46 protein-coding genes, 1 tRNA gene and 1 pseudogene (2 of these 48 running past the window's edge) are annotated in these 57,671 nt (G+C 57.2%); 36 read left to right on the top strand and 12 right to left on the bottom strand.

The window, feature by feature from the left end:
• From AA105894_RS10630 to AA105894_RS10610, 5 genes are all read left to right on the top strand, one after another.
• Positions 1-506, top strand: partial view of a hypothetical protein gene (locus tag AA105894_RS10630; RefSeq protein ID WP_267311677.1) — the 3' portion only. The gene continues 265 nt to the left of window position 1, outside the view; 506 of the gene's 771 nt are visible here — the last part of the coding sequence; the start codon falls outside the window, past its left edge; the stop codon is at positions 504-506.
• Between the two features lie 71 nt (positions 507-577).
• A complete protein-coding gene (locus tag AA105894_RS10625; RefSeq protein ID WP_267311676.1) occupies positions 578-1,534 on the top strand; it encodes a phage tail tube protein in 957 nt (318 codons plus the stop codon).
• Between the two features lie 53 nt (positions 1,535-1,587).
• Positions 1,588-2,025, top strand: a complete 438-nt coding sequence (locus AA105894_RS10620) for a hypothetical protein (protein WP_267311675.1) — start codon at positions 1,588-1,590, stop codon at positions 2,023-2,025.
• A gap of 8 nt (positions 2,026-2,033) precedes the next feature.
• Positions 2,034-2,402: a phage tail assembly chaperone gene (locus tag AA105894_RS10615; RefSeq protein WP_267311674.1), complete on the top strand. Its 369-nt coding sequence runs from the start codon at positions 2,034-2,036 to the stop codon at positions 2,400-2,402.
• A gap of 2 nt (positions 2,403-2,404) precedes the next feature.
• Positions 2,405-3,043, top strand: coding sequence for a hypothetical protein (locus tag AA105894_RS10610; RefSeq protein WP_267311673.1), 639 nt, complete (start codon positions 2,405-2,407; stop codon positions 3,041-3,043).
• 18 nt (positions 3,044-3,061) lie between these two features.
• On the opposite strand, the gene AA105894_RS10605 is transcribed toward AA105894_RS10610, so the two are convergent.
• Complete coding sequence (locus AA105894_RS10605; RefSeq protein WP_267311672.1) at positions 3,062-3,472, bottom strand: MliC family protein; 411 nt, start codon at positions 3,470-3,472, stop codon at positions 3,062-3,064.
• Between the two features lie 136 nt (positions 3,473-3,608).
• Here AA105894_RS10605 and AA105894_RS10600 point away from each other — a divergent pair, with 136 nt between their 5' ends.
• The 13 genes from AA105894_RS10600 (at position 3,609) to AA105894_RS10540 (ending at position 21,676) form a co-directional block, all read left to right on the top strand.
• Entirely contained in the window at positions 3,609-8,294 is a 4,686-nt protein-coding gene (locus AA105894_RS10600) for a phage tail length tape measure family protein (RefSeq protein WP_267311671.1), read from the top strand.
• A complete protein-coding gene (locus AA105894_RS10595) occupies positions 8,291-9,898 on the top strand; it encodes a hypothetical protein (RefSeq protein ID WP_267311670.1) in 1,608 nt (535 codons plus the stop codon). The genes AA105894_RS10600 and AA105894_RS10595 overlap by 4 nt, the downstream gene beginning before the upstream one ends.
• A gap of 337 nt (positions 9,899-10,235) precedes the next feature.
• On the top strand, positions 10,236-11,006 hold the full coding sequence (locus tag AA105894_RS10590) for a hypothetical protein (RefSeq protein ID WP_267311669.1): 771 nt from the start codon (positions 10,236-10,238) through the stop codon (positions 11,004-11,006).
• Positions 11,006-11,728: a hypothetical protein gene (locus AA105894_RS10585; protein ID WP_267311668.1), complete on the top strand. Its 723-nt coding sequence runs from the start codon at positions 11,006-11,008 to the stop codon at positions 11,726-11,728. The genes AA105894_RS10590 and AA105894_RS10585 overlap by 1 nt, the downstream gene beginning before the upstream one ends.
• 20 nt (positions 11,729-11,748) lie before the next feature.
• Positions 11,749-12,114 carry a hypothetical protein gene (locus tag AA105894_RS10580; RefSeq protein ID WP_267311667.1) on the top strand — a complete coding sequence of 122 codons (366 nt, stop codon included), beginning with the start codon at positions 11,749-11,751 and terminating at the stop codon, positions 12,112-12,114.
• The gene (locus AA105894_RS10575) at positions 12,107-12,373 is read left to right on the top strand and encodes a hypothetical protein (RefSeq protein ID WP_267311666.1); all 267 of its coding nucleotides are present in this window, start codon (positions 12,107-12,109) and stop codon (positions 12,371-12,373) included. The genes AA105894_RS10580 and AA105894_RS10575 overlap by 8 nt, the downstream gene beginning before the upstream one ends.
• A 569-nt stretch (positions 12,374-12,942) precedes the next feature.
• Positions 12,943-14,127, top strand: coding sequence for a hypothetical protein (locus AA105894_RS10570; RefSeq protein ID WP_267311665.1), 1,185 nt, complete (start codon positions 12,943-12,945; stop codon positions 14,125-14,127).
• 175 nt (positions 14,128-14,302) lie between these two features.
• A complete protein-coding gene (locus tag AA105894_RS10565) occupies positions 14,303-14,797 on the top strand; it encodes a lysozyme (protein WP_267311664.1) in 495 nt (164 codons plus the stop codon).
• A gap of 577 nt (positions 14,798-15,374) precedes the next feature.
• The gene (locus AA105894_RS10560) at positions 15,375-15,803 is read left to right on the top strand and encodes a hypothetical protein (protein ID WP_267311663.1); all 429 of its coding nucleotides are present in this window, start codon (positions 15,375-15,377) and stop codon (positions 15,801-15,803) included.
• Positions 15,800-16,546, top strand: a complete 747-nt coding sequence (locus tag AA105894_RS10555; protein ID WP_267311662.1) for a phage antirepressor — start codon at positions 15,800-15,802, stop codon at positions 16,544-16,546. The genes AA105894_RS10560 and AA105894_RS10555 overlap by 4 nt, the downstream gene beginning before the upstream one ends.
• A 236-nt stretch (positions 16,547-16,782) precedes the next feature.
• Positions 16,783-18,120: an SH3 domain-containing C40 family peptidase gene (locus AA105894_RS10550; protein WP_373316763.1), complete on the top strand. Its 1,338-nt coding sequence runs from the start codon at positions 16,783-16,785 to the stop codon at positions 18,118-18,120.
• Between the two features lie 677 nt (positions 18,121-18,797).
• The gene (locus AA105894_RS10545) at positions 18,798-20,690 is read left to right on the top strand and encodes a DUF4422 domain-containing protein (RefSeq protein ID WP_267311660.1); all 1,893 of its coding nucleotides are present in this window, start codon (positions 18,798-18,800) and stop codon (positions 20,688-20,690) included.
• A gap of 8 nt (positions 20,691-20,698) precedes the next feature.
• Positions 20,699-21,676 carry a glycosyltransferase gene (locus AA105894_RS10540; RefSeq protein ID WP_267311659.1) on the top strand — a complete coding sequence of 326 codons (978 nt, stop codon included), beginning with the start codon at positions 20,699-20,701 and terminating at the stop codon, positions 21,674-21,676.
• 229 nt (positions 21,677-21,905) lie between these two features.
• On the opposite strand, the pseudogene AA105894_RS10535 reads toward AA105894_RS10540, so the two are convergent.
• A pseudogene (locus tag AA105894_RS10535) lies at positions 21,906-22,687 on the bottom strand (IS5 family transposase).
• Between the two features lie 383 nt (positions 22,688-23,070).
• On the opposite strand from AA105894_RS10535, the gene glf reads away from it, so the two are divergent.
• From glf to AA105894_RS10515, 4 genes are all read left to right on the top strand, one after another.
• Complete coding sequence (glf, locus tag AA105894_RS10530; RefSeq protein WP_267311658.1) at positions 23,071-24,222, top strand: UDP-galactopyranose mutase; 1,152 nt, start codon at positions 23,071-23,073, stop codon at positions 24,220-24,222.
• Between the two features lie 692 nt (positions 24,223-24,914).
• Positions 24,915-26,732: a glycosyltransferase family 2 protein gene (locus AA105894_RS10525; protein ID WP_267311657.1), complete on the top strand. Its 1,818-nt coding sequence runs from the start codon at positions 24,915-24,917 to the stop codon at positions 26,730-26,732.
• Between the two features lie 74 nt (positions 26,733-26,806).
• Positions 26,807-28,051 carry a glycosyltransferase gene (locus AA105894_RS10520; protein WP_267311656.1) on the top strand — a complete coding sequence of 415 codons (1,245 nt, stop codon included), beginning with the start codon at positions 26,807-26,809 and terminating at the stop codon, positions 28,049-28,051.
• Positions 28,052-28,067: 16 nt separating this feature from the next.
• Entirely contained in the window at positions 28,068-29,591 is a 1,524-nt protein-coding gene (locus AA105894_RS10515; protein WP_267311655.1) for a glycosyltransferase, read from the top strand.
• A gap of 311 nt (positions 29,592-29,902) precedes the next feature.
• Here AA105894_RS10515 and galE read toward each other — a convergent pair whose 3' ends face one another.
• Positions 29,903-30,889 carry a UDP-glucose 4-epimerase GalE gene (gene galE, locus AA105894_RS10510; RefSeq protein WP_267311654.1) on the bottom strand — a complete coding sequence of 329 codons (987 nt, stop codon included), beginning with the start codon at positions 30,887-30,889 and terminating at the stop codon, positions 29,903-29,905.
• Positions 30,890-31,546: 657 nt separating this feature from the next.
• Here galE and AA105894_RS10505 point away from each other — a divergent pair.
• The 5 genes from AA105894_RS10505 (at position 31,547) to AA105894_RS10485 (ending at position 38,574) form a co-directional block, all read left to right on the top strand.
• The gene (locus tag AA105894_RS10505; RefSeq protein ID WP_267311653.1) at positions 31,547-33,931 is read left to right on the top strand and encodes a TonB-dependent receptor; all 2,385 of its coding nucleotides are present in this window, start codon (positions 31,547-31,549) and stop codon (positions 33,929-33,931) included.
• A 111-nt stretch (positions 33,932-34,042) separates the two neighbouring features.
• On the top strand, positions 34,043-35,386 hold the full coding sequence (locus AA105894_RS10500; RefSeq protein WP_267311652.1) for an NAD(P)-dependent oxidoreductase: 1,344 nt from the start codon (positions 34,043-34,045) through the stop codon (positions 35,384-35,386).
• A gap of 2 nt (positions 35,387-35,388) precedes the next feature.
• Positions 35,389-36,657, top strand: coding sequence for an NAD-dependent dihydropyrimidine dehydrogenase subunit PreA (preA, locus tag AA105894_RS10495; protein ID WP_267311651.1), 1,269 nt, complete (start codon positions 35,389-35,391; stop codon positions 36,655-36,657).
• A gap of 17 nt (positions 36,658-36,674) precedes the next feature.
• Complete coding sequence (locus tag AA105894_RS10490; RefSeq protein WP_267311650.1) at positions 36,675-37,910, top strand: M20 family metallo-hydrolase; 1,236 nt, start codon at positions 36,675-36,677, stop codon at positions 37,908-37,910.
• Between the two features lie 16 nt (positions 37,911-37,926).
• On the top strand, positions 37,927-38,574 hold the full coding sequence (locus AA105894_RS10485; protein WP_267311649.1) for a TetR family transcriptional regulator C-terminal domain-containing protein: 648 nt from the start codon (positions 37,927-37,929) through the stop codon (positions 38,572-38,574).
• Here AA105894_RS10485 and AA105894_RS10480 read toward each other — a convergent pair.
• Entirely contained in the window at positions 38,546-39,988 is a 1,443-nt protein-coding gene (locus tag AA105894_RS10480; RefSeq protein WP_267311648.1) for an NCS1 family nucleobase:cation symporter-1, read from the bottom strand. The two genes, AA105894_RS10485 and AA105894_RS10480, sit on opposite strands and share 29 nt — an antisense overlap.
• A gap of 130 nt (positions 39,989-40,118) precedes the next feature.
• On the opposite strand from AA105894_RS10480, the gene hydA reads away from it, so the two are divergent.
• Positions 40,119-41,543 carry a dihydropyrimidinase gene (gene hydA, locus AA105894_RS10475; RefSeq protein WP_267311647.1) on the top strand — a complete coding sequence of 475 codons (1,425 nt, stop codon included), beginning with the start codon at positions 40,119-40,121 and terminating at the stop codon, positions 41,541-41,543.
• A 33-nt stretch (positions 41,544-41,576) separates the two neighbouring features.
• On the opposite strand, the gene AA105894_RS10470 is transcribed toward hydA, so the two are convergent.
• The 3 genes from AA105894_RS10470 to AA105894_RS10460 all read right to left on the bottom strand — a co-directional run bounded on the left by AA105894_RS10470 (position 41,577) and on the right by AA105894_RS10460 (position 45,504).
• Positions 41,577-42,890: a bifunctional folylpolyglutamate synthase/dihydrofolate synthase gene (locus tag AA105894_RS10470; protein WP_267311646.1), complete on the bottom strand. Its 1,314-nt coding sequence runs from the start codon at positions 42,888-42,890 to the stop codon at positions 41,577-41,579.
• A 62-nt stretch (positions 42,891-42,952) separates the two neighbouring features.
• Positions 42,953-43,828 (bottom strand): acetyl-CoA carboxylase, carboxyltransferase subunit beta, encoded by an 876-nt coding sequence (accD, locus tag AA105894_RS10465; protein ID WP_267311645.1) that lies wholly within the window; start codon positions 43,826-43,828, stop codon positions 42,953-42,955.
• A 194-nt stretch (positions 43,829-44,022) separates the two neighbouring features.
• Positions 44,023-45,504: a sugar porter family MFS transporter gene (locus AA105894_RS10460; protein ID WP_267311644.1), complete on the bottom strand. Its 1,482-nt coding sequence runs from the start codon at positions 45,502-45,504 to the stop codon at positions 44,023-44,025.
• Between the two features lie 67 nt (positions 45,505-45,571).
• Here AA105894_RS10460 and AA105894_RS10455 point away from each other — a divergent pair, with 67 nt between their 5' ends.
• Positions 45,572-45,697, top strand: a complete 126-nt coding sequence (locus AA105894_RS10455; RefSeq protein WP_264784144.1) for a hypothetical protein — start codon at positions 45,572-45,574, stop codon at positions 45,695-45,697.
• 34 nt (positions 45,698-45,731) lie between these two features.
• Here the strand turns inward: AA105894_RS10455 and AA105894_RS10450 are convergent, their stop codons facing one another.
• From AA105894_RS10450 to AA105894_RS10440, 3 genes are read right to left on the bottom strand one after another with little or no spacing between them, the layout of a single operon-like run.
• On the bottom strand, positions 45,732-46,547 hold the full coding sequence (locus AA105894_RS10450; protein ID WP_267311643.1) for a metal ABC transporter permease: 816 nt from the start codon (positions 46,545-46,547) through the stop codon (positions 45,732-45,734).
• The gene (locus AA105894_RS10445; RefSeq protein ID WP_267311642.1) at positions 46,534-47,211 is read right to left on the bottom strand and encodes a metal ABC transporter ATP-binding protein; all 678 of its coding nucleotides are present in this window, start codon (positions 47,209-47,211) and stop codon (positions 46,534-46,536) included. The genes AA105894_RS10450 and AA105894_RS10445 overlap by 14 nt, the downstream gene beginning before the upstream one ends.
• Complete coding sequence (locus AA105894_RS10440; RefSeq protein WP_267311641.1) at positions 47,204-48,067, bottom strand: metal ABC transporter solute-binding protein, Zn/Mn family; 864 nt, start codon at positions 48,065-48,067, stop codon at positions 47,204-47,206. Before AA105894_RS10440 ends, AA105894_RS10445 begins: the two co-directional genes overlap by 8 nt.
• A 90-nt stretch (positions 48,068-48,157) precedes the next feature.
• Here AA105894_RS10440 and AA105894_RS10435 point away from each other — a divergent pair, with 90 nt between their 5' ends.
• The 7 genes from AA105894_RS10435 to arfB all read left to right on the top strand — a co-directional run bounded on the left by AA105894_RS10435 (position 48,158) and on the right by arfB (position 55,168).
• Positions 48,158-48,658, top strand: a complete 501-nt coding sequence (locus AA105894_RS10435) for a Fur family transcriptional regulator (RefSeq protein ID WP_188425457.1) — start codon at positions 48,158-48,160, stop codon at positions 48,656-48,658.
• A 24-nt stretch (positions 48,659-48,682) separates the two neighbouring features.
• Entirely contained in the window at positions 48,683-49,168 is a 486-nt protein-coding gene (locus AA105894_RS10430; protein WP_267311640.1) for a hypothetical protein, read from the top strand.
• A gap of 43 nt (positions 49,169-49,211) precedes the next feature.
• A complete protein-coding gene (locus AA105894_RS10425; RefSeq protein WP_267311639.1) occupies positions 49,212-50,219 on the top strand; it encodes an asparaginase in 1,008 nt (335 codons plus the stop codon).
• 9 nt (positions 50,220-50,228) lie between these two features.
• Positions 50,229-51,644 (top strand): sugar porter family MFS transporter, encoded by a 1,416-nt coding sequence (locus AA105894_RS10420; RefSeq protein WP_188425460.1) that lies wholly within the window; start codon positions 50,229-50,231, stop codon positions 51,642-51,644.
• 341 nt (positions 51,645-51,985) lie between these two features.
• Entirely contained in the window at positions 51,986-53,335 is a 1,350-nt protein-coding gene (locus AA105894_RS10415; RefSeq protein WP_267311638.1) for an inorganic phosphate transporter, read from the top strand.
• Between the two features lie 586 nt (positions 53,336-53,921).
• Positions 53,922-54,686, top strand: a complete 765-nt coding sequence (locus tag AA105894_RS10410; RefSeq protein WP_306414309.1) for an EAL domain-containing protein — start codon at positions 53,922-53,924, stop codon at positions 54,684-54,686.
• Positions 54,687-54,745: 59 nt separating this feature from the next.
• Positions 54,746-55,168, top strand: a complete 423-nt coding sequence (gene arfB, locus AA105894_RS10405; RefSeq protein ID WP_267311713.1) for an alternative ribosome rescue aminoacyl-tRNA hydrolase ArfB — start codon at positions 54,746-54,748, stop codon at positions 55,166-55,168.
• A gap of 903 nt (positions 55,169-56,071) precedes the next feature.
• Here the strand turns inward: arfB and AA105894_RS10400 are convergent.
• Positions 56,072-56,147 (bottom strand) — tRNA-Glu (locus tag AA105894_RS10400).
• 47 nt (positions 56,148-56,194) lie between these two features.
• Positions 56,195-57,671, bottom strand: the 3' portion of a protein-coding gene (gene recJ, locus AA105894_RS10395) for a single-stranded-DNA-specific exonuclease RecJ (protein WP_267311637.1). 332 nt of this gene lie beyond the right edge of the window; only the last 1,477 of its 1,809 coding nucleotides appear in the window; its start codon lies off the right edge, out of view; its stop codon occupies positions 56,195-56,197.

Here is a 57,671-nt window from a genome sequence, read left to right as displayed (position 1 = left end):
TTTTCGCAGTTGCACGGATGCCGGTCCCGCCTGACAACAAGGGCGGGCTGGTGACAGACGGTGCCGTGATGGGCACTTATGGCGTGGCCAATGCCGATTTCATGATGGTTCTGACGGCCGCCACTGCGCCGGAGGGGGCGATACGCGCCCGTATTCCCGGATCTCCGGCGATCAGCTGGAATGCAACGCCGCCTCGCACGGGCGATATGACGGGCTGGGGCCTGTATGCCATGCGCTATCGGCGGCAGGGCGCGCAGGTCGAGGGGCTTTTGCAGGCTTTGACCTGCAACGCCTCGGAGGTCCGCACCGGCCCCGGTATTGACCGCGTATCGCCGATAGCGATCGAAATCGGATCGCAGCCCAATGCGGATAACAGCCAGGCCCAGCGCGGCGAGGTGCATCACGCGGTATCCCTTATCTGGGATGTGCCTCTTTCGGACGGTGAAATGAGCGATGTCGCTGCGCTGCTGCGTCGCTGGTGCGCCCGTTACGGGGTGACTGTCTGACCGGCCCCGTCAGCAACCCGAGAACTGATACAGCCGCCTTTGGGTGGCTTTTTTTTATGGGAGTTCGATCAATGGCTTTTGCCGGTGCTACCAAAAACTACGCGGCCGCCTATCAGACAAATGATACGCGCATCGCCTTCGCCCTCGAGCAGCAGTTCGGGGTGACACCCTCCGGCGCCTATCAGGCGGCGCGCTTTACCGGCGAAGGTTTTCGCCAGCAGTTCCAGCGCGTTCGCCCGGAAGAAATCAACGATATTCCCGAGGCATCGCAGGCCGTCACGACCCAGATCAATGTTTCCGGCACGCTGTCGGGGGCGCTTTCCTTCGGCACCTATGACGATCTCCTGGCAGGTGTTCTGGGCGGCGACTGGCAGGATGACACGGCGCACAACGCCGATCTCGTCAAATGCTGGACGGTCATCGAGCGTCTGGGTGAATCATGGTTTGTGCGCAATGGCGGTTTCATCCGACAGGCGCAGCTGAGTTTCAGCCAGGGCGGGTTTGCGCAGGTATCTTTCGACATGGCCTTCAAGGGCGAGACCCGCCAGGGAACGTCGCCTGCCGCCAGTCTGCTCCCTGCGCCGACCGGCGATGTGATCGACACGGTCAAAGGCTTTGGCGGTCTTACAATCGGCGGGGTCAAACCTGAGGGATGCGTGCGTGATTTCAAGGTCTCGCTGCAGCGCAACGGGGCGGATATCGATTACGGCATGGGGCATGCCGATGGGTGTGGCATCCGGCCAGGCGAGATGCTCGCAACCGGCAGCATGCAGATATTTTTCCGTAACTACGAACTCTACGATCGCTTCTTCAACGCGCAGCAGGGCGCGATCACGGTGATTGTGCGCGACGGGCTCGGCCAGGGTTACGAAATGACCTTCCTCAATGCGTCGCTCCAGAACCCGCAGATCAATGCCGGGGGCAAAAACCAGTCGGTCGTTGCCAGTTTCAACATTGAGGGCAACCCGCAGCCGGGCGGTGGCACCTTCAGCATCCGGCGATTCAAGCCAGCTGTTCCGGCAGCCTGACGCTTTCCCGCGTCATTTTCCCATTCAATCCTCCATTCTGAAAGCTCACTATCATGGCAAAACTCTCCGATTTCTCGCGTAATGCTGACCGTATGCGCGAAGGCGAAACGATCGAGGTCGGCCCGCTCGGCAACACGTTTGAAATCACGACACGCGGTTTCACGCCGCGTTATCGCGATGCGCTCTATGACCTGAAGGCCGCAGCCGCCCGCAAGCTCAACCGCTCGCAAAAGCCCGGTGGTTCAAGCTACGGCCCCGAAAGCCTGCCGCCAACCGAGGACGACCGCGCCCAGGGCCAGGCAATCGCCGATCATTGCGTGCTGGGCGTGAGTGGGCTGCAGCATGATGACGGTCGGGAAGTCACGCTCGACGAGTTCAAGGCGATGCTCGCAAGCGGAGAGCAGCCGATGTTGATTGCGCTCGCCATTTCAGCCGCCGCCCGCGTGGGCGAAGACCGCGCACGCGAGCATGAGGACGCGGTGGGAAACTGACTGAGGCATTGATCTGGGAGCTTGAGTTCGGCCAGTACCTCGGACCGGACGAGGCGCCCGAGATCAGGGACCAGATCCTGGCAGAGCGGCCCCAGCTGCCGCCCGCGCTCGATCGCCCCTGGCGATGCTGGCACGAGCTGGAGCATGACCGCAGCTGGATCAGCGAGACGATAGGCGCGGCCATGGGAAATCTCCGTGGCATTTCCCGCCCCTCTGGCATCACCTGGAGCGCCTTGGCGCTCTGGTGCCAGATCAATGCCGTTACAGAAGAAGACCGCCCGTGGCTCATCGCCCAGGTGCGCGCCATGGACAGCGTTTATCTCCAGCGGCGCAATAATCAGATTACCGAAGACATCAGGAAATTTCTGAGGGGCTGACCATGGCGCGCGCCGAAACCTTCAGCCGGTCGCTCCGGCTTTTTGTCGATCGGAACCTCTCGCCTGACGCCCTGCGCGCCGAATTGGCCCGCAGGGCGATCGCTGCTCGTGACGATCTCATCGCACGCGGCGAGGCCCCGCCCAGCTGGCGGCGCTATGTGGACGGCAAAGCCGACGCGCCCGAAACCAGCGTGCGGCTTGATGGGACCATCCTCTATCGCTTCAACCTCACGGGCGAAGCGGCAGAGGTCGCCCTCGATTTGTGCCGCTCGACATCGCCCGTGCGCAGCGGACGCTTTCGCGATTCCTGGCTGCTGCTTTGCGACGACAAGCTGTGGAAACAGCCGCTCAAGGATCTGCCCGCCGGTGCCACGATCCTGATCGTTAATCCGATGCCCTACGCCCGCAAGATTGAAACCGGGGCGCTGGAACCGCGCATCAGGCGCAATCAACTCGAGCGCGTGCGCCAGAGCCTGATGCGACGCTTTCCGACGCTCGTTTTCAGCAAGATTTTTATCCGTCTGGGCGGCGGTGTCGCCCCATCTGCCCCCTACATCCTGCGCGGCGCCTCGGGCGAGCGCAGAACGCGGGCGGGCTCTACCATGACTTATCCGGCGCTCGAGATCAGTCCTCGGTCATGAAAGCCGGAACGGTAATGATCAGCCCTTGATCTCATGGCATTGAAGCATGGCGCTGGCATCCATCTCGCTCGAGAACATGGCATCGTTGCCCTTGCTCCACCAGACATATTCGGCCGCTACATATTTGGCGCCGCTTGCCGCAATCACGTTGGTGAAGACCTGCGTTTTCCCATCGACCGGAAGCACTGCAAGGCTGATATCGCCCGCATTGATATAGCTTACCTTGACGATTTTCTCGGGCAGGACGGCGCGCAGCCTGGCTGAACTCGCACCCTTTTTTGCCTTGCAGCTGTAAGCGACGGTCTGACGCTGGATATCGGTCGAAGCTGACAACGGGATCGAGAGTGAATCACCAGTCGCTGCCTGCGCAGGCATGATAGCGGTCACCGCTGTGAGCACGATCGCTGCTCCCGTCAGTTTTCGAAACATGGTTCTGCTCCTTCTTTCGTTGCGCATGTTCTGTCTCTTCGGGACATGCGCGGACTTTCCTACCAGATCACGGCGATACTCGGGCGTATTTGCGTTCCAGACGCAAGGTCTGATGCCGCACGCATGGAGCCTTGCGATGACCACCACCATCTCCGAGCTATACATCGCTTTTGCGAGCAATCTCGCGAAGGCACAGGAAGACGCGGCCTCGTTGCTCAAGCTCGGCGATGCGGCGGAAGCGGCTGATACGAAAGTAACGCGCCTCGGGCGCTCCGGCGCGTCGGTGGCCCGGCAATTCGATGAGACGACGCGCGCCGAGGCCAAGCTGAGTGGCGAGATCCGACAGCGCACGGCCAATATCGAGGCGCTGCAGAAGTCGCTCGCCGCCGGTGAAATCACGCAGGAGCAATATGCGGGGTCTTTAGCCGGCATCGCCAAATCAGCGGCAACACAGAAAGAGAAATTCGACGCGGCTACGGGTGCCAGCAAGCTGCACAATGCCGCCCTTGCGGAAGGTGCAACGGCAGCCAAGCTGTCGAGCTACCAGATCGGCATCCTGGCTGGTGAGGCCCATAAATTCGCCGATCAGGTGCTGGCCGGGGGCGGCGCCATGAAAGCCGCATTCTATCAGGTGCCCAATATGGTCACGGTGATGGGCGGGTTTGGCAAGGCCACGCAAATCGTGGGCGGATTACTGACGGGGCCGGTGGGTCTGGCGGCTCTTGCTGTCGCGGCCGGTGTAGCCATCTACAAAATGGGCAGCGCGGCCGAAACCGAAGAGGGCCATCTCGCAGCCCTTGGCCAGACCCTGCGTGCAACTCGCAGCGATTATGCGGCCATGGCTGGCGCTGCAGAGGATGCGGCAAGGCGCATCGCGGGCAAGAGTGGCCTGTCTCTCAATGACAGCCGTTCGGTCACCTCGACCTTTGCGGCTGTGCCCTCGGTCAGCGGCGGCAATCTCGATGCGCTCGCCACCACCGCCCGCAATCTTGCAACGGTCCTGGGCAAGGATGTGCCCGACGCGGCAAAGGAAATGACGGCGGCGTTTGCAGATCCAGCCAAGGCCGCAGAGGATTTCGCCGAGAAAGGGCTGCTCGGCGTCCATGAGGGGCTGGTGCAGCAGATCCGCGATATGCAGACCAGCGGTGATCGTATCGGCGCCTGGGGGCTGCTCATGGGGCAGGTCGGCAAGGCCACGGCCAATGCCGCAGACCAGGGCGTGACGCCCCTCCACCGGGCACTCCATGCAGTGAACGTATCGCTTCATGAGGGCTTCGCCCCTCTCGGGCAGTTTGTGAACTGGCTTGGCGAAGGCGTATCAGGTGCCGCCCTCAAAGCAACGCAGCTTCTGCAGGCCTTTCTGGACAAGACCAAAGAGATCCGCGCATGGGAGGCTGCGCAACTCGACAAGATCCCTGCCGTCCATGACTACATGCAGCGCCGCGAGGTGGCTGCGTCCGATGTGGCCGGGGTGGGCAAGACCATCGACAGCGTGGGTGCAAGCCTGGGCGCGAATAACGATGTGATCGCGCTCGCCCATCGCATACAGCCGATCGAAAGCGCAACGGGCCAGTATGACACGCAGGGCCGCGTGGTGCAGTCATCGGCGGGTGCGCTGGGCGCGATGCAGGTCATGCCGGGCAATGCCAACGGCAATGATCTGCGCACGACGACCGGCAATGTCACGGCAGGCGTGCAGCTGCTCACGCGGCTTTACGCCAAGTATGACGGCAATCAGGCACTGGTCGCCATGGCCTATAACTGGGGCGAAGGAAACGTCGATCAGTATCTGTCGGGCAAGATCGCCAAAGCGCCTGATAGCGTCATGGACTACGCACAAAAGGCGACCGGGGGCGAGGTCTATGGCGCCCAGGCGACCGCCTTGCGTCAACTCAGGGTCGATGACCAGCTGCGCGGCAGTGATGGCAGCATCGCCGCCCAGATCCGTGAGCGTGAAGAGGCCATCACGGCCCTGACCACGGCGCAGAAGGCGCTCAATGATCTGCATACCGCAGGCAAGGTTTCCGATGCCGAGTATGCTGCCCAGACCGGCGTATTGACCGACAAGATCAACGGCCAGCGTGGCGCGATCAATGAACTGCGCGACCCGTTACAGACTCTCGCCCATCAACAGGTTCTGGCGGCTGAAAGCGCCAGAACCTACTCGGCGGCAGAGGCGTCGATGGTGCAGGTCAGTCAGCAGGTCGAGGAAGCCGCAAGGTGTATGGGGCAGGAACACGCCACAGCCGCCCAGCTGGCCGAAGCGCAAGCCAGACAGCAGGCGATCCTGACGAACCAGTTCAACCAGTCGGCCGCGGCCATCAATGAGCGCACGCAGGCCGAGCAGGATCTGCTCGCTGGCTACAATGCGTCGAAAGGCTCCCTGACGCAGTATCAGCAGACTATGGAAGCCGCCGAGAAGGTGCGGGCCACCTCGATCGACGGCACGGCCGAGCAGACCCGCCAGCTCGAGATCCTGACCGGCGCCATGAAATCGGCAACGGCCTCGCAAGTTGATATGGCCAATGCGGGCAAGCTCTACAGCCAGTCGCTGGATCTGGAAGTCATCAAGGCCCAGACGGCGGCGATCGGGCAAAACAGCGATGCCACCTCGGTGCAGATCGCGGTGCTGAAAGAGCGCAACCGCATTCTCGAGGCAGGTGGCGACATCAACTCTAAAACAAATCAGGCCTATCTCGACAACGTGGCAGCCATCCAGACCGCGACCAATGCCTATCAGCATCAGAAATCCGCGCTCGATGAACTGACCGGCAGCATGGAGGGGATTTTCAGCACCATGACAAGCAGCGTGACGCAGGCATTCGTGCAGGGTGGCAAAGGGGCTGTGAGCTTCGGCTCGATCCTGTCGGGCCTGCAGACGCAGATCGTCGGCGTTGTGGCCAAGCTCGGCCTCATGAACCCGGCCATGAATGCCCTGGATGGCGGAAACCGCAACACGTTCTCAAGCCTCTCCGATACCCTTGCCTCGGGCGGGTCGGTCGGTGGCGGCGCGGGCAAGCCCGGCAGCGTGTCCATTCCCGGCGCTGGCACGGCGACAAGCGGCGTTGCCAGTTCGAGCAGCTGGCTCTCCAGCGCGATGGGCTCGAAACTCTTCGGCACGGCAACGGTGGGCAATACGCTCGGCGGTATCGGCGGCGGCATGGGCCTCGGCTCGGCGCTCGGCAATATCGGCGGCGGCACCTATGGGCTGCTCGGCTCGGGCGTTGGTGCCGCGCTTGGCGCAGGGCTGGGCTCGTTCATCCCCGGCATCGGCACAATGCTTGGCGGGCTGATCGGCGGCGGTGCCGGTGGCCTGCTGGGCGGGCTCTTCGGCCACAAGAAAAACCCCTACACGATCGACCAGGTGCTGCTCGAGGGCGACGAGTTCAGGATGGGACAGAGCTGGAACCAGAAGCAGACCGACACCATCACCGCCCAGCTTAAATCGGAGCTGGCCAGCCTCAACACCATGATGAGCAGCCTCGGGCTCAAGGCCGAGAATGCCTATCTCGGCACGGTGCGCGACGATCCGAACAACAAAGACCCCGATCAGCGTTCCGTGAGCCTCAAGGATTTGCTTGGCGGCGTGAAGCTGCGCAGCGACGGCAACGCCACCTTCACCCAGGCGCTCTCGCAGGGGATGCCCGCGAGCTTTGATAGCGTGGCCTCGTTCCAGAGCGCGGTCACGCAGCTGAAAAGCATGGCCGACACGGTGGATGCGCTGGGAGTGGCCGTCTCGAAATTCAATTCTGACGGTACCGTGACCGTCTTGGGCTTTACCGAGGCCACGGGCGATCTGCGCACGGCGCTCGATCATATGCTCAACGGCAAGACGCTCGCGACCAGCGATCTGCAATCGCAGGTTGCGACCATCACCGAGTTTGTCAGCAACACCATGCCGAACCTGATGAAAGCAACGGTCGACGGGCAGCAAAGCTGGGTCGAGCAGATGGAGGCGCTGAAAAAGACCTATGCGGACGCGGCCAGCCAGGCCGGTTCCTACGGGCTGGATAGCAACGCGCTCAATGAAAAGTTCAGCACGCTCTACGCGCAAGGCTACGATCAGAACATGCGCAGCCTGACCGAAAGCGGGCAATCGGTGAAAGCCCGGCTCCTGGCGGCGCAGGGCGACCAGCAAGGCGCCAATCTGATGGATTTCGATCTGTCTGCCACGCAGCAGAAACGCCAGCTTGCCGATAGCTGGCGGGAGTTTCTGGGCGAGGCCTATAGCTCGAACCAGACTTACCTGCAGCAGGCTTCGGATCTGGAAAAAACCCTCGGGGCAGAACGTCTGGCGATTCAGAAGCAATATGCAGACAAGGCGGCAGATGCGGCGAAGCAGGCCGCCGATCAGGCTGCAGAACAGGCGAAACAGCAGCGCGACCAGGCTGCGAGTTCGGCGGCGTCTGTCGTCAGTAACCTGCTCGATTTTGCCAAGGGCCTGAATCTGTCGACCTATTCGCCCCTCTCGGCAGAGGCGCAATACCGCGCTGCAAACGATAATTTCAACACGCTCGCCAGCAAAGCCGGACAAGGCGATTATGAGGCGCTGCAATCCCTACGCAGCGCGGCAGAGACGCTGCTCGCCCAGAGCCAGAGCTATAACGGATCGGGGCAGGATTACGCGGCCGATTACACGCGCATCCAGCAGATGCTGCAATCGATCGGCAGCCTCAAAGCGGACACCATCACTGAGTCGGCACTCAGGGCCATGCTGGCCAGCAATAACCAGACACTGGCCGAGTTGCTGCAACGTCTGCTCGAGACAGCAAACAAGCAACTCGCCGAGCAGCGTCACATGGCGCAAGGCAAGGCAGCATGAGCGGCACCCTGTTTCATACGGTCGAGATCGATGCAGAGCGCCCGCTCGATGTCGAGTTCGCCCGTGGTTATGGCACGGTCGCAGCGGGCACCGTCACGCTCCTGCCGTTCCGGCGCAGCCTCATCGACACGCTGCGTCTGTCCGACGCGGGATATGTCGATGAGGCTGGCCAGCCCTATCCGCCCTTGCTGGCCGATGCCTTTGCGATCGATCGCAGGCTCGATCTGTCGCCAGCCTCGCCCTCGGTGCGCGAAAGCTGGGGCGCCATCACCCTCGCCAATCCCGATGGGCGTTTCGATGCGCTCATCCGCGATCGCGTGATCGACCGGATGCCGGTGCGTATCCGGGCCGGTTTCAAATCCCGCGATACAGCGCGTCAGATCGACCTCGACCCGGCGAGCGCAGCCCTTGTGCCCATATTCTCCGGGCTGGGTAGCTCGTGGCAACCTGACCGGCTCACCGTGCAGATTGCACTGCGCGAGGTCTCCGGCTGGCTCGATGAGGTCATCATGCCGGTCGGCTCCTATGCCGGTTCGGGGCGCTTTGGCGGAGATGCCAACGTCAAGGGCCGCTCGATGCCGCGCCTGCGTGGCACGGCGCTCAATCTGACCCCGGTTCTGATCGATGCCGTCAATCTCGTTTACCAGATCAGCGACGGGCCGGGCTCTGTGTCGGCGCTCTACGAGGGCGGATTTGCCGGTGGCATCACCTATGCCGGGGCCGTGGCCGATCTCTACGGGGCCGCACCAGCGCCCGGCACCTGGCAGATGCAGAGCAGTTCGGGCGGGTTGTTTGTCCGGCTGGGCACAAAGCCCGTCTATGCGATCACGGTCGACGCCACGGGCGATTTCCCCTCGGGCGCCGCGCCGCGCACCGTGCTGCCACTTCTGCGCCAGATGCTGATCGAGGATCTGACCATGCCCGCGCAATGGCTTGCCGGATCATGGGAGGATACGCGCCAGGCGGGCTGGTACTGGGACGGGAGCCAGGCGGTCACGGGGCGGCAGATCTTCAATACCTGGCTCTCGGGGCTCGGCATCCGGCTCGTGCCCAGCCATGAGGGCACGCTCTCGCCCCTGCGTCTGCAGATGCCAGGCACCGTGCCCGATAGAGTGTTGACTGCCGACCAGGTCACGGCGCTGTCAGGGCTTGCGCTCGATAGCGGCTTGTCGCCGCCGCCCTATCGGTGGCGGATCGGCTACGCGCACAATCAGACAGTGCAGCAGGGCGGCAACGCGCTGCATCCACGCATCACGGCCGAGCGGCAGAGCTATGTGCTGCAGGAGGACCGCGTGGCAGCCTGGTATCTGCCCAGCATCAAGCTGCGCTATCGCCAGCCCAGCGATCTGCCGGTGATTCCGACCGCGCTGATCAATGAGGGCGATGCCCAGAGTGCCGCCAATAGCCACGGCGATCTCTGGGGGGCGGAGCGCCGTCTGTGGAGCCTGACCCTGCCGCGCTCTGTTGCGGGCGGAATCGATCTCGGCCAAGCGCTGCGGCTCGATCTGCCAGCGCCGGGTCTGCGCGGGGGCGTGACCGGGCTCGTGATCGGCGAGCAGATCCGCTCTGCCGAGGCGAGCGTGACCCTGACCGTTCTGGTCTAGGCACTGAGGCAAGGGCGTCCTGACTCTCTCGTTCGAATCGTTATTTTTGCGTTACATTCCGGGATGGGCTGCGCTAAACTTCTCTTGGCGCGATGCATAAACGCCATTCGAGCCCTTGCCGGACCCACAAAATGGTCAGGCAAGGGCTCATAGAGCTTCGATGATGTCACGCAGGAATGTCGTGACATCATTGCTGGCAAAGTGGCCCGCCGTTTTAACGGAATTGGCAGCGGCTGGGCCACTTTTGCATCCACGCCTCCCCAAAGCGGAAAAGACCAGGCCCGATCGCTGAATCGGCCCGATCTCTCACAAACCAGAAAACTCGAAAGGAACGGCCATGGCCGAGGCCTGGACCTGCGCGTTCGGCGCAGAGAACGCGCTCATGGAGGCGCGGCTGGAGGGCAATGCGCAGGTGGCTGAACTGCCCCTGATCAATCTGCAAAACGATCAGGGGGCGCCTTCGACCGCCTGGCGCGTGCCGGGAAAGGAAGCCTATCTCATCGCGCATCTGCCCCGGCCCATCCTGTGCCGGGGCTTTTCGTTTCACCGCACCAATCTCACGGCGGGGGCGCGCTATTCCCTCGTTGCCCGCAACGGGGCGGGTGTCGTTTACGCCTCGGGTGGCCAGCAGACGCAAACCGTCTCGGGCCAGTTCCTCGTTGTGTTTCCGAACGATCAGACAATCACGCAGCTCGATATTTCGATCAGCGATCAGGGTAATCCTGACGGCTTCCTGTCTTTCCCGCTCGCCTATCTCGGGCCGCTCTGGCAGCCCGAGCGCAATATGAGCTGGCAGGGCAATGAGAGCCAGCAGGCCACCATTGACGAGGCCACCAGCCTCTCGGGGGTGGAATATCCGACTTTGCGCTATCGCCAGCGTGCGATCGCGATCGATCACCAGTCTCTGGGCATCGCCGAGCTGCCGAAGATCCGCAGCATCGAGAACACGGCTGCGACGGGGCGGAATATCCTTTTCGTGCCCGATCTCTCTGCCCCCGATCGCAACAGCGCGATGATCTTCGGGCGCCTGACACCGGGTGACATCACCTGCCCGGCAGGCGCTGCCGATCGGCGGGCCACGACCATGACCGTCAAGGAGCGTCTCTGATGCCGAAATTTGCCCCGTTCGTGCTCGAGCGGTCCAACAACCCCGGCACAGGCCCTTATGCCCTGAGCGGGGCGCCACCCGGTCGACGCGGCTGGAGCGGCGCCTTTGCCGATGGTGACGTGTATTATTTCGCCGATGACGGCACCCAGGCCGAATGGGGTATCGGTCGCCTGACGCATGGCCAGCCCGCCACGATCTCGCGCGATCAGGTGCTGGGCAACACGTTCGACCGTCAGGACCGGCTCAATTTCACGGGGCTGGTCTACGTCTATTCCGACATTCCCGTCGAAGCCATTACCCCGCCCGTCACCCAGGGGCGCGTATCGGTTCCCGCTGTTGAACTGAACGATCAGCGACGGGATTTTTTCAGCCAGGATATCCGGGCCAGCGGCATCACGCTGAAGGCTGAATTTGCCGGAATAATCCAGCTCAAGAACTGGGGCGACGTCAAAGAGACCGACTGGGGGTTCCTGCAAATCATCTGCAGTCTGTATCGCCTGAATTCGGACGGTTCGTCCTCGCTCTACACGGCGGAGCAAAGGCGCCTCCGCGTCGACCGCAATGGCCCTATGCCGATCACGGTCAACGCTCTGGCCGTCAATCTCGTGCAGGGCGAAACGGTCAGGGCGGTGATCACGATCGCGACGCTCGACAGGAGCCGTCCGAATTTCACTTTCATCCCGCTCCTCTCCGATGCCGCCCTCACATGGCTTTCGGTCTGAACGAACAGGAGGATAACACCATGCGGATGCAGGAGTTCTGCCTGGGTGCGGCACTTGCCCTTTGGGCCTGTCTGCTTCTGGCGCTACCGCGGACGGATGTGACATGGCCTAGCATAGGGCAGCTTCTCGCCATCCTGCCCCGCGCCGATCATCCAACGCTTGTCTATGCCCTGCTTGCCTGGCTGACGGGCGGTGCGCAGATCGTGGGGGCGTTGTGCAATCATCCCGCCCTGCGTCGCGCCTCGGCGATCGCGGCTTTCACGGCCTGGGCGTTCATCGCTTTCGGACTGATCGCCCCGAGCGCGCTGGTGCCTGCAATCGCGGCCTATGGCGCACTTTCCCTGCTCAATACTCGGGCAGCGTTGGGGAGGATGGGCAATGCCTGAGAACCTTACTCCGCAGCCCTGGTGGGTCGCGGTGATCGGCGGGCTGCTTTTCACCATCCGCTGGCTGATTGGTTTCGGCGCATCAAGTTCGAAAGCCACGATTGCGTCGCAGCAGGAGGAGATCGATCGGCTGAATGCACGGGTGGATCGGCTCGAAGAGCGAGAAAGAGAAAACATGGCTCTCATTGCGGAATTTCGAGGGCAGAATGGACTGCTGAGAGAGGCACTGAATCGCCGGGAATCTTTAGCGGCTAATTGATTGAGAAGGAAAGAGGACAAAAACTTGCCAGATCTTATAATTGTTTCTGAGAGACAAATCTTCGCCCTCGCCATAGAGGGACAGTATTTTGCGTCGATCTAAGACGAGCCCACGCAGTGGATGTGGATTACCTGGCGACGGCCATCATGCTCTGCTGTACATCTCGCGAAAGATACAGAAAGTATTCTGGTTTTTCGATGGATGTGCCGAGTAGGCATTGGTTCATTTGTTATTTTCGATCTCATTCGCATTTATCTCCGAGCTTGAAAGCGAGGATGTGAGTACGATTATGCTACGGTCGTCCTCTGCCTTGAGTGTTGCACGTCCGATACAAAATCAGTTACCCTCGAAGGATGACAAGCGCGCGAAAGTCAATTTCAATCAACACAACTAGGCAGTTGTGGACGCAGTGCGGGGGGTTCTGCCAAAATCCCTCCTGCAATAAACCACTGTTTCGTGAAGTTGAAGGTAGTTCGGTCAGTATTGCAAACGTTGCTCACATTATCGGACATGGGGGCTCTGGCCCGCGGAGCGATCACGAGCTTGCGGAGCACATCGATAGAGATGGTTTGGCTAACCTCATCATGCTTTGCCTAGAGTGTCATAAAGTAGTCGATGAGTTGGAGAGTCGGTTTTCCGTCGAAAAGATGCAAGCATGGAAGAAGGCGCATGCAGGAAAGATCGTATCGCTCTTCTCAATCCCTGATATCAGAGATGAGCGTGAGCTTTTAATAGAGGTGAACGATCTATTGGAGGAAAACGCAGCCTTGTTCAGGGAATGTGGTCCCTATTCAGAAAATGTACTTGGCGGGTCAGGTGGGGATGGATTAATAATTTGGAAGAAACGTTGTTTAGATACGATTCTCCCAAATAATCAAAAAATTATAGAGCTTATAGATCGAAATAAAAGAAATTTTAAATATCCATGGGAATTATATCGTCGCATGCTTGAATACAAAATACATGCAGACGCATTTCAAGACAACTGCTTAACAGATCAAAAGATAAATGATTACAAGTTATTCCCAAGAAGTTTTGACTACTATGTTAAAATTCAGCTGGGTATAGATTCGGAGAATCCTCAAGTTGCCGAGAAACAGGAGCTAGAGTTTCGTTATAATACGGTTCAGACGTTCATAGAAAGATTTCTAAATACCCACTCTGCTATACAGAGCCTACAAGAGCTCAATCGCGGCACTATGCTTGTTAGCCTTTGCGATGGACGAAAACTTAAGGTTTTTGTGACGAACACATATTTTTTCACAAACTATACTTTAGAGCGCGTTTTGGAGGTTGATCCTGCGGTCGATGCAATAATCTGTGCTAGTCCTGCCGGTAAATATACTGAAGAGGCAAAAAAACAATGTATTGATATGAATGTAGGTCTATTTATGCTTGGTGAATTTATGGGTGCAATTAACTATAGCGGGAATAGGTATTTAAACTACTTGACAAGATATGATCGTGAAAAACGCAAAGACGATCTTAGACAATTAACCAGAGGGGCGGCTCCTCCATCAGGAACTCGCGTATTCGTTTTTGGCTCATTTATGCGTCGAAAGCATTATAATGATATAGATATTTTGATTGTTTATCAGGAACCTGCAGATAGTAGTGGGTTAGAATTATTTAGATCAAATATCGAGCGAATGATACGTAATAGATTCGGTAATTCTGACCTAACCATTGCCTCTGAGAGAGAATTCAGTACATTAAGCTTTGATCATGACAATCTATTGCAGCTATATCCATGATGAGGCGACTCATATTGTAGGTCCGAGGCCCAGTCCCTCCAACAGCCGACTGTTTCTGCCGTCATAAAGGTAGATTATGGGTCGTTTTAACGGCGAAGGCCTTCCTCAATATCAAATGATCTGACACCAAAGCCGCCCAACCCGGGCGGCTTTTTTCGTTTTGGAGACATGATTGATGATCGCTTCATTGAAAATCGCTCTGGCGCTTCTGCGTCGGGACGATATCGAGGGGCTGCGTCTTGCGCCCTATCTCTGCCCGGCCGGGTATTGGACCATCGGGATTGGCAATCGCTTCCTCGGTGATGGCTCACCCGTCACGGCTGTCACGAAACCCGTTACAGAAACCGAAGCGCTCGATCTTGCAGGCAAAACGCTGGCCGGGCTGAGCAAGACACTGCTCGAAGCGGTGCATGTCCCGCTGGCTCCGTGGCAGGAGGGGGCGCTCCTGTCGTGGCAGTTTAATGTGGGCAGTGCCGCCATGCGTAGCTCTACGCTTGTCTCGCTTCTGAACAGGGGGCTCTACGCGGCGGCGGGACAACAGCTTTTACGCTGGGACAAAGCCACGGTGAATGGCCGCCTTATCGTGCTGCCTGGCCTTCAGCGCCGCCGCCGTATCGAGCTTTCTATTTATCAGAGCCGCCCTGCTGCGGGTGTGCCGTTTACGGTCTGACTGACCGTCTCTCTTCTTTCCTACAATCGAATATGAGGACACACTGCCATGACATTGGACTGGCAAAGCCTTTACGCGTCCATTCTTCCATTCATTCCAGCCGAGATCTCGGCCGATATGACAATGGTTGGGACGTTTCTCGTCTCACTTTGCGCGGTAATCGCCCGATTCTGGCCACGCCCTGCTACAGGATCGAGATGGTTGATTGTCTATCGCCTGGTGAACTGCATCGGGATGAACGGGAGACACGCCGCGAATGCAGATGACAGCCGGAGGGGTTCTTAGGCTTCGTTCTGCTCAGATCTCAATCCGAGGATAATCAGCCTTCGGGCCGCCTCTGCTCTATTCGGTAGATCCGGCTGAGCACGCCGCCAATGATCGATCTCATCCCCAAGATCAGCGGGGAGGCGGAGTTCAAATCGTGTCGGCTTTCGTTCCATAGTTCTTGAGATACGATAGCTACGGTTCGTACGTCAATTACGTTGACGTGTGGTTATTTGATACGGTAGATACGTATCAGCCGGACGAAAAGGTGGTGCTTTTCGTCCGGCCTAACCTCCAGCAGGGATCACACCCCATGCCACAGGCTGATGCCTCTTCTAGCACGTCTCGACGTGCTGTTCTCTCTCAACTTGCTGTTGTGCCTCTTCTCGGCTCAATCCCCGCCTTCATTCCAGCCGCGCAGGCACTAGGCGAGGCCGATGCCACGCTACTGGGGCATGTCGCTCGCGCTATCGAAGCGCATCGGGTCATGAATGACCGAGCGCACAAGTCTAATGATGAGGAATACCTCGCTCTCATAGACGAGTTCGACAGTCAGCTGGATGACCTGGCCGGGATCCGGGCCGTCACGCCTGCGGGGCTCGGGGCCAAAGCATGCCTCATACAGCTGTATCTACCCTCCTATTTCCATGCGTTCGAGGTGGACGAGCGCAGCCCGGAAATCCGTCTCCTCTTCAGTTTCATCCAAGACGCCACCTTCTTCGCACAAAGGAATGCCGTATGAATGAGATGCTTATCCCCCTCAGCTTCGAGGGCAGGGAAATCCGCGTGGTGACGATCGGCGGCAAGCCGTTCTTTGTCGGCAGGGATGTGGCCGAGCGGCTGGGCTATGCCGATCCAACCAACGCGATGAAGCAACATTGCCGTGGGGTGGCGAAACACCACCCCATCGTCGACGCACTCGGACGGACACAGGATGTCCGCGTTCTGTCAGAGCCCGATGTGTTGCGGCTGATCGTGCGCAGCAAGCGCCCCGAGGCCGAACGCTTCGAGCGCTGGGTGTTCGAGGAAGTCCTGCCCGCCATACGCAAGACCGGTGGCTACATGACAGCTGCCCCGGAGGAAACACCCGAGGCCCTCGCTGCCCGAGCTCTGGCCGTGTTGCAGGCCACGGTAGCCCGGCAGAAAGCCGCCCTGGCGGAAACCCTGCCCAAGGCGGAGGTGTACGATCGGCTGGTGAATGCCGAGGGCAGTCTGTGCATCACTGCTGCCGCCAAGAACCTCCATATGCGCCCCAAGGCTCTGTTCGACTGGCTGGCGCATAATGGCTGGATCTACCGCCGCCCCGGCGCCGATCACTGGCTGGGCTATCAGGCCCACACCTCCAACGGCGATCTGGACCACAAGATCACCACCGTTACCCGTCCCGACGGCTCGGAAAAGGTGACAGAGCAGGTGCGTATCACCGCGAAGGGCCTCGCCAGACTGGAAAAGCTGATGCCTGAGCGGCTGCATAGCGTGGCGTGAGAGTGCGCCTTAGATGTGTACGTATTTAAGGAATGGGCGGTATCAATGATAAAAATATCGTGAGTTACATTTTTTAATTTTCATATATAGTCAAACTATATTCTTCATGAATAAAAGGGAACGCCGTGAGAAATAGAGTTTCAAACCATATATTACGTTCGTCTTTCCTTATTATACCTCTCGTCCTCGCTGCCTGTCAGAGCGGGCCAGATCGTTCACCCCAGGACACGGCGAGGTTGAGCCCAGACTATATCGACCCAACCAAATCCGTTTTCCCTCTCACAAACTACTCGCAGTCGGTCGATCAATGGATCCTGGCCGGCGCAGACCCGACTGCGGCCATTATCGACGCTGCAACCCAGCAGCGTTATTTCGCGGCGCTGAAATCACAATATTTCGGTATGGGTGATGATGGTCATTCCCCTTGGAATCCTGTCTTTGTGGGCAAGCTGCTCGCAGCCGGCGTGGAGAGCACGCGCGACTGGGGCATTAATGCTTATCTGGATGCGGCGCGTCAGTCCTGGGGGCAGAACTTCAGAATTCACGATGACGCGTGGAAAAATGCGGTGCGCGATAACGCCGCGGTAGACATCGATAACGGCTATCACGCTGCCGATCGCGGTATAGCCCTGCGGGAAACCCTCGTGCGGGTGCTCCCGACAGATGACCCCGCCTATAACGACCCGCGCAAGGCGGGCGAGGGCTATCCGTTCGATAATCTTCAGATGTCGTCTGTGCGGCCTGGCACACCGGTCTACACACTGACCGTCAGCCGCGATCATCGCTGGAGATATGTTGTCTCGCCGGATGTCACAGGCTGGGTGCATTATGAGGATATCGCCCAGGCAGGTGAGCCGTTCGTGAATAGCTGGGTCAAAATGGCGTCAGCGCATCTTGGTGCAGCAACCCGTCAGCCTGTCTCGATCTTTGACGATAACGTTTTCCATTTCACGGCACGCATCGGAACGATTTTGCCGTTCAGGAGTGCCAAATCTGGCGTGACCGAGGTGGCTATCCCAGTGAGCGATGCCACAGGACATGCGCAGATCGCCTGGTATGCAGACCAGGATCAAGCCTTTGCGCCAATGCCGCTAGCGATGAATCGCACCAATATTGCCATGCTTGTGCGCTCGCTCGTCAGCCGTCCCTATGGTTGGGGCAATTATAACTTCTACAACGACTGCTCGGCGGAGCTGCGTAGCCTGCTCATACCCTTTGGCATCCTCATGCCGCGCAACTCGCTGGCACAGATCCAGGCGACAAGCCGCACGGTCGATCTGGGCAAGGCAGATGTGGAGGCGCGGCTCGATTATCTCGTTAAAAACGGCAAGCCGTTCACCACGCTCATTCACATTCCCGGTCACATCATGATGTATATAGGTAACACGACTGTGAACGGCCAGGTTGTGCCAATGACATATCAGGATCTCTGGGGCCTGCGTCCCAAAGACGCTGACGGCCGGAGCATCGTCGGCGGATCCGTATTCTTTCCGCTCATGAAGTCTTACCCTGAAAAGACCAACCTGCAGTCGCTTGCCGGCAAGGCAAAGTTTGAGGTCGGCTTTATCGAGTAACAAAGGCGATGCGGAAGATTCTCCATCTGGGGATCTTTCGCCATCCGATCATACGAGCTAATCATGCAGCCATGGCGCTCACCCGGATAGAAAGCCGGATAATCCTTTACAGAAATGGGTGATTAATATAGATATATCAGCACTTTACGGATTGTATGAATAGGTTTTGTAAACCGAAGGTCGGGGGTTCAAATCCCTCACCCGGCACCATTCTCAGGCAACTGGATCAGATCGAAAATCGTTGTGTGATGCAGGGGCACCCTCTCCCGGCTGGTGACGTGAATGGGAATGAGTGCCTGTTCGTCTCAGCTGAATGACGTTTTCTCAAGCGGCATTCATTAAATGTTCAGCGCGGTATCAGATAGCGCGACGTCTCTTAGCAGGGCAGCCCCGGACAAGGCCCCAGTATCGCATTAGCTGCCTGATAGTCTCGTCACAAAAGCGACACAGCCTGAGATTAATCATCTGTGATGTCCAGAGTTCACAGTCGGTTTCCGTTTCCACGGGCAGGTAGAAAAAACGCTCAAAAACCTTCCGCGATCCTTCCATCTACCTTCTATACAGATCAGGATAAACTTGATATCGCAGCCCGATTGATGAACAAATCACTCTCCGGCAGCCCCGGGTACTTCAACTTTGAGTGAATCCCCACCTGTGGGTTGCATAGAGAACATCCAATGACCACACGTCAGGCCAGCTCTGGTCCTGTTCACATTTATGTCTGCCATCATAGCGCAGGCTTCACGTTTGAGGATGATGTCTTTCGCCCAATTCAGGCGGGCAGGGCTCTGGCTAGCACGGCATTGCCCATGCCGGGTGACGATACGGGTGACAATATCTCCCGGAAAAACGGCGAGTATTGTGAGCTGACAACCCTGTATTGGGCGTGGAAAAATGACCGTAACGCCTCCTGGATCGGTTTCATGCACTATCGGCGTTTTCTGGACTTCGCGTGTACGGGTCTGAAAACTGACCGCTACGGTTGCATCGCTTTGCCTGAGATGACGACCGGGTCTTTGCAGGCAATGGGGTTGAATGCAGAGACAGTTCGCAAAACGATAGAAAACAATCCGGATGCCTGCGCTATTCTTCCGGAAAAATGGTCGGTAAAAAATGTTGGATACACGTCATTCCACCAGCATTACGTCGATTCTGACTATCATTTCGCCCATGACCTTGATCTGACACGTTCCGTTATAGCCGATCTGTACCCCGGTGATCTGGCAGCATTCGATACAGTCATGGCGTCAGATGAAGGATATTTTACTAATGTCTTCGTATTCCGTCGCGAACTGTTCGACACCTACTGCACATGGCTTTTCGCCATTCTTTCAGAGGTCGAGCGCCGAGCCGATCTGACCAACTATTCAGCACAGGCACGCAGAATTTATGGCTATTTGGGAGAGCGGCTATTCAATATTTTTATGGCCTCGTCACACGGTCCACACACAGGTGTGATTGAGCGAACGCGTTGCTTTTTCGAGAACACGGGAACAGGGCAAAAGAGCGTGCTGCCTAGAAGCCTCCCTGCTCCGCTAGACAACGCCGTGACAATTGTGACGGCTGCGGACGAAAATTTTGTTCCGCATCTGGGCGCATTATTGGAGTCTATAAAGTCGTCTTTCAGCCCCGACCGTTTTCTCGAGTTGATCGTGCTGGATGGGGGAATTCCAGCATTCAAGCGTAATCTCCTCAGGCAGCAGTTTCATAGTGGGCTGCCCGGAGATAAAGGCAGTCTCAACTTTCTGGATTGCCAGCATATGTATCGCGACGTCAGCACGCATATGCACTTCTCCCCGGCAACGTTCTATCGCCTCTCGTTGGGGGAGTTGCTGCCCAATCACGCGCGGGCTCTTTACGTTGATTGCGATACCATTGTTCTGGCTGATCTGTGCCAGTTGTGGGACACACCACTCATTGGTGCTGTGATCGCTGCCACGCCTGATCTGATCATGAAGAATTTCGTGAAGGCAGGTGTTCGTTCGCTCGCTGAAACCGGCGCTCTTCCTGCGAGCCGTTATCTTAGTGACTATCTGGGGTTGAAAGCTGGTGGAGACGCCTATTTTCAGGCGGGTATTATTCTCTTCGATTTGAACGCCTTCAGAAATGCTGACATTGCCGATGTCGCTATTAAAGATCTGAGTAGCCGATGCTATTGGTTCCTAGACCAGGATATTTTGAACAAATATCTGATTGGAAAGGTGAAGATGCTGGATACATCGTGGAACTGCGTAAACAGTATTGGCGAAATATTTCCTCATTTAAGTGCTGATTGGCGGGCCAAGGTGCTTGAGGACCTTCGAAATCCGAAAATTGTGCATTATGCCGGGTATGAGGCCAAGCCCTGGAACAACAAGAACGCAGCGTTAGGTTTCTACTACTGGTTTTTTCTGCGTAGGACATTCTGGTATGAAACCATCTTCCATGGCAGCCTCGGCCCAGGGGATGAGCCGCGTCCTATTCAGTATAGTCTGGTTCGTCGTGTACTGACACGCGGCTGGCATTGCCTTCCCCCTCTGCTGCGCCGACCATTGTCTGGTGTCGCCTCGCGCGTCAAGCGGGCTCTGTGAGGCACAACATGTCCCTCAATTCTGCCTCCTCAACCGGACAGGGCCCTTGCAAGGTAACGGCCGTTATTGTCACCTATAACCGGCTATCGATGCTCAAAACGGTTATAAAGCATACACTTGCGCAAAATTTTTCTTCTGTGGTTGTTGTCAACAATGCCAGTCCCGATGGTACCAGAGGCTGGTTGGCGGGTCAGACAGACCCACGCCTCCGCATTCTGAATGAGACTATCAATCTCGGTGGCGCGGGTGGGTTTGCGCGTGGCATGGATTATGCGGCCCGTCAGACAGATTGTGAGTGGATTGTCTGTTTCGATGACGATGCCTGGCCTCAGCCCGGAGCGCTCGGTCAATTTCAGTCTCTCTCCCTTTCATCGGAGACCGGGGGGGTTGCTGCAGCGGTTTATTTTCCGGACGATACAGTGTGCGATATGAACCGCCCTGGATTAAGTCCGTTCAGAAAAATTGGAAGTATAATCCGCCTCATCAGAGACAGGAAAAAAACATTTGCAATAGATTTAGCAGCCTACGAGAAAGATGAACTGCAGCCTGTCGATTATGCATCCTTTGTCGGTTTTTTTGTTCGCGCTGGACTGGTACGCGGCAGTTTGGGATTGCCGCAGAAAGACCTGTTCGTTTACGCCGACGATACGTTGTATACGTGGAAATTAAGATCGCTCGGATGGAAAATAAAATTCGCTCCAGGAATTAGATTTTACCATGACTGCAGCACTACGGTCGATTTCTCTCGTAATAATTGGAAGATGTATTATATTATCAGGAACAGAATAATTTTTTATAGGAAAATATCAGGAATTCTTTTTTTTCCATTCTCGGTGCTTCTTGTTTTTGGTGTTTTTAGGTTGTACTTGAAAAATAGAAATATACGCAATGTACGAAGGTTGGTGCTTACCGCTATATGGGATGGTTTTCTCCAAAATACGAAACGGAATCATGAATTTGTGGTAAGTATATCTGAAACAAGTTGATAAAAATACCATGTTTTATAATTATCTACTAATATAAATTACGGGTTTATTTTTTATATAAAATAAACTACGAGCATTATTAAAAATAATGAGCTTGCGTTATTTATTGATTTGATACTCCCTGGAGCCCACCATCTGGGATTGTCGCATGGTGGTCAGTAAACGAGCCGGCGATTTTGAGGAAAGGCTCCAACATAGAATGGCTTTCTGTTCAATTAGAGTATTTAGGCTAGGTTATGTTGACAGAAGACCTGATCCAAAGCCTTACGGCGGCGAGGTTGAGGAAGCTCATGAAGGACAATACTGTTTTGTCGTAGCGGGTGGCGATCTGGCGTTGCTGCTTGAGGTGGTTGAACATTCGTTCGATACGGTTGCGATCTCTGTAGCGCTGCCAATCAGTATTTTGTGGAGTGCTGCGGCCTTTGCGCGAGGGAATGACTGGCAAGATCGCGTGCATGAGCAGATCGTGGCGAAAGCTGTCAATGTCATAACCCCGATCGGCCAGCATAGCTCTGGGGTTCGGGACAGGCAGCTTCATCAGAGCGTCTGTGGCTTTGTAGTCCGAGACCTGGCCCCCGGTAAGGATAAAGCCGAGAGGGCGTCCCTGATTGTCACATCGGGCATGGATTTTGCTCGTAAAGCCGCCGCATGATCGACCAAAAGCCTCGGAATGAGCCCCCCTTTTGCGCCCGTGGCCTGTGAATGGGCACGGACTACAGTGCTGTCGAGCATATGTTGCCAGTCGTCACTCAGCCCCAGATCTACAAGGGTTTGAAGCAAAGCGTCCCACACGCCCTGTTCAGCCCAACGCCGGAACCTGACATACACAGAGTTCCATTTGCCGTAGCGCTCATGCATGTCGCGCCAGGGGCACCCAGTGCGCAGGACATGCAGCATGTCATTGAGAAACCGGCGGTTGTCTCCGGCTGGTCGAGCCCAACGCCCGCGCTCCGGCGGCAGAAGCGGACCAATCATCGCCCATTCCTGATCCGTCAGATCGCCTCGTGTCATTCCTGTTCTCTCAACCTGTTATTCCGCAGGCAGGAAGTGAATCAGATCTCACCCAGATCGTATAGACCTTTTGTCAACGTGACCTAGAAGGTTTTCGGAACCCGAAGTCAGTTAGGCGTGAGTGACTATCCGAATGTTTGCAACGGTAAGGGAGGAGTGATACAGCATGCCTCAGTTCGAGTGCTTGCAAGCCATTCCTGACCTTTTCTGGTGCGATGGTACGACCAGTTGATCTGGTGCGATGGTGGGAGAAATTTCGCTGATGGTCTGCCTCTGGTAATTACAAAGCGTGTCTGCCAGACGAATTTTTCCAGAAATTGCATAGAATACGCTCCCGGAAGAGCGTTCCTTTTCATCATACGAGCACTAAAGAGTCAGGAATAATGAAGAAAATAGCGATTGTTGGAGCTGGTTTCTCGGGTAGCGTCATCGCAAGAGAACTGGCCGACCGGGGATATAGTGTCGATGTTTTCGATATTCGTGAGCATGTTGCAGGCAACTGCTACACGGCGCGCGATGTCGAGAGTGGGATCATGCTACACGTGTATGGTCCTCATATTTTTCACACCAGCAACGAGCGTGTCTGGGAGTATGTGCAGCGGTTTGATCGTTTCATGCCGTTCATCAATCGGGTCAAGGCGCATGCGCGTGGAGAGGTCTTCTCCATGCCGATCAACCTGATGACGATCAATCAGCTTTTCAAGAAGCAGTTCGCACCTGCGGAAGCCCGTGACTTCATCGCGGAACAAGGCGACCAGAGCATTACGGAGCCGCGTACTTTCGAGGATCAGGCCCTGCGTTTTGTTGGTCGTGAGATCTATGAGACGTTCTTTCGCGGTTACACGCGTAAACAGTGGGGGCTTGAGCCGTCCGAATTGCCTGCCAGTATTCTTAAGCGTTTGCCTGTACGTTTCGACTATAATGACAACTATTATGGCAGCAAGTATCAGGGAATTCCCGAGAACGGTTATACATATATTGTAGAGCGTATCCTCGATCACGAAAATATTCGTGTGCATCTTTCCACCAGCTTTTCCCGGGCTCAGGCCGCTGACTACGCCCATGTCTTTTATAGCGGTCCGATCGATGCCTGGTTTGATCATACTGAGGGTCGCTTGAGCTATCGGACGTTGGACTTTGAAACCGTGCGTGCTGAGGGTGACTATCAGGGCAATCCGGTCATCAACTACTGCGATGAGAACGTGCCCTGGACGCGTGTTGCCGAGCATAAGCATTTCACGCCTTGGGAAAACCACGAGAAGACAGTTCTGTTCCGTGAGTACAGTCGTTTGTGCGGAGAGAGCGATACACCTTATTACCCAATCCGCCTTGTTCACGATAAGGCGCGATTGCAGCGTTATGTTGAGTTGGCCAAAGCAGAGCAGGGCGTTACTTTCGTGGGGCGCTTGGGCACATATCGTTATCTCGATATGCATATCACGATTGCAGAAGCGCTGGATGCAGCAGAGCAATTTTTGTCCGCGCAAGACGCGGGCACGCCAGCTCCCACCTTCTGCATCGATCCGCTCGCTTAAAGGGACGGTCACTCAGATCCAGATAGCCCATTCCTCTCAAAAGAGGGATGGGCTCGATGCCGGTTTTTTCCCACCCAATAAGCAGGCTCCCACGTCTGTCAGACCAGCCAACAGGGTCAATCTCGTTTCTTGCTTGTTCACCTCGCTACCTGAGCATGATGACAGGATGGAATGGCTGGCTGAGCGACCGATGCCGGGTGACCCGTTAGGAAAACCAAACTACGCGCATGACATGCGCCAGATATGGCAGAGGCCTCACCCCGAAAGTCTGTTGGGCGCTTGCTGAGAAAACCCGGGCGTTGCGGTGATATAGCGATCCAATGCGATAAAGCCAAAAGGTGATTCCTAGGCTTTGTCTCTAACCTTCTCGACATCGTGTCAGCCGACTGTATCCATCTGCGCCAGTTATCCCACAAGCCTGATCGACTCTTCGTTAACGTGCTCTGGGGAAGGCCTGCCAAGCACAGGCTAATCTCTAGGCGACGATCGTCACGTGTGCGTCAGACCCGGTCCGTCACGCGCTCATTCTTTCCCTGGAGTCTCATCTAAAACAACACATTGAAATCAAAAGAATTATTTTCACCACAAGGCATGAGAGAGGCTCGTCAGTACTTGCAACGCAGACCGCTTTGTTTCAAGAAAGAAAGTCTTTTTCATTGCGTGGCGTTTTGCCTCATTTCAAGGGTACGGAAGTGAATACCAGCACCTACACGTCGACACAGACATCTTCCGCTGTACCTTTGTACCCATTGCAGCGCCTTGTAATGCCCAGTCTGGAATTTGGCGGCAGTGACGACATGTACGTCAGACAGCTGAACCCGGGAGTCATATCCGTTCTTTCGGAAAAAAAAGTTTTCTTTTCTCCAGGCGGGAAATGTTCTTTCGACACATTCTACAATGGTTTTACCGTGCAGTCCTGGCAGGAAAATTGCGATATACCTGATTTATTATTTTCCATTGAGGGTAAAGGTACGTTTATCGTACGTATCGGGCTACATCGCTTGGAATGTGATAAGGTGTCGTTGTTCGAAAAACGGGTCCACCTTACTGCAGGTGCAGCAGCAACTCTGAATATCGAGGCTTGGCCTTCCCTCGTGAACGGCATGATCTACGTTGAAGTGGAGGCTGTGACTGAGGGCTGCGTCATCGGGGGAGGGTTTAGCACCACTAAAGCCCCAGAACGGGAAGTACGTCTCGGTATTGTCGTCACCCATTTCAAGCGCGAGCAATACGTTATTTCTGCCGCCCATCGTATTCGAGAAGGGATACTTGTCAACCCGGATTACAAGGATCAGATCGCTCTGGTCATTGTGGACAATTCTCAGACGCTCGACCAGGATGTCGTAGAAGGCGCTATATTGATCCCTAATCAGAATCTTGGGGGATCGGGGGGATTCACGCGGGGCCTTCTCCATCTGAAGGATGAGGGGACCTTTACGCATTGCCTTTTCATGGATGACGATGCGTCTTGCGAGCTTGAATCCATACTGAGAACGCACGCCCTTCTTGGTTATGCTATCAAGGAAAAAATCGCAGTCGCGGGCGCGCTGCTGCGAGACCTAGCGCACCACTTCCTCTTTGAGAAAGGCGCGCAGTTCGACGGGATGTGCCAGCCTCTCAAACATGGGCTGGATATGCGTAACATCCATCATCTGATGCTGAGCGAGTATGTGGACAAAAAGCCGGATTTTGGTGGCTGGTGGTTCTTTGCATTCTCCTTGAGTGATGTGAAGCATTATGCCTTCCCGTTTTTTGTACGCGGTGATGACATCATGTTCAGCATGATGAACAAATTCGATATCATCACACAGAATGGTATTGCATGTTACGGTGATGACTTCGGTTATAAGAGTGGTCCATTGCAGATTTATCTGGATGTACGCAACCACCTAGTTCAAAAGATGACGCATCTGAATGCTGATGTGGAAGACTGCATCAAACTTCTACGGAAGTTTTTCGACTCTGCAATTTATTCTTATAATTACGCAACGGCGCGAGCTGTTTCCAAGGCCGCATTTGATGTCATGAAGGGGCACGAATTCTGGCTCGAGAACATGGATACATCAGTAATTCGTAAGGAATTCTCGACTCTCGCTCAAGAAGAAAAAATGCGCAAAGTCCGTTTGACCGATATCGCGCCGAGCTTCGCGAAAACAGAGCCAAATTGGTGCGAAAGCAAGAAACGTCGCCTTCTGCGTAGTCTGACGTTCAATGGGACACTCTTACCTGACTTTCTTAGGAAAGACACATGGCTTCTTCTACCGAAAAACTTCTCCGGCGATATTCGGGCGACCTTTAGGTATAATAATATATTGTATTATTATGGTCCCACCCAAGAAGGTTATTGTGCTCGCCGCGATGGAGCACGACTGGGGCAGGAAAAGAAGGTTTTTTCTAAGGTAGAGAAGATTTTCAAGAAAAATTATTCAATAGCAAAAAGAAATTATGAAGAAAATATCGGATATATGACAAGCGAAGAGTTTTGGAGAAAAATATACAAAGGTGCATAAGGTTGAAGGAAAAGAGAAGAACCTTCTTTCTTTGAGAGTTTTGTTGAATTTACTTTGAAGGCGGATATTAATTGATGATCAATGGTTCAGAAGCGGCCGCAACAACCTCTTCAGAAGAGGCTAGATGTGTTTTCCGTAATGCACATTTCGCGACATCTCTCGCAAAGGGAGCCGTCAGTATCATTGTGCCAGTCTATAATACCGAGCCTTACGTGCTGGAGACGCTCAATAGTCTCCTAGGAGAGGACACGGACCTGCACGAAATACTAATCGTGCATGATGGCGGGACCGACAATAGCTTGGAAATTGTTACGGAATGGGCAAAAAATGCGGACAACCCAGTCGCGGTGTTCGATCAGAACAATGCGGGTTTGTCGCAAGCAAGAATGACTGGTCTTGCGCATGCCAGAGGAGACTATGTCGCATTTCTCGACAGCGATGATGTTGTCACACCTGGGCTTTATTCCCGCATGGCAGCTTTTGCTCAAAAAGAGCAATGCGAACTAGTTGTTTCCAGAAGCTCGGTATTTGACGACAGCAATTGTCATTTGAGCGATTTCTATGATGACTGGCTATGGAATGCGCTTCTCGATAATGCGCCATCGAGAACAACCTGCCTCAAAAACAATCCGATGCTGTTGCGCCTCGAACCGAATGCTAACACACGTGTTCTGAACCGCGACTTCATGATCAGGGAGAATATCCATTTTGAAAAGGGATTGATATTTGAGGATTTGCCGCCTCATACTCATGAAATCGTCGCTGCACGGCGCGTCGGGTTGCTTAATGAGACAGGATATCATTACAGAATTAACCGACCCGGTAAGATAACGCAGGAACGCAGCCAGAGGCGTTTCCACATTTTCAAAAGCGTCGAACTCGCCGTTCAAAATGCTACCCGCTACGGTATTGACGCGGCAGCTGGAGCTGCCTTGACGAGTCTGATGACCCGCATGATTATCTGGTGCGGTGAAAATGTGTTGCTTCCACAAAGGCTTTCTTTCTTCAAGCAGGCCTGCATCCTATATAGCTCCATCCCCCCGGCGTGGATCGAGAAGTACCATGAGGTGTTTTCCGATAATTTGTGGGAAACCAAGCAGGCTCGTTTCCTGGAAAGCGGACGCCCACTCGATCTGGTGAGAGAGACGCTCACGACCCATGAGGTGGAAGGCGCGAGTGATTTCCTTTCTGCAATCAACTCAGAAAGCAAAGTCCCGCTCGACTCTAGGAAGTTACTGCATCCACGCGTTCTGACTGGTTCGGTCAAACGACGGCTGAAAGGTTTGCTGCAAAAAAATCCGAAATCATCGGTCTCCTGAAAGCGAGAATATTGTCATGATCCGTTTTGCCAATTTTCATAGTCATGTTCGTAAAATTCCGCTTTCGGTACCGGCATCCATCAGAGACGAAGATATCAGTCGGTTGGAACACGCGTGGTTCGGTCCGAGGTTTTGCTCGCAACGACGTAATGGTGTGAGTTTATTCGTTGGTGGGCGCTCGGGGTTGGAGTGTCTGCTGCATCTGCAATATGCGCCGAATGCGTCGATCCATGTTATAGAGCCGGATCCTGCTCTTTACGCATCGCTATCAGGTCTTCTAGGCCAGGATCAACGCGTTACGCTTCATAATGACCTCGATGGCTTCCTGCAAAATAAACAGGATATTGAGGTTCTTGACTTTGTGCGTGTTGACGACGCGCACTATTTTACAGTCTGGAAGCTGATCAAACACTTCCAGATCAGGGCTCTGGCAACGGAGATTTCTTTCTCTGATAGTATCTATAATGTGTCAGAACAGTTGCGACCCCATATTCCGTTTCTGTATCTCGCTCATGCTAGCGGGCGTGGTCGAGGCTTTGACAAGCCGCGTCCCAAGATTGCGGTATCCGTCATCGTGCCGGCCTATGGTGTGGCAGCGCAGCTCCCACAATGTCTGGATAGCCTAGTCAATCAGACCTTGGACGAGCTCGAGATTATCGTTGTTGACGATGGCTCGCCCGATAAATGTGGCGAGATTGCCGATGGCTATGCTGCCCGGTATCCCGGGCGCGTTGTAGTCGTTCACAAGGCTAATGGTGGCTGTGCTTCGGCAAGAAATGCCGGGATGGATGTTGCGAAAGGTCAGTTCATCGGATTTGTAGACGGTGACGATTGGGTCACGCATGATATGTATGCTGATCTCTACAAGATGACGATTGAAGACGCTGCCGATGTCGCACAAGGCGGATACAAGTTTGCTTACGAGGGCGGCGTCACCAAAGATAGCGACGATATATACGCGGGCAATCTTGGGATTTTCAAACGTAGCGGCGTTGTCGAGCAGCCTCAGCTCCTGCTGACCGGGCAACCTACGATATGGCGTCGAATCTACGATCGCGAACTTCTTATCGAAAACGGTATCCGGTTTCCTGAGCACATAAAGCGGTTTGATGACCTGCCTTTTCAGTTTGAAGCCCTGAGTATTGCGCGCCGTATCTCAACGACAGCGCAGCCATATTATTTTTACAGGCAAGGTAGAGTAGGCCAGGATATCCTAGCTAAGGATGAAAAGCTTTTCGTTCATTTCGAAATTTTTGACTATCTGAAGACGCGTATCATTTCTCGTATGCGGGCAGATGTTATTTCGCAGTTGCTGCGTGTTGAACTCAATACGCATGCATGGGCTCTGGGGCGCATCGATAAACATCTTGTTTCGGATTATACGGCCCGTGCCATTCGTTCATTGCATGATGGCTATGAGGTTCTTTCGACCAAACACAAGTATGTTATTCTTGCCAGTGTTGGGCCTGATGCCGCAGAGCTTCTGCAGAATGCTTTGCGGTTAAAGAAGAGCAGTCAGTCTGCTGCTTTTCTGAAGTAAAAATAGACAGGTTTTCTGTCGCCCTAATGTGTAAGACTGAGGCCCTGAAAATCGCGCAAGCGAAATTTCATGAGCCTCAGTATTTGTCTACGTTTCCTTGAGGGCAGATCGACTTGCGCTAGCTAGGTAGCCGGGCTAGCAGTCTTTCAGGAGTAGTTTTCGAGTCTTCGAATGCTGGAAGGCTTCATAACGCAACCCCAAGAGATCGCGCTTTCGAAGACATGGCACACCCTCCTGCCTGCTTGCCCTGTTCAAGCACAGAAAGGGCCGCGCGCCGCTTTTGACACGCGTGGCTCTGCCTCAGAGAGTGTTCAGGAGCCATATCCGTCAGGATGGGTTTCCCGCCAGCGCAGCGCCGTTTCTACAATGCGATCCAGCGTTTCGAATTTTGGCTCCCAGCCGGTTTCGTTGCGCAGGGTCGTGGAATCTGCCACGAGCAAAGAGGGGTCGCCTTCCCGTCGTGGTGCGGCTTCCCACGGGACTTTGCGGCCACTCACGCGTTCGACGCTTTCGATCACTTCCAGATTGGAATAGCCCTGCCCATTACCGATATTGTAGGTGACGCTCCGGCTGTCGATCTGGCCGAGCGCACGTATATGCGCATCGGCAAGGTCTGTCACATGGATATAATCCCGGATGCACGAGCCATCACGTGTCGGATAATCTGTTCCGAAGAGTTTCAAGGCAGGACGGCGGCCGAGGGCGGCATCGATTGTTAAAGGAATCAGATGCGTTTCAGGTCGGTGGTCTTCTCCGGCCCGGCCGAGAGGGTCTGCACCGGCGGCATTGAAGTAGCGCAGGCAAGCGCTTCTCAGCCCATAGACGGCATCGGCCCAGTAAAGCACACGCTCGATCATGAGCTTGCTCTCACCGTAGGGTGACCCGGGCTGGGTCGGTGCCGTTTCGGGAATGGGGGTCGAGCGCTCGGGGCCGCCGAACAAGGCTGCGGTCGAAGAGAAAACGATTTTCTTGACGTGATGTTCGACACAGCTCTGAACAAGGTTGAGAGCTGTTAGGTAGTTCTGTCGCAGATAGTGGAACGGATCACGCATGCTATCTCCCACAAGAGAGAGAGCGGCGAAATGCAGAACCCCATCCCATGGGCCCTGGGCAACGACAGCAGACGTAGCGGCGGCGTCCAGAAGGTCGACTTCGTGAAACGCCACACCTTGAGGGATTGCCTGACGGTGACCCGTGCTCAGATTGTCCAGAACAACAACCTCATGACCCGCATCGAGCAATGCCAGGACTGTGTGGCTTCCGACGAATCCAGCTCCGCCTGTGACAAGATAACGCATATCGGTCTGTCTTCATCCTCTTGGCGCGCATTGTCGCTCTGCCGGGATAGAGAGCATACCGTGCACCTGGGTCCTTCTCGCGCCAATCGCGTTTCTCGACAACCGGTAATTTCTTTTAGCAGTCACTATGCAGTTAATATTGATCCAGAGCCTTTGCTTTTCTCGTATGCTGATGAAAGCTGTCTGCAGCTTGATGATTTCTGGCTTCGTCAAGGCTATGGCAGCGCCGACTACCTCGGCGAGACCGTATCACAGTGGACGAGAGGACGATCCCGGTTGAAGGCGTCCCTATTGTGAATGCGTCGAGTGCTCACGGACAAAATCTGATGAGGCAGCGTGAGTTCGACTCGATGCTGTTATCTGCAGGCAGAATCGGCGGAATGATGGGCACGGTGCATGGCGAGGGGATTCTTGAGGGTCGTACGCCGTTGACGCGTTCCCTTTCGCCCGGTCGTTCATCTGGCGATAATGAAGAGACAAATGCTTTCGGTGTATTGTGCCTTAAAAAGAGATCATCAGCAGTATAATAGCATCTTCACCCACAAGCTGAGCTGATCCGCTTGCAGGGAGCCAAGCGAGTAACAAAAATTTCTTGTCCATTCAGGCAAGATATGAAAGGCTGCATTCGTACCGGAATCGAAATATCGCGGAGATGATATGCGTTCTTGTCGCTCAGCCCTTTTTTTCTCGTCCACAATCGTTACGATATCGAACTGCTCAGCCCATTCGGCTCCGTTGGCCATAAGCGAGCGCGTTTCCCACCAGCCTGACTGGAGCACCGCGCACAAACCGCACAAAGCCGAGGAAATAACAGTATCGGCGCCAGGTCATAAAACGGCCAATGGTGTCACCGGTCAGCAGGTGGGGGGTGGTCTGTTACGCCGCGAGACCCGTGCCGGCACGATCCAGACGGTGACACGCGATTATATCGCCAAGCAATCGCCCACGTCCAACCCCGTACAGGTGCTGGCGCTCGAGCCTTCGGCTTATGTCGCGTTGATAGATCCATACGGTATTGTCGGCGGCAATATGTATCTGCGCGGCCTGCCGGGTGATCAGATCGGCTGGATCTATGAAGGCGTCCCGGTCAGCGATATCGGTTCCGGTGGTTTTTATGCCAATCAGACCTCTGATGGCGATAATCTGCAGCAGGTTTCATTGATGCCTGGCTCGGTCGATCTCTCGACCCCGGCCATCTCTGCCGCTGCCGGTAGCGCCTATGCCACCTTGCGTGATCCTTCTCATCATCGCGAGGGTTATGTGAATATGACCTACGGCACCTATAATCTGGCACGTGGCCTTATCCGCGCGGATACAGGTGACATCGGTCAGACCAGCGTGCGGGCTTTCGCTTCTTTTTCCTATACCCGGGCCAATAACTGGCGGGGGCCGGGCACCAATATGCGCAAACATATCGACTTCAAGCTTGTGAAGGATATTGCTGCCCATAGCCACACGTCGCTCGTCATGAGCTATAACGATAATACATTGCAGTTCAGTCGGTGGCCGACTGCCGCAGAGTTTGCGCAATATGGTGCGGGTAATGACCTGTCGCGCTCCTACAAGGCGGGGCTCGGTTATCACCTCTATGCGCTCGATGCGTTCCAGAATCTGGTTGCTTCAGCCCCAACCGAGCTTGATTTCGGGCATGGGCTGCGTTTTCACGATACCTCTTATCTCTGGTGGGGATCAGGATCGATCGGTGGCGCCGCTCTGGCAACCGAGGGTGCCACCTATTCAGGGTCGTCGCCGGTCAGTGTTGATCTGAATGGTGATGGACGTTTCAGCAGGACGACGTCGCAACTGGTCTATACGCCCAATTATTACAGCTATCATCGCGGTGGCAACAACGCATCGCTCGACTGGACAGCAGGGCGAAATACCCTGACCCTCGGCTGGTGGTATGAATGGTCACGTCTGAACCAGGCAACGCCTGTCTCGCGCATCAATCCGGTCGATGGTGGACTGGAGAATATCTACGGCGATTATGGCCCGCTCATCTACCGCACGACATCGGGGCAGAAATGGTACGCCTCGGATTATAATACCTTCACCCAGATCAATATGCTGTATCTTGGTGACAGGCTTTCGATGCTGCGCGATCGCCTCGAGGTAAAAGCAGGACTTCGTGCGGCCATGGTGTCACGTGGCGTCGACAGCTACGTCCCCGTCTCGACGCCTCGGCGCGGGCAGAATGTTTTCGAGCCTCTGCCCCAGATCAGCGCACGCTACCAGATCGACAAGCACTCGGAACTCTATGTGCTTGGGGTCACGAATTTTCGCACGACCAATAACAACACGCTGTTCGAGCTCTACAGCCCCGCCGGGGGCGCCCTGCAGAGTGCGCCCTCAAACGTCAAACCCGAATACTCCATCGAGGAAGAACTCGGCTATCGCTACCATGATGACCTTGTCGTCGGCGAAATCTCCTTCTTCAATTACAATTTCACCAATCGTCAGCTGGCACTCAACAGCTATGTGAATGGTGCCCTGACCCCCATGACCCTGAATGCAGGAGGGCAGATATCACGCGGTGTGGATGTGCAGATCGGCACGCGCCCGATCCTGAAGCATCTGCGTCCTTACGCAAGTTTCGAATTTCTCGATGCGCGTATCGACAATAATATCCCGATCAATGGCGATCTTCTGCCGACAAGCGGCAAGCACGCCGTTTCTGCGCCAAAATATCAGGCGGCTCTCGGGCTGGATTGGGATGATGGGAGCTTTTTTGCCAATCTCGGGCTGAAATATATCGGCGCGCAATATGCAACGCTGATGAATGACGAAAGAATGCCCGCTTATATCAACAACAACGTGACACTTGGCTACCGCCTGCATCAGACCGGATTTCTGCACAGCCCTCAGCTTCAGATCAATATGCAGAACATGATCGGCTCTATTTATCGCAACGCGGTCTATGCGTTCACGCCCAATGCGAAAACTGTGCAGGGGATCTACGGCACGAGCATCGCCGGATCATCGCCGCTTTATACAATCCAGCCGACTTTCGCGATTTCCGTCTCTCTTTCGACCGGTTTTTGAGAAAAAGGTCCAGCATGCGCAAACCTGAACATCTGGTCAAAATTATCTTGCATCAAGGACGAGAACACCCGTAACGTTCGGAATGTGGAATGATATGGATGAGAGCTGCCCATGTGTCCTGATATTGCCTGCGGTCGCCTGCCAGATGACCTACTAAGCCGGAATTTCGCCGATGCTCATCCCGGCCTGACTGCAGAACAGGCGGCGCTTGAGGCCGATCGCTGTTTTTATTGTTATGATGCCCCCTGCATCGAAGCCTGTCCGACCGATATCGATATCCCGCGCTTCATCAAGGCCATTGCCTCCAAGAATATCGCCGGTGCCGCCAGGACCATTCTTCAGTCCAATATTCTGGGCGGGTCCTGCGCCCGGGTGTGCCCGACGGAAATCCTGTGCGAACAGAAATGCGTTCATACCGCCATTGAAACGCATAAGGCTGTCCGTATCGGCGCCTTGCAGCGCTATGCCACTGACTGGCAGATGGCGCAGGAAGCCCATCCCTTCACGCGGGCAACGGCCAGCGGGCGTCGTGTTGCCATTATTGGTGCAGGGCCAGCCGGTCTGGCTTGCGCCCACCGCCTGGCGCGCCACGGGCATGATGTCACGATTTTCGACCGTCACGACAAAATGGGGGGGCTCAATGAATATGGTGTCGCCGCCTATAAGCTGGCGGATGATTTTGCGCGCAAGGAAATCGATTTTCTGCTCGCAATCGGTGGCATCAGCTTTCAGGGCGGCGCCATACTTGGTGAAACCCTGACCCTTGCCGCTCTGAGGCAGGATTTCGATGCTGTCTTTCTGGCAATCGGTCTTGGCGGTGTGAGGGCTCTGGGTCTTGAGCACGAAACCATTGCTGGCGTGCAGGACGCGGTGGCTTTCATCGAGCATTTGCGTTCTCATCCGCTTGCAGAGAGTGCCGTCGGGCGGCGAGTCGTGGTCATTGGCGGCGGCAACACAGCCATTGATGCTGCCGTGCAGGCCAGGCGACTGGGGGCAGAGGAGGTGACGCTCGTCTATCGTCGGGGCGAAGCAACCATGACGGCTACCCCTGTCGAGCGCGAATGGGCACAGACCAATGGCGTCACCATTCGTCTCTGGGCGGCTCCCTTGCGGCTGGAGACCGAAGACAGCGGCCTGCGTGGAGTGACCTTCAGGCGGACCGATCCTGATGGGCTGCCTGCAGGCACGCCTGAAACCTTTACGCTTGAGGCCGACATGGTGCTGAAAGCCATCGGGCAGGTCTTTTTGCCAGATCCGATCGCGCAGGATCAGATCCTGATCGAAAAAGGGCGTATCGTTGTCGATGCGCAGGGCCGCACAAGCCTGAATAATGTCTATGCCGGGGGCGATTGCACCGCAGGCGATGACCTGACCGTTGCCGCTGTGCGTGACGGGCGTGAGGCGGCCGAGGCCATTCATGCCGATTTCAGCAATGCCGGGATGAGAGTGAACTGACCATGGCCGATCTGCGCACGAATTTCGCCGGAATTACATCTCCCAACCCGTTCTGGTTGGCCTCTGCGCCCCCGACCGACAAGGAATATAATGTCCGCCGTGCCTTCGAGGCAGGCTGGGGCGGCGTGGTCTGGAAAACGCTGGGTGAAGACCCGCCTGTGGTGAATCTCAGCTCGCGTTATGGCGCGCTCGAATTCGAGGGCCGTCGTCTGATGGGGCTGAATAATATCGAGCTGATTTCGGACCGGCCTCTGGCGACCAATATTGCCGAGATCAAGCGCGTCAAACGCGATTTTCCTGACCGCGCGCTGATCGTCAGTCTGATGGTGCCCTGCGAAGAGCATCGCTGGAAGGCTATCCTGCCCCTGATCGAAGAGACGGGTGCTGACGGGATCGAGCTCAATTTCGGCTGCCCGCATGGCATGTCTGAGCGCAATATGGGCTCTGCGGTCGGTCAGGTGCCGGAATATGTCGAGATGGTCACGCGCTGGTGCAAGCAGAACACGCGCATGCCCGTCATCGTCAAGCTGACACCCAATGTGACCAATATTCTCATGCCTGCCCGTGCTGCGCGCCGGGGCGGGGCCGATGCCGTCTCTCTCATCAATACCATTCAGTCGGTCATCGGGGTCGATCTCGATGCCATGGCGCCCATGCCAGTCGTAGGCGGCAAGGGCACGCATGGCGGGTATTGCGGTCCGGCGGTCAAGCCGATTGCACTGCGCATGATCGGTGAAATTGCACGCGACCCGGAAATGGCGGGCATACCGATCTCAGGTATGGGCGGGATCAGCAACTGGCGCGATGCGGCCGAATTTATGGCCATGGGGTCTCATGCGCTGCAGGTCTGCACCGCAGCCATGCATTACGGCTTTCGCATTGTCGAAGACATGATCGATGGCCTGTCGAACTGGATGGATACGAAAGACTACGCCACATTGCCCGATCTGAGCGGCAGGGCCGTGTCGCGTTTCGTGCCGTGGAACCAGCTCAACATGAATTTTCGCACGCTCGCGCATATCGACCAGAAAAGCTGTGTCGGATGTGGGTTGTGTCATATCGCATGCGAAGACACGTCTCATCAGGCCATCGCCAGACAGACCGGCCCCGATCGCCGCCATTACAGCGTGATCGAGGATGAATGCGTCGGCTGCAATCTCTGCGCCCATGTCTGCCCGGTGGATGACTGCATCACCATGGTGCCCCAGCCCGTCGACAGCGAGATGACCTGGCTCGAGCATCCCTCCAATACGCATCGTCTCACAGCGTAAAGAGCGAAAGGCAGAGCATGAGCAATATTCGCATCGATGGTAGCGCCCTCTGGGCCGATCTGATGGAAACCGCCCGTTTTGGTGGCACGGAGAAAGGCGGCATCAGGCGGCTGACCCTGACAGAAGAAGACCGTCAGGTGCGCGACTGGTTTGCCGCTGCCTGCACCCGGCTTGGCTGTGTCGTGACGGTGGATACGCTCGGGAACATGTTTGCCAGACGGCGAGGGCAGGATGAGACCTTGCCCCCGCTCACTATGGGTAGCCATCTCGACACCCAGCCTACGGGTGGAAAATTCGATGGTATCCTTGGAGTGCTGGGCGGTCTTGCCGTGTTGCGCGCGCTTGAGGAGTCGGGTCATGTCACCCGTCATCCGATCGAGCTGATCAACTGGACGAATGAGGAAGGCTCGCGCTTTTCGCCTCCCATGATGTGCTCTGGTGCCTATGCAGGTGCCTTTACCGAGCAGGAGGTGCTCGACAAGCATGACCGCGCTGGTATCCGGTTTGGCGATGCTCTCGATGCCATTGGCTATCGTGGGGAGAGACCCTGTCGCGCCACACCGGTTGCGGCTTATTTCGAGCTGCATATCGAGCAGGGGCCGATCCTTGAGGTGGAGAACCGTGTCATTGGTGCCGTGACGGGTGTGCAGGGCATGCGTTGGTATGAGGTGACGATTGGCGGAAAGGATGCCCATGCCGGCTCCACCCCCATGACCCTGCGCAGTGATGCCCTTCTGGCAGCCGCCACCATGATCGGTGCCGTTTCGGATATCGCCCGCGCTCATGCGCCGCAGGCTCTGGGTACGGTCGGGCTGATCGAAAACAGGCCCAACAGCAGCAATGTCGTACCCAGCGAGACCTTCTTCACGGTCGATCTGCGTCATCCCGATGACGGCATCGTTGCCTTGATGGAGCAGGAGCTGAGGGCCCGGTTCAAGGCGATTGCCGAGACAATGGGGGTGACGCTCGCCATCCGGCCGATCTGGGACGCGCCAGCCGTTCCCTTCGATCCGCGCTGCGTTGCCATGGTCAGTGATGCTGCCGCCGAGGCCGGATTTGAGTCGATGAAGATCGTCTCAGGTCCCGGTCATGATGCCGCCTATATGGCGCGTGTTGCCCCGACGGCCATGATTTTCGTTCCCTGTCGCGACGGGCTAAGTCATAACGAATCCGAAAGTATTACGGAGGCCGAAGCCGAAGCAGGCGCCAATGTGCTGCTTGGGGCGTTGCTGAGGGCCGACCTGGCTTTCTGATGAGAGGATCGACGGTGTGACAGATCTCTGCGAGCCGACAAGAAGCAGAAAACCCAGCGCGCCGCGACGCGCCACCTTGCCGCAGATCCTCAATGCGGCGGAATGGACATTCGGCACGCGAGGGCTGAAAGGCACGCGTGTTGAGGAAATAGCCGGGCTCTGCGGCATCCCGAAAGCCAATATCCTCTATTATTTCCACTCCAAGGAGGCCCTTTATCAGGCCACTCTGGCGCGTCTGCTCGATATATGGCTGGCAGATGCCGATGAATGGCTCTCGCCAGAGCGCGACCCGATGGAGGGGATGGAGGGCTATATACGCGCCAAGATGGCCTTCTCGCGCATGCGCCCCGAAGGGTCGCGTCTTTTCGCCCAGGAATTGCTCTCAGGCGGCCAGATGATTCAGGGTTTTCTGAAAGAGACCCTGCGCGCCCATGTGGAGAGACATGCCGAGATCTTTCTGGCCTGGCAGGCAAAAGGGCTGATGCGGGTGATCGATCCGACGCATTTCATGTGTCTGCTCTGGTCAGGTACGCAGGCCTATGCCGATATGCAGGTGCAGTTCGAGGCCCTGCTTGATCGCGAGAGCCTGCTCGATACGGATTATGAAGCCGGAATCGAGACGTTCCTGACCCTTATCAGGCCGCTTTTCGTGCAGCAGGGCTGAAGTGCGACAGAAGGGCATGAGAAATCCCTCCTGCAACAAAACCGATGACCCATGAGAAGTTCTGCAGCGCGGCGAGTGCGGGCAGGAAGACAACCAGCAGACCAAGGATGACAGACAGACCAAGGGCTGTCAGCGCCCTCGGGTTCATGCCGCGGCTATACCAGTAGGTGTCGTCGTGAGTGGTGCTGTAAAGCGCCGCGAGATCGAGCTGTCTATTCTGCACGATATAGTAGTCGACAAGCAGGATGCTGGTCACAGGGGCGATAAACAGTCCCAGAATATCCAGTGTCAGATGAATGAGTTCGGGATGGGCGTAGAAATTCCACGGTGTCAGCACGATGGCGCCGATCGATGCGATGATCCCGCCCTGACGCCATGAGATGGATGACGGGGCGATATTCGAAAAATCGAACGCAGCCGAGACGAAATTGGCCGAGATATTGATGCCGATCGTTGCGGCCACAAGCGTCAGCGTGCCGACAAGAAGAATGGTCTGGCTGTCGAAAAGAACGATGGTTTCGGCAGGGTCGAGCACAAGGCGGCCGAGTGCAGGCTGCGTCAGAATGATCGTGGTCAGAACGAGCAGGACAAACGCCATGAAATTGATTGGCAGCCCCCAGAAATTACCCCGACGCACGTCACCCATACTGATGCCGTAGCGTGCAAAATCGCCGAAATTCAGAATGATGGGTGAGAAATAGGCGAGGGTAAGAGAGGTTACGGCCAGCGCGCCGCCTGCTGTGGCAGATATTGATAACCCGCCCTGAGGCAGAACGGAGAAATGCCACTGCCCATGGGTCCGGATCAGAAGTGCTGCATCGAGAACGAGGATGACGCCGTAAATGGCCGGGCCTGCCCAGTCGATAAAGTGACGAATGGCCTCCATGCCGCGCCAGAACACTGCCAGTTGCAGCAGCCAGACAGAGAGGAAAGCCGCCCAGCCCAGCATCGAGAGACCCAGTGCCCCATGACGGTGCAGATCGGCATAAGACAGCGTGGAGGGAAAGAAATGCAGAACGAACAGAACGATGGCGTTCGAGGCAAGCCAGGTCTGAATACCATACCAGCCGACCGCAATCACACCACGCACCAGTGCCGGAATGATCGCGCCATGAACGCCAAAAGCCGCCCGTATCATGACGGGAAAGGGCACACCGCCCTTCTGGCTCGGCACGGCCACGAGATTGCACAGGAGATGCACCAGCAGAATGGCCAGAACGAGCCCGGCCAATACGGCACTGACATTCAGCCCCATGGTAAAAAAGCTGCCGAGCGTCAGATAGCCTGCAACGCTATGGACATTGGACATCCAGAGAAAGAGATAATCGCGCCACGCCCAGTGCCGCTCCTGAACCGGAGCGAGATCGGCATTCGATAGCGGCCCTGACGGAAAGACTATCCCTGACTGCGCCATTGCCTTGCCCCTGCCTCAATAAACCCGACAGAAATCGAGCAATAGATTGACCATATGGTCAGGCTAGCTCTATGATTTCGATAATACAACGATATTCTGTTTCGGGCTTTTTGGCGACGGGAACAAGCGCATGCTACTGATCAAGGGCGGCCTCATCGTTACGGCAGAACGGCGCTTCGACGCCGATATATTATGCGACGATGCGGGGCGGATTGCCCGGATAGGCGCCGATCTGGAAGCGCCGACAGGCTGTACGGTCATTGATGCCAGCGGGCTGCTGGTCATGCCGGGCGGTATCGATCCGCACACCCATATGGAAATGCCCTTCATGGGCACCACAGCAAGCGATGATTTCTTCACCGGCACGGCGGCAGGTCTTGCGGGTGGGACAACAAGCATCATCGATTTTGTCATTCCCGATCAGGGGCAATCGCTTTTCGACGCCTGGCGCGCCTGGCGGGGCAAGGCTGAAAAAGCTGCTTCGGATTATGGCTTCCATGTCGCCGTGACGCATTGGGATGAGCAGGTTCATGACGATATGGGGCGTCTCGTCAGAGAAGGCGGGGTGAACTCCTTCAAGCATTTCATGGCCTATAAAAATGCGCTGATGATCGATGACACGGTCTTTCTGCGTTCGATGCAACGCGCGCGAGAGCTAGGCGCCCTCTGCACTGTCCATGCCGAAAACGGCGATGCCATCGCGTTTCTGCAGGCGCAGCTTCTGGCGAAAGGGGAGACCGGCCCGTCATCCCACCCGCTCTCACGACCGGCGGCCATTGAGGGGGAGGCCGCGCAGCGGGCCATTACCCTGGCCGAGCTCGACGACACGCCGCTCTATGACGACACGCCGCTCTATATAGTGCATGTCTCGACCGAAGAGGCGACACAGGCCATCGCGGCGGCACGGCTCAAAGGGCTGAAGGTTTATGGTGAGGTCCTGCCTCAGCATCTGGTCTTTGACGACAGCGTATATCACGACAGCGACTGGCTTCAGGCGGCGCGTCATGTCATGAGCCCGCCCTTTCGCCCCAAAGCCCATCAGAAGGCCCTCTGGGGCGGCTTGATCTCAGGACAATTGCAGACGACAGCAACCGATCATTGCTGCTTCTGTCAGGACCAGAAAATGCGTGGGCGCGACGATTTCACCAAAATACCCAATGGCGTGCCCGGCATCGAGGAACGCATGAGCGTTCTGTGGCATCATGGCGTGGTCAGCGGTCGTCTGAGCGCTGAAGAATTTGTGGCCATCACCTCCACCAATACGGCGCGCATCTTCAATCTCTACCCGAGGAAGGGCTGTATTGCGCCAGGGGCCGATGCTGATCTTGTGCTCTGGGACCCGTCAGCCAGCCGTACAATCACGGCGGGCGCCCTGCATCAGAATGTCGATTATACGCTCTATGAGGGCATGACCCTGACAGGACTGGCGGTGAAAACCATCAGTCAGGGCGTTGTGGTGTGGGATGAGGGTACGCTTCGCGCCGAACGCGGCAAGGGCCGCTATATCCGGCGTCCGGCTCTGGGTCGCGGGCGACCTCTCTGGCAAAAAGTGTAGGATCTACCGGTCGGCTGCTCAGGCGCGGGGGGCCTATTGCGGGATGGAGCCATCCTGCTTCAGCACCACCCCTGCGAGATAGAGGCTGCCGCAGATCAGCACCCGGGCGGGCGGTCCCTGAAGACGCGGGAGAATGGCGCTGATGGTCGGTCCGGGCAGAGCGACGCCACCAGAGGCCGCAACGATATCCTCGACGGGCAAGGCAAGGTGCTGGCCTTCTTCGCTCACAGCATGAAGTGTCGTGGCATGGCGCTGCACCGGACGGAGAAAGCCTGAGGCATCCTTGCTCTGCTTCATGCCCACGATCACATGCAGAGGGCGGTCCGACCAGGCTGCGAGTGTCGGAGCCAGAGCTTCGCCTGCATTGGGGTTATGACCGCCATCCAGCCATAGCTCCCAGCCTTCGGGCAGTTCTGCGGCAAGCCTGCCTTCCAGACGTTGCAAACGGGCGGGCCATTGCGTCTGGGCAATACCGACCCACGCCGTTTCGGGGACAGGCAGACCACTGGCGCGCAGAGCCGCCACGGCAAGGGCCGCATTGCCTGCCTGATGAACTCCCTTCAGACCGGGGGCTGGCAGGGAAAGAGCGCCCAGCGGATCGTGATAGGACAGGCCGCCCCCTTCATGGAGCGTGAAACCGATCTCGCGTCCGACCTGCCATAGCGGGGCGGCGCAGGCTGTTGCCCTGGCCTCGATGACAAGCCGGGCCGCCTCCTGCTGGGCGGCACAGACCACAGGCACACCCGGCTTGATGATGCCCGCCTTCTCGGCGGCGATGAGCGTCAGCGTCTCGCCCAGAAAGGCCTGATGATCGAGATCGACAGGTGTAATCACACAGGCGGCGGGGCGGGCCACCACATTGGTGGCATCCAGACGCCCGCCCAGACCGACTTCCAGAATGACCAGATCGGCCCTGTTTCGCGCGAAAAGCAGAAGCCCTGCTGCTGTCAGGACCTCAAAAACGGTGATGGGGTCACCCGCATTGACGCGCTCGATTTCCTCGAGTGTGGCGACAAGCGCGTCTTCACTCACCAGTTTTCCGGCGATACGGAAGCGTTCGGTAACATCGATCAGATGCGGGCTGGTCATGACATGCACCGACCATCCGGCAGTCTCGGCGATGGCACGCAGCGTGGCGCAGGTACTGCCCTTACCATTGGTACCTGCCACATGAATGACCGGCGGCAGCGAGCGCTCAGGATTACCCAGCTTGCCCAGCAGGGCATGAAGACGATCGAGAGACAGATCTATGAGCTTGGGATAAAGCGCCTGAACCCGGGCCAGAACGGCGCCGGTCCGGCCCTCATATTCATCGCTGAGCTTGGCCGGGGGCGCTTTGGTCGTCATGGAAATCATCCGGTAGGCAGTAAAAACCCCGCTCTGTCGCCAGAGCGGGGGCAGTCATTCTGTCAGGCGGCTTCGACCGCCGCCGCAACGGCAGGCTTGTTCATCATCATGCCGATCAGGCTGCCAAGCTTCGCATGCAGGTCATGACGCGACACGACCATGTCGACCATGCCGTGGTCACGCAGATATTCCGAACGCTGGAAGCCTTCAGGCAGCTTCTCGCGCACCGTGTCCTGAATCACGCGGGGACCGGTAAAGGCGATGAGCGCCTCCGGCTCGGCAATCTGGACATCGCCCAGCATGGCGAACGATGCAGAAACACCGCCAGTCGTCGGGTTGGTCAGCACAACGATATAGGGCAGGCCTGCATCCTTGAGCATCTCGACGCCGATGGTCGTGCGCGGCATCTGCATGAGCGACAGAACGCCTTCCTGCATACGGGCGCCACCAGAGGCCGTGTAGATCACAAGAGCGGCCTTCTGCAGCACAGCCAGACGGCAGGCAGCGATAAAGGCTTCGCCCAGTGCGGTGCCCATGGTGCCCGCCATGAACTCATAGGCCATCACGGCTACGACCGCATCGTGGCCGCCGATCTTGCCATGGGCCACAGCCAGTGACTCATCGAGATGGGTCTTGGCCTTCGCGTCTTTCAGACGATCGGCATATTTCTTTTGGTCGCGGAAGCCGAGCGGATCGCTCGGCACCTTGGGCAGTTCGATTTTGGTGTATTTGCCGTCATCGAACGTCCAGTCGAGACGCTCGGTGGCCTTGACCTTGCCGTGATGGTTGCAATGCGGGCAGACGCGCTGTGCCTTTTCCAGATCCTTGATGAGGATCATCTGTGAGCAGGATTCACAGCTGGTCCAGAGGTTGTCGGGCACCTCGCGCTGCAAAAGGCCACGGATTTTCGGTCGAACGTATTCGGTCAGCCAGCTCATCTTGATCCTACTTCTCGCCTGTCCCGCATGCGGAAAGCCCCATGCGCCGGGACGCTGCGGTCTGGATGGCTCCAGTCACTATGAGGGTGCTTTTAGCGATCTTCTGATCGTAATGCCAGTTCCACAAACGGGGTGGCTCCTGCCATAAGAGCCACCCCGTTCGTCATGTCCTGATCAGGCGAAAATCATTGCCCTCAGGCGGCGGCTTCTTCCTGTTCGTCTTCTGACACAATGCGTGTCTGGCCACGGGTCGGGCGGAAGCGCTTCTCATGCAGGGCCAGTTCGATATCCTCAAGCGTGGCACCAGCAGTCTCGGGCACGAAGAAGAAGATGAACAGCACCGAGGCCAGATTGACCGCGGCGTAGAACCACATGGTGCCGCCCAGAGTGATGAGCTGTACCAGTGTCAGCGCCGTGCCGGTTACGAGCAGATCCGAACCCCAGAGCGTTGCGGCGTGCAGGCTGGTGGCCTGACCGCGCATGGAGAGCGGGAACATCTCGGCACCCAGCAGCCAGCCGCAGACCTGGATACCGCCCGAATTGAATGCCATGAACAGCAGCAGGAAGACGATCACCAGATAGGAGCCGACACTGTTCGGGGCCGGATGCATGGCAAAGACGATGCCAAGCCCGATCAGGCTGACGATCGAACCCGGCCCCATGATCAGCATGAGGCGACGACGCCCTACGCGATCAACGATCAGGCAGCCGATAAATGTCATGATGCAGTAGGTAATGGCCACACCCAGCGAGGCCATCAGGGCGGAAGAGGCCCCGAAACCCGCATCGCGCAGGAAGGTCGGCGCGTAATAGATCATCATCTCCAGCCCGCCGCACTGCGTGAAGAAGGCCACGCCGAGTGCCGCCACCAGAGCGGGGCGCACCCATGGACGGAACAACCCTTTCCAGCCACGGTTCCTGGGGTTGGCCGCTTCCGCGTTCTCCCGCATTTCGCGTACTTCCTTGCGGATAACCTTCTTGGAAGTGCGGATGCGCCCCAGTTCGATGATGGCGCGTTTCATGCCTTCGTTTTCTGCCGTCCAGCGCGGGCTCTTGGGCATGAAGAACATCGAGACGAAGACAATGGCAGCAGGCAGGGCGGCCAACCCGACCATCGGGCGCCAGCCCCAGGCCTCGCGCTGGGTGAAGCCGATGATATTGGCCAGAAGGATGCCGAGACCGATGGCTACGTTGAACATGGTCACCAGCGTGCCGCGCTTTTCAGCCGGGGCCAGCTCGGAGATGTACATCGGCACGACCTGGGTCGACCCGCCAACCGCAAACCCGAGGAACACGCGCGCAACGATCAGCAGCCATACATCTGGTGCAAAGGCGCAGGCCAGGGCGCCCAGCACGAACACGCCGCTCACCAGGGTCACGCAGGCGCGCCGCCCGTATTTTTCAGAGAACGATCCCGCCGCCAATGCCCCGATGATGGCACCCGCCAGAATGGCGGAGGCCACCATCTCCTGCATCGTGCTGCTGAGATGGAAATCATCCGAGATCAGCAGCAGGGCGCCCGAGATGATGCCCGTATCATAGCCGTAGAGGCCGCCGCATATGGCTGCCACAACGGCGGCCAGAATCAGGATGTATTTCGCATAGGGCGAAACCTCGATCGGATGATCGTCGTGATGCGTCGCTTCGGGGCGAACCGTCTCTGAATTATTTTTCATGACGATATAACCGGATACCCGCTAATTGGTTTAAACCAGCCGGGTAAAAAGGAAGAAGGAGCCGTTCATGGCCAAGATGTCCAAGCTTAAGCCCGATGTGCCCACGATCAATCTGCGTGAACTGATCATCATGCATATCGTGCTGGCAGCCTTTATCGTGGGCATCATGCTGCTCGATTGGCATATCGACTGAAGGACGCCTGACGACGTCATTGCGGGAGAAAAGCCTAGCGCGTCGCGGGCGCGAGAAATCTCACGGCGATATAGCTGAGTGCGGCGCCAAGGCTGATCCAGAACGATACCGGCGCATCCGTATACCAGGACAGAACGAGCCCGCCCCATGACAGGGCCAGCGCCAGAAGGGCCGAGCCGGCAAGGCCTGCCCACGGGGCCAGACCCAGCCTCAGCATGCAGGCCGCAGGACCGACAAGCAGGCTGAACACCAGCAATATGCCGGTCGTTTCCGAGCAGATGGCTGTGGCCAGCGCCACAACGCTCATGAACCCACATGCGACAAACCGCAGCCTGACGCCTTTTGCCGCCGCCAGATCGGGGTCGAGGCTGGCAAAAAGCAGAGGTCGCGCCAGAAAACACAGCCCTGCCAGACAGAGCCCGGCGAGAAGAAACAGCAGACGAAGCGTGGCGTGATCCACCCCTAGCACGTTGCCGAACAGGAGCGCTGTCGTGCTGCTGACAGGGGCATGCTGCCATTGCAGAAACAGAAGCCCCAGTCCGAGACTCGCAGCCAGAACAAGGCCGATCACGCTGTCTCTGTGATTGGCCGTTGCGGCATTGGCGCGCAGATCGCCCTCGGCTTCCCACCCCAGAACCAGCCCGGCGATCACGGCTGAAAGCGCCATGCCCATGAGCGGTGACAACCCGATCAGCACGGCGCCCGTCGCCCCGGCAAAGCCGATATGAGACAGGGCATGACCCGCAAAGCTCTGACCACGCAGAACGAGAAACCAGCCAACGAGACCGCTCAGTATGGCGACGACACCGGAGGCCAGAAAGGCATTCTGCATGAACTCATAATGCAGCATCGCTCAGCTCCAGTTTGTGCTCAGAGATCTGCAGCAGATGGTCGGCAAAGGGTCTGACGATATCGAGCCCATGGCACGACATCAGCACGGCCATGCCTGTCTCGCGGCAGCGGGCCTGAAGCATGGTCAGGATTTTCTGCTGCCAGTGGAGATCCATGCCGCTCAGCGGCTCGTCGAGTACGAGCAGGGCGGGTTTGTCGAGCAGTGCCTCGGCCAGAAACAGCCTTTGTCTCTCCCCGCCGGAAAGCTGGCTCAGCGGCTGCTCGGCCAGAGCCTCGGCACCAGTCAGCGACAGGGCTGCCTTGAGGTCGTCCGCAAGGCCACGCCCCCAGCCCGGCAGACCGAAACGCGTCCCATGCCACGAGGCAGCAATCAGGGCGCGCCCGGTCAGTTGCGGGGCGGGAAGCCGACGCTCCTGGGGCATATAACCGATCAACTGGCGCGCGGCGCGCGGCGAGCGGCCCAGAACCGCAATCCTGCCCTCACGGGCTGGATGCAGCCCCAGCAGGGCGCGCATCAGCGTCGTCTTGCCATGGCCATTGGCACCCGCCAGCACCGTGAAGCTGCCCGGTTTCAGGGCGAGATCGGCCTTTTCGACAAGGAGACGCGCGCCATGGCTCAGCGTCACCCGATCCAGCAGGATCGCGGGAGGGATATCAGCCATGAACACCGAGCGCCGCAACCAGCCGGTCCAGCCGGGCTTTCATCCAGTCCTGCCAGGGTTGTCCCGCCTCGGGAAATTCGTCAAAGCTCACGATGGTTACATGGGAGTCGCGCGCCAGCGCTTCTATACGCGCCAGAGAGGGGCTTCTGACGGTCGGATTGATGAGCAGAATCCGGGCCCGCTTTTCGCGTAGCGCGTCTTCCAGACGAGCGACATCGCGTGGCGCCGGGTCGTCGTGGTTCATTGCCGCCAGAGCAAATTCCGGATCGATCACCTCGATACCGAGGGCCTGTAGCAATGGTCCGCCCACGGGCTCGGCCACGGCAATCTTCATACCCTGTGTCTGGGGGCGAAGCTTTTTCAGGCGATCGGCAAAAGACGTGATCATGGCTGTCAGGTCGTTCTGACGGGCTTTGATCGATGGCGCGTCATCCGGCAGATGCCGGGTCAGTTCAGTCGAAAGCGCCTCAACCATGTGTCTGACCGCTTCGGGATCGTCGAAGAGATGTGGGTTGTCATTGGGCCCGAGCCCCGCCAGTGAGGCAACGGAAATCACATGGCGTGACGTGCTGGGCTGTGCAGACAGCAGAGGCGGCACCCAGTCGTCATAATGCCCGCCCATCATCAGCACGATATTGGAATCGGCCAGTCTGCGCGCCATATCGGGCGTGACCTGAAAATCATGCGGGTCGATGCGTGGTGAGGTCAGAATGCTGGTCGTGCTGACAGCAGCGCCCCCAAGAGCCTTGGCCAGATCGCACCACAGCGCCTCGGCACAGAAAACCCTTACCGGCTCGGCTCGTGCGGAGCCCAGCAGGGACAGGAAGCAGATCAGCAGGAACAGGGTCTGGCGCAAAAAAGTCGCCTTTAGTTATATTATAACGACTGAGATACGCGATATAGAGGCGGAACTCTGGTCAGGACAAGCCGGAAAAGGAAATCCCTCATGCTCAGCAGCACGGCCATGACCGATCAGGACCCGTTCTCTCCCCAGATTCTCGCGCTTCTCGATCGTGCCGCCGCGTTTTGTGCCACGCGCGCCAGCCGTCTCACGGATACCAGACGCTTGGTGCTCGGCCTGATCCTCGATAGCAGCAAGCCCGTCGGGGCCTATGATATTCTCGATCATCTGCGTCAGTATCAACGCAACGCTGCCCCCCCGACGGTCTATCGCGCGCTTGATTTTCTTCTGGCCCAGGGGCTGATTCATCGCATCGAGCGGATGAGCGCCTTTATCGGCTGCGCACATCGTCTCGAATGCCATCATGGCCATGGCTGCGGTCATCGCGCCCAGTTTCTGATCTGCAGTGGCTGCGGTGCGGTCAGTGAGGTGGAAGACAGCGAAATCTCGCATGCCATTGCCAGTGCGGCAAAGAAGATCGGCTTCAAGCCGCATCAGTCGACGGTCGAGATCGAAGGGCTTTGTGCCATTTGCCAGCAGGGCTGATTTCTCGGGGCGGATTGGCAGGCGATGGCCCGCGCTGACGGTTTGCCGCTTGCTGGCGGTGCCCTCCATTCCCGTCGCGAGCGCATCTCCCGTGTCGCGCGACCGGAAGAGGCGCCCTGCGCGCAGCCTGACCTGTTCGACTATGTTCCCCCTGTCAGACGCACGCATCTGCTGCCGGAAGAAGCGCCACTTCTCATTGTCACGACACGGGCCTTTTCGGAGAAGGAGCGGGAGGATGGGTGGCTTTACAGCCTGCTTCCTGAGGCAGACGCGCTGACGACGATGGCGGAGGGGCTGATTCTGGATGCGCGTCAGCCTCTGATGTTCTGCGAGCGGCCAGCGCTTCTGCCGCTTTTTGCCGCCTTCTCTGAAGAACCCGCCGAGACCGGGACGATTCTGCTGCGCGTGCGTAAGGTCCATATCGCGCCCTGGCTTGAGGATGACCCCGATATGAGTGCGCGTCTCGGCGCAGCCTGCTATCTGCTGTCGCGACAGATACCGATCGGCTGAGGCCGGTTCTTTCTACCCCTGACCGTCATATAAGGATCCCGTCATGGACGATATCGCCCTCGCTGAAGTCACGCGTGGCGGACGCATCGAGTCCCTGCATCTTGGTCGAATTGCCGTCATGGACGATACCGGCCGGGTCGTTCAGGCGCATGGCGCCATCGACAAGGCGGTCTTTCCGCGTTCGACGGTCAAGGCTCTTCTTGCCCTGCCTCTGGTCGAGACCGGTGCTGCCGATCGTCTGGGTCTGAGCGATGCCGAACTCGCGCTCGCCTGCGCTTCTCATGGCGGCGAGCCTCGCCATGCCGAAACCGCTGCGGCCATGCTGGCCAAGGCAGGCAAAACCCTCACCTGTCTGGAATGCGGTGCCCACTGGCCGACCTATGACAAGGCCGCCCACGCCCTTGCCGCCTCGGGTGCCGCGCCGACAGCCCTGCATAACAACTGCTCGGGCAAGCATGCAGGGCTGATCTGTCTGGCGATCGACCAGTCCCTCGACCCGGTCGGTTATATCGACCCCGGGCATGAGGCGCAGCGTCAAGTGACCGATGCGCTTGTGATGGCGACATCTGTCCCACATAATGAGGCCAATCGCGGTCTCGATGGCTGTTCCATGCCGACCTACGCCATTCCCCTCTCGGCGTTGGCCACGGGTTTTGCCCGTTTTGGTACTGGAAGAAATTTTTCATCGGGTCATGCGTCGGCAGCCGCACGTCTGCGTTCTGCTGTCGCGTCCGAGCCCTTCATGGTGGCAGGGAGCGGGCGTTTCGATACGACATTGATGGCGCATTTCGGTAACCGAATCTTCTGCAAGATGGGTGCAGAAGGGGTGATGGTCGCGTCTCTGCCCGAACTCGGGCTGGGCATAGCGATCAAGACCGATGATGGCGCGAACCGGGCGGCAGAGGTGGCTTTGGCCTCGCTTCTGCTCGGCTTCGACGAGGCTGGCTGGTCTGATTCAGACCGCGCCGTGCTGACCGGATTGTCGCATCAGGTGATGAAAAACTGGAATGGACGCGAAGTCGGCACCCTGCGTGCCGCCGGAAAAGGATAAGACCAACCCATGGCGATAGATTCAGATGCCGGAAATACGGAAGGCGTACTGGCGTCGGTTTTCGATGCAACAAAATTCAAGATCCTGGTCATCGGCGTACTGGCAGCCCTTGCCGGTCTGATGTCCGGTCTGGATATCGGCGTTGTCGCTGGCGCGCTCGATTTCTTCGCCAAACAATATCATGCCTCGACCTTCGCTCAGGAATGGGTGGTCAGCTCCATGATGGCCGGTGCCGCTGTTGGCGCACTTGCTGCGGGCTGGATGTCGCATGCGCTGGGTCGCAAGCGGTCGCTCATCGCTGGTGCCTCGATTTTCGTGATCGGTTCGATCGGCTGCGCCCTCAGCTGGTCCATTCCTTCCATGATCACTTTCCGTGTGGTCATGGGTCTGGCTGTCGGTATTTCTGCCTTCACGGCACCGCTTTATCTGTCGGAAATCGCCAGTGAGGCGACACGCGGCGCCATGGTGTCGACCTATCAGCTCATGGTGACGGTTGGTATCTTCCTCGCCTTTCTATCCAACACCTATTTCTCCTATTCAGGTGACTGGCGCTGGATGTTCGGCGTGGCTGCCATTCCGGCTGCGCTGTTCCTGATCGGCGTGCTTTTCCTGCCGTACAGCCCCCGCTGGCTGATCATGCAGGGGCGTCACAAGGAAGCGCGTGAAGTGCTGCTCTCGCTGCGCGAAGACCCGCTCGAAGCCGCCAAGGAAATCAAGGCCATCCGCGAGCAGCTCGAAATCAAGCAGCATGGCTTCGAACTGCTCAAGACCAATTCGAATTTCCGTCGCTCGATCGCGCTCGGCATCATGCTGCAGGCCATGCAGCAGCTCGCCGGCATCAACATCATCATGTATTATGCGCCGAAGATCCTTTCCAGCGCCGGGTTCGATGCCACGTCGCAGATGTGGTGCACGGCCATTATCGGTCTGGTGAACATGCTCGCGACGTTCATCGCGGTTGGCCTTGTCGATAAATGGGGCCGCAAGCCCATCCTCTATATCGGCTTTTCGGTCATGGCGCTGGGTATGGCCGCGCTTGCCGTGCTGCTCAACACAGACATGTCCGGCGAGACGTCGAAATTCATCGCCATCTTCCTGCTGCTGCTGTTCTGCACGGGTTTCGCCATGTCGGCCGGGCCGCTCATGTGGGTGCTTTGCTCCGAGATTCAGCCCATGCAGGGTCGTAATCTTGGTATCTCGCTCTCGACGCTCACCAACTGGATTACCAACATGGTGGTGGGTGCCAGCTTCCTGACGCTGATGAACACCTTCGGGACGTCAGGCACGTTCTGGCTTTTTGCCGGTCTGAACGCCTCGTTCATCCTGCTTACCTTCCTCTTCGTCCCGGAGACCAAGGGCATGTCGCTGGAAGTTATTGAGAAGCGTCTTATGGCAGGCGAAAAACTGCGCAAGCTCGGACGTTGACATCGCGCGGGGCTTTGCCCCGCCAGCCGGAAGGGTTTTCCCTTCTCTTTCCATGATACTGATTTCCGAAGGGTATCGCCCTTCGGCCGGGTGTGGGGCAGGGCCCCTACCTTTCCCGGCATCGCCGTAAGACAGAGCGATGCCGGCTCTTGCCTCGTTCTCCGAACGAGGGGCCTCCCCTTGGCGTCTTTCCCAAAGCGTGGCTGCGCCGCAGCAGGGTCTGGTCATAGTCTCTGACTGCAGAAAAGATGAAGTTTATAAGAAATTTGACATGCTTCTCTTTGCGAGAGCGGACAAATGCCGGAAATTAGGAAAGTTTTTACGCGAAGGCTGTCAAACATATGCTTCAGTTCGCCCCTTCCTCTACCGGCTCGCTTGTCATGCTGGCGATCTGCTTCGTCTTGGTTTGCGTCTTTGAATTTGCCAATGGCTTTCATGACACGGCAAATGCTGTCGCCACAGTCATCTATACCAATTCGCTGAAGCCACGTGTGGCGGTCATCTGGTCCGGGCTGATGAACCTGCTGGGCGTGCTGCTTGGCGGGATTGCTGTAGCCTATACGCTGGTGGAGCTGCTGCCCCCCGATGTTCTGACGCCGCCCAATGGCAACCCGGCAGTGCCGATGCTGGTATCGCTGTTCGGTACGGCTCTGGCGTGGAACCTCTGCACCTGGTGGTTCGGTATTCCCAATTCATCGTCACATTGCACCATCGGCGCGCTTATCGGGATTGCGATCGGGGATTCTTTCGTTCATGCGCGCGATCTGGGCCATAGTGTCGATTGGGGGCAGATCTGGAAAGTGCTTCGTGCTCTGGCGATCTCGCCATTGCTCGGCTTCTTTCTGGCCGGGCTGCTCTATCTGATCATCCGCTTTGCGATCAAGATGCCCGCGTTGTTCACGCCCCCCAAACCGGATGAGAGCCCCAACCCCATCGTGCGGGCCCTCCTGATCCTGACCTGTACGTCGGTCAGCTTTTCGCATGGCAGCAATGACGGGCAGAAAAGCATCGGTCTGATCATGCTGACCATTATCGGTCTGATGCCTGCCAGCTTTGCCATGAATCCCGATCATCCGGTAGATCGCGTCCAGCTGGCGCAGATAGCCCAGCAGGCCCGCCCGCTGATCGAGCAATATGACCGCTACAGTTTCAAGCCGGATGCTCTGGCGGCAATCGACAGCCTTTCCAGGGTTGAAGGCCCTGCGACCCCGGCGCAGATCCGTGGCGATGTTTATGAAATTCTCTCCGGGCTGAGAGATGTCAGTGCCAACCCGGCCTCTTCAGGAAGCGAGAAGGCGACGAGTAGCCGTCTTGCGAAGGAGCTGCGCCCTACTGTCGAATATGCGCCTTACTGGGTCCGTGTCCTGAGTGCGTTGTGCCTAGGGATTGGCACCATGATTGGCTACCGGCGTATCGTCAAAACGCTTGGTGAGGGCATTGGCAAGCGCCACCTTACTCCGGCTCAGGGCGCGGCCTCTGAACTGGTTGGTGCCGGGCTGATTGCCTCTGCGGGCTATACGGGCCTGCCGGTCTCGACCACCCATATCATCACCTCTGGCGTGGCGGGCACGATGGTCGCCGCAGGTTCGGGCATCAATATGCGTATGCTGACCAAGATTGCCCTGGCCTGGATCTTTACCCTGCCTGTCACGATCACAGTTGCCGCCTGCGCTTTTTACGTATTGGACTAAGAGGCGCTCCGGACAGTGCTGGGGTGTTTCGATACTCAGAGGTTCATGAGAGTGACGACAATGCCGCTAGAGCAAAACGCCGGTTCAGGCACCCGCGAAATGCGCCTTAGAGGCTGACCCGGCAAAGACAGGATTATTTCCGGGCGGCGCGGGTGTAGCCGCCTCGGGACATGTGGTGGACGATAGACGGCCGTAAAAATCGCGCATGCGATATAAACACCCATGATGCTGAAGAATTGCCGCACAGCGAGCCCATCATGAAAGTATTGAGTGGAGCGGTCGGTCTCGAAAACCGAAATATTACAATTGGGATAGAGAAACGGTCGCAATGAATCCGTAAGGAATTTATTTTTTTCTATCAAACAGCTTGTTGATGATAAAATAACTATTTTCATGATTTCGATATTATTGTTTTATTTAAATTCTATTGTTAAATATGAATACCGCCAGATAGTGGAGGCTTTCTGTGGAAAAACATCCGTTATTGGGGGAGCATTTTTTTGTCTTGAGTAGCGAGTTTCACGAACCCGTGACCCTTTGCCGCGTTCGGCAACTCGCAAATCTGAATGCAGGGGGGTTTTGCTCGATGATTGCGCCATTCTGGTCTCGAGGTAAGCGTAAACTCTGCACAGGATGCAGCGACGATGCCGGGTTCGATCTGCCGATTACGATGGCCTTCCAGCCTATCGTAGACCTTTCTAGCCGTCGCGTCTTTGCGTACGAGGCGCTTGTCCGTGGTGTTAACGGGGCTGGAGCGCACGAAGTGCTCTCGCAGGTCACGCCCAAAAATCGCTATGCCTTCGATCAAAAATGCCGTGTTACCGCGATCACTTTGGCTGCAGAGCTGGGGCTCGCCGAGCAGGGCGCCTATCTGTCGATCAATTTCCTGCCCAATGCTGTCTACGAACCCAGCGCCTGTATCGGTGCGACCCTTGAGGCAGCCGAACGCGTCAATTTTCCCACCTCAAACATCCTCTTCGAATTTTGCGAAAACGAGGCTGTCGATACGGAACACCTGCTCCATATTCTGCAGAGCTATGACTCAATGGGATTCAAGACGGCAATCGATGATTTTGGGGCCGGATATGCTGGCCTCAACCTTCTTGCCCGGTTTCAGCCCGACTACGTGAAGCTCGACATGGGCCTTTCCCGTGACATCGATACGACACCCGTCAAACAGGTCATGATGCGCCATACAGTGGCCATGCTTGACGGTTTGGGCATTACACCGATCTGCGAAGGGGTCGAGACACCCGAAGAAGCCAGCGTTCTTTCTGAAATCGGCATCTCGCTGCAGCAAGGCTATGTCTACGCCAAACCGGCTCTCGCAGAGTTGCCCATGGTTCACTGACCGGGCGTCAGGAGCAGGGATACGGGCATTTCGTGGTGCGATATGCTATGGGGTGTGTCATGGCAATTTCCATTCTCCCCGGCCTGTCCCTTGCCGAAAGAGAGCTTGAGGTCAGCTATATCCTGGCGTCCGGGCCCGGCGGGCAGAACGTCAACAAGGTAGCAACTGCAGCGCAACTGCGATTTGATGCAGCGCGTTCCGCGTCTCTGCCAGAACGGGTGCGCGTGCGGCTGCTGGAGATCGCCGGTAGCCGGGCAACGCGAGACGGCGTGGTCGTCATCACGGCCCGGCGCTTCCGCACGCAGATCCGCAATCGCGAAGATGCGATCGAACGTCTGGTTACAATGATCCGCGAAGCCGCCCATCGTCGGGCTTTCCGGGTACCCACGCGTCCGGGCCGAGCGGCGCGCGCGCGGCGGATGGACGGTAAATCCCACCGCGCGGGGATCAAGCGCGGACGGGCTGCGCCCCGGGAAGACTGAAACCCGCGGTTGGATTCGTGAGAGCATCCATTTTTCGAACATATGCGCCGCAAAGTGGAAAGACCGCCGTTCATCCACTCCTTTCGTTGCGTCCTATGTGAACGGCAGGCTTGCTTGATCGATCATCTGACAAGCCATACATCGTCCGCATGCTCAAAGGCCGAAACAACCTCTACGAGGCGGTCATATTCACTCTGGTGAGTGCTGTCATAGTCTAGCAAGGCCAATCGCCTGTTACGCTTCCTGTCAGCGCCTTGCGGCCGTATTACAACCCTGGCCGAAGCATGATTGACCGTATAGATATCCTACTCACTGATCGCATGCTGCATGATGCTGGCGAGAAGATTAAGCCGCTTGACCACGGTGGCTGGCGCATAGCCGTCCGATAACATGCGATCGCGAAAGGCCCGAACGTCTGCTGACCGCTATTTGCTCAGCGTGACATCAACGACAGGGTCATCGAGCAGGGCTGGGATATGGCGAGTGTGGTCCGCCTCGCGATGAGCCATGCATTCGTCGCGATAGTGCTCCACCAATCGTCTGAGAGGAATCTTGTCGGAGGACGATGTGTCCTTGAACTGGCGTAGATCGACCTATGCACGTTTTTCAGTGAGCCAGCGACGAGCCGGAGCTGAGGATGCAAAGGTCTTTACTTAGGCGTTTGCCATCGATCATCTTGCGGGCCTGATACTGGTCCACGCTACGATACCAGCCCCCTTTTGGGAGCGGTTTACCTGTGGCTGGATCGATGCCTGATCTTGCAGATTCGCTCATGCGAAGCCCTTGATACCAAAGAGCCATAATTCCCTGATTGGCTCAGGAATGGCTTAAAATCAACATTTTGGTAAATCAGGATTGTGCATCTAACCGGCTAGATTTCGCAGAAAACTGCGATAAATGCCGTGGTGTCCCGTACGGGATTCGAACCCGTGTTACCGCCGTGAAAGGGCGGTGTCCTAGGCCTCTAGACGAACGGGACTGGAGGCGTGAGCGGCTGATTATCCCAGCGGGGGGGAGGGGTCAACCCTAAATCGTGGCAGCATCCAAAATAAAAAAGCTCAGCATGTCCTGACCTTGCCATTGCTCGCAGCGCAGCTGCCCAGCCACGTGCAGAACAGGCATGGACCGGTCTTCAAGCAAGGCAGCAAATGCCTTGTCGGCAGCTCTGAAGACGAGCCCGCGCAGTCTGCCGCCGTCCTCGCCCTGAAGGATCACGCGCAGCGTGTTGCCGTCACGACCGATGCGCTCTGTCTTGACCGCACGAACACGGCTGATCGCAAGGACCGGCTCTTCATGGCCAGCCCCGAAAGGACCGAGCCGGGCAAGCTGGGTAGCGATCTCGGCTGTGGCGCCGCGCAGGCTCAGAATGCCGTCGATGCAGAGCGAGTCATGACGGGGCCGTTCGCGCGCTTCGGCAAGAAAATCGTCCAGAAAGGCATGAAATGCCGGAGCCTTTTCTGCGGAAAGAGAAAAGCCTGCCGCCATGGCATGGCCACCACCGGTCAGAAGCAGCTCTGACTGACAGGCGCCGATGATGGCGGCTCCGATATCGATGCCAGGAACAGAGCGGGCTGATCCCTTGATCAGGCCATCCTGCAAGGCGCCCACCAGAACGGGGCGATTGCATCGTTCGCGCACCCGGCTGGCGACAATGCCGACAACGCCCGGGTGCCAGTTCTCGCCATACAGAAACAGGGCGGCATGGCCTGCCTCAAGCTGGGCGTCGCCCTGCTGGTAGGCCTCGGTCAGGATATCGGCTTCGACGGTCTGGCGCTGACGATTGATCTCGTCCAGCTTCTCGGCCAGGGCGCGGGCTTCAAAGGCATCATCGCTCAGCAGAAGCTTCACACCCAGCTCGGCCTGGGCGATGCGTCCTCCGGCATTGATGCGTGGCCCTATGCCAAAGCCGCAGGCCATGGCGCTTGCCGTTTCTTTGACACCAGCGACAGAGGCCAGCGTGGCGAGCCCCAGCCTTTCCCCGCGCGCCATGACGCGCAGCCCCTGCGCGACAAAGGCCCGGTTCAGATCGCGCAACGGCATGACGTCGCAGATTGTCGCCAGCGCAACCAGATCGAGCTTGCGCAGCAAGGCGGGTTCTTCATGAGTGTCGAACCAGCCCGATAGCCTGAGACTGCGGCAGGTGGCGATGAGGGTCAGAAAGGCCACAGCCGTGGCGCAGAGATGCCCAAGCCCTGAATCGCAGTCGAGACGGTTGGGATTCACCACGATGCAGCCGGGCAGAACAGCCCCATCCGGCTTGTGGTGATCCAGCACGATAATATCGCCGCCCTCACGCAGACGGTCGAGCAGAGACACTGCTGCCGTGCCGCAATCGACGCAGATCAGAAGCGTAGCGCCCTTTTCGCGCAGTCCTTCCAGCGCGGGCCCGTTCGGGCCGTACCCTTCCTTCTGCCGGTCGGGAATATGAAAATGCACCGCGCAGCCAAGATCGCGCAGGGTTTCGGTCAGGATGGTCGTGCCGCAGGCGCCATCGACATCATAA

The sequence above is a fragment of the Asaia spathodeae NBRC 105894 genome, from assembly GCF_025994195.1.
Taxonomy (GTDB): Bacteria; Pseudomonadota; Alphaproteobacteria; order Acetobacterales; family Acetobacteraceae; genus Asaia; species Asaia siamensis.
The sequence above is the reverse complement of the archived record's forward strand: the minus strand, read 5'-3'. Positions and strand labels throughout refer to the sequence as shown.

What these genes read in the sequence shown, in the direction of transcription:
- AA105894_RS10585 (WP_267311668.1), top strand. Translation starts at nt 11,006, where the DNA reads ATGCCGAAATTTGCCCCGTTCGTGCTCGAGCGGTCCAACAACCCCGGC.
- AA105894_RS10560 (WP_267311663.1), top strand. Translation starts at nt 15,375, where the DNA reads ATGCCACAGGCTGATGCCTCTTCTAGCACGTCTCGACGTGCTGTTCTC.
- AA105894_RS10430 (WP_267311640.1), top strand. Translation starts at nt 48,683, where the DNA reads ATGGCCCGCGCTGACGGTTTGCCGCTTGCTGGCGGTGCCCTCCATTCC.
- AA105894_RS10480 (WP_267311648.1), bottom strand. Translation starts at nt 39,988, where the DNA reads ATGGCGCAGTCAGGGATAGTCTTTCCGTCAGGGCCGCTATCGAATGCC.
- accD (WP_267311645.1), bottom strand. Translation starts at nt 43,828, where the DNA reads ATGAGCTGGCTGACCGAATACGTTCGACCGAAAATCCGTGGCCTTTTG.
- glf (WP_267311658.1), top strand. Translation starts at nt 23,071, where the DNA reads ATGAAGAAAATAGCGATTGTTGGAGCTGGTTTCTCGGGTAGCGTCATC.
- AA105894_RS10470 (WP_267311646.1), bottom strand. Translation starts at nt 42,890, where the DNA reads ATGACGACCAAAGCGCCCCCGGCCAAGCTCAGCGATGAATATGAGGGC.
- AA105894_RS10410 (WP_306414309.1), top strand. Translation starts at nt 53,922, where the DNA reads ATGATTGCGCCATTCTGGTCTCGAGGTAAGCGTAAACTCTGCACAGGA.
- AA105894_RS10415 (WP_267311638.1), top strand. Translation starts at nt 51,986, where the DNA reads ATGCTTCAGTTCGCCCCTTCCTCTACCGGCTCGCTTGTCATGCTGGCG.
- AA105894_RS10595 (WP_267311670.1), top strand. Translation starts at nt 8,291, where the DNA reads ATGAGCGGCACCCTGTTTCATACGGTCGAGATCGATGCAGAGCGCCCG.
- AA105894_RS10435 (WP_188425457.1), top strand. Translation starts at nt 48,158, where the DNA reads ATGCTCAGCAGCACGGCCATGACCGATCAGGACCCGTTCTCTCCCCAG.
- AA105894_RS10505 (WP_267311653.1), top strand. Translation starts at nt 31,547, where the DNA reads ATGCGTTCTTGTCGCTCAGCCCTTTTTTTCTCGTCCACAATCGTTACG.
- AA105894_RS10590 (WP_267311669.1), top strand. Translation starts at nt 10,236, where the DNA reads ATGGCCGAGGCCTGGACCTGCGCGTTCGGCGCAGAGAACGCGCTCATG.
- AA105894_RS10600 (WP_267311671.1), top strand. Translation starts at nt 3,609, where the DNA reads ATGACCACCACCATCTCCGAGCTATACATCGCTTTTGCGAGCAATCTC.
- arfB (WP_267311713.1), top strand. Translation starts at nt 54,746, where the DNA reads ATGGCAATTTCCATTCTCCCCGGCCTGTCCCTTGCCGAAAGAGAGCTT.
- AA105894_RS10500 (WP_267311652.1), top strand. Translation starts at nt 34,043, where the DNA reads ATGTGTCCTGATATTGCCTGCGGTCGCCTGCCAGATGACCTACTAAGC.
- AA105894_RS10565 (WP_267311664.1), top strand. Translation starts at nt 14,303, where the DNA reads ATGATCGCTTCATTGAAAATCGCTCTGGCGCTTCTGCGTCGGGACGAT.
- hydA (WP_267311647.1), top strand. Translation starts at nt 40,119, where the DNA reads ATGCTACTGATCAAGGGCGGCCTCATCGTTACGGCAGAACGGCGCTTC.
- AA105894_RS10620 (WP_267311675.1), top strand. Translation starts at nt 1,588, where the DNA reads ATGGCAAAACTCTCCGATTTCTCGCGTAATGCTGACCGTATGCGCGAA.
- AA105894_RS10605 (WP_267311672.1), bottom strand. Translation starts at nt 3,472, where the DNA reads ATGTTTCGAAAACTGACGGGAGCAGCGATCGTGCTCACAGCGGTGACC.
- AA105894_RS10420 (WP_188425460.1), top strand. Translation starts at nt 50,229, where the DNA reads ATGGCGATAGATTCAGATGCCGGAAATACGGAAGGCGTACTGGCGTCG.
- AA105894_RS10490 (WP_267311650.1), top strand. Translation starts at nt 36,675, where the DNA reads ATGAGCAATATTCGCATCGATGGTAGCGCCCTCTGGGCCGATCTGATG.
- AA105894_RS10545 (WP_267311660.1), top strand. Translation starts at nt 18,798, where the DNA reads ATGACCACACGTCAGGCCAGCTCTGGTCCTGTTCACATTTATGTCTGC.
- AA105894_RS10610 (WP_267311673.1), top strand. Translation starts at nt 2,405, where the DNA reads ATGGCGCGCGCCGAAACCTTCAGCCGGTCGCTCCGGCTTTTTGTCGAT.
- AA105894_RS10460 (WP_267311644.1), bottom strand. Translation starts at nt 45,504, where the DNA reads ATGAAAAATAATTCAGAGACGGTTCGCCCCGAAGCGACGCATCACGAC.
- AA105894_RS10455 (WP_264784144.1), top strand. Translation starts at nt 45,572, where the DNA reads ATGGCCAAGATGTCCAAGCTTAAGCCCGATGTGCCCACGATCAATCTG.
- AA105894_RS10450 (WP_267311643.1), bottom strand. Translation starts at nt 46,547, where the DNA reads ATGCTGCATTATGAGTTCATGCAGAATGCCTTTCTGGCCTCCGGTGTC.
- AA105894_RS10445 (WP_267311642.1), bottom strand. Translation starts at nt 47,211, where the DNA reads ATGGCTGATATCCCTCCCGCGATCCTGCTGGATCGGGTGACGCTGAGC.
- galE (WP_267311654.1), bottom strand. Translation starts at nt 30,889, where the DNA reads ATGCGTTATCTTGTCACAGGCGGAGCTGGATTCGTCGGAAGCCACACA.
- AA105894_RS10555 (WP_267311662.1), top strand. Translation starts at nt 15,800, where the DNA reads ATGAATGAGATGCTTATCCCCCTCAGCTTCGAGGGCAGGGAAATCCGC.
- AA105894_RS10575 (WP_267311666.1), top strand. Translation starts at nt 12,107, where the DNA reads ATGCCTGAGAACCTTACTCCGCAGCCCTGGTGGGTCGCGGTGATCGGC.
- AA105894_RS10520 (WP_267311656.1), top strand. Translation starts at nt 26,807, where the DNA reads ATGATCAATGGTTCAGAAGCGGCCGCAACAACCTCTTCAGAAGAGGCT.
- AA105894_RS10515 (WP_267311655.1), top strand. Translation starts at nt 28,068, where the DNA reads ATGATCCGTTTTGCCAATTTTCATAGTCATGTTCGTAAAATTCCGCTT.
- AA105894_RS10625 (WP_267311676.1), top strand. Translation starts at nt 578, where the DNA reads ATGGCTTTTGCCGGTGCTACCAAAAACTACGCGGCCGCCTATCAGACA.
- AA105894_RS10425 (WP_267311639.1), top strand. Translation starts at nt 49,212, where the DNA reads ATGGACGATATCGCCCTCGCTGAAGTCACGCGTGGCGGACGCATCGAG.
- AA105894_RS10540 (WP_267311659.1), top strand. Translation starts at nt 20,699, where the DNA reads ATGTCCCTCAATTCTGCCTCCTCAACCGGACAGGGCCCTTGCAAGGTA.
- AA105894_RS10580 (WP_267311667.1), top strand. Translation starts at nt 11,749, where the DNA reads ATGCGGATGCAGGAGTTCTGCCTGGGTGCGGCACTTGCCCTTTGGGCC.
- preA (WP_267311651.1), top strand. Translation starts at nt 35,389, where the DNA reads ATGGCCGATCTGCGCACGAATTTCGCCGGAATTACATCTCCCAACCCG.